Source organism: Streptomyces sp. NPDC048111, assembly GCF_043202815.1.
Classification (GTDB): domain Bacteria; phylum Actinomycetota; class Actinomycetes; order Streptomycetales; family Streptomycetaceae; genus Streptomyces.
In genome coordinates this window covers 1-57,098 of the sequence record NZ_JBIDBD010000006.1, presented here as the reverse complement: position 1 = coordinate 57,098, position 57,098 = coordinate 1, and the positions used below count along the sequence as shown (strand labels likewise).

Annotated in this window: 48 protein-coding genes and 2 pseudogenes (1 of these 50 running past the window's edge); 15 read left to right on the top strand and 35 right to left on the bottom strand. The window is 72.4% G+C overall.

Annotated features, from left to right (window positions below):
- Together ACGF3I_RS13460 and ACGF3I_RS13455 are read right to left on the bottom strand one after the other, a co-directional pair.
- Window positions 1-961 carry the 5' portion of a helix-turn-helix transcriptional regulator gene (locus tag ACGF3I_RS13460; RefSeq protein WP_393131351.1) on the bottom strand. Its footprint begins 170 nt before the window's first position, so 961 of the gene's 1,131 nt are visible here — the first part of the coding sequence; its start codon is at window positions 959-961; its stop codon lies beyond the left edge, outside the window.
- Window position 962: 1 nt separating this feature from the next.
- Window positions 963-2,057, bottom strand: a complete 1,095-nt coding sequence (locus tag ACGF3I_RS13455; RefSeq protein ID WP_393131349.1) for a DUF4097 domain-containing protein — start codon at window positions 2,055-2,057, stop codon at window positions 963-965.
- A gap of 185 nt (window positions 2,058-2,242) precedes the next feature.
- Between ACGF3I_RS13455 and ACGF3I_RS13450 the strand changes: the two genes are divergently transcribed.
- Window positions 2,243-3,064, top strand: a complete 822-nt coding sequence (locus tag ACGF3I_RS13450; RefSeq protein WP_393131347.1) for a hypothetical protein — start codon at window positions 2,243-2,245, stop codon at window positions 3,062-3,064.
- A 60-nt stretch (window positions 3,065-3,124) separates the two neighbouring features.
- On the opposite strand, the gene ACGF3I_RS13445 is transcribed toward ACGF3I_RS13450, so the two are convergent.
- Window positions 3,125-3,310, bottom strand: coding sequence for a DUF6104 family protein (locus ACGF3I_RS13445; RefSeq protein ID WP_010061466.1), 186 nt, complete (start codon window positions 3,308-3,310; stop codon window positions 3,125-3,127).
- A gap of 236 nt (window positions 3,311-3,546) precedes the next feature.
- On the opposite strand from ACGF3I_RS13445, the gene ACGF3I_RS13440 reads away from it, so the two are divergent.
- From ACGF3I_RS13440 to ACGF3I_RS13430, 3 genes are all read left to right on the top strand, one after another.
- The gene (locus ACGF3I_RS13440; protein ID WP_393131345.1) at window positions 3,547-4,056 is read left to right on the top strand and encodes a hypothetical protein; all 510 of its coding nucleotides are present in this window, start codon (window positions 3,547-3,549) and stop codon (window positions 4,054-4,056) included.
- Between the two features lie 233 nt (window positions 4,057-4,289).
- Window positions 4,290-4,751, top strand: coding sequence for a hypothetical protein (locus ACGF3I_RS13435; RefSeq protein ID WP_393131343.1), 462 nt, complete (start codon window positions 4,290-4,292; stop codon window positions 4,749-4,751).
- A 132-nt stretch (window positions 4,752-4,883) separates the two neighbouring features.
- Complete coding sequence (locus ACGF3I_RS13430) at window positions 4,884-5,228, top strand: DUF6191 domain-containing protein (protein WP_393131341.1); 345 nt, start codon at window positions 4,884-4,886, stop codon at window positions 5,226-5,228.
- Between the two features lie 121 nt (window positions 5,229-5,349).
- Here ACGF3I_RS13430 and ACGF3I_RS13425 read toward each other — a convergent pair whose 3' ends face one another.
- From ACGF3I_RS13425 to ACGF3I_RS13410, 4 genes and pseudogenes are all read right to left on the bottom strand, one after another.
- Complete coding sequence (locus tag ACGF3I_RS13425) at window positions 5,350-9,174, bottom strand: multifunctional oxoglutarate decarboxylase/oxoglutarate dehydrogenase thiamine pyrophosphate-binding subunit/dihydrolipoyllysine-residue succinyltransferase subunit (RefSeq protein ID WP_393131339.1); 3,825 nt, start codon at window positions 9,172-9,174, stop codon at window positions 5,350-5,352.
- Window positions 9,175-9,455: 281 nt separating this feature from the next.
- Complete coding sequence (locus ACGF3I_RS13420) at window positions 9,456-10,646, bottom strand: ATP-binding protein (protein WP_393131337.1); 1,191 nt, start codon at window positions 10,644-10,646, stop codon at window positions 9,456-9,458.
- Window positions 10,643-11,380 carry a response regulator transcription factor gene (locus tag ACGF3I_RS13415; RefSeq protein ID WP_120721417.1) on the bottom strand — a complete coding sequence of 246 codons (738 nt, stop codon included), beginning with the start codon at window positions 11,378-11,380 and terminating at the stop codon, window positions 10,643-10,645. The genes ACGF3I_RS13420 and ACGF3I_RS13415 overlap by 4 nt, the downstream gene beginning before the upstream one ends.
- Before the next feature lie 141 nt (window positions 11,381-11,521).
- A pseudogene (locus ACGF3I_RS13410) lies at window positions 11,522-11,939 on the bottom strand (spermidine synthase); the annotation flags it as partial.
- A gap of 233 nt (window positions 11,940-12,172) precedes the next feature.
- Between ACGF3I_RS13410 and ACGF3I_RS13405 the strand changes: the two are divergent.
- The gene (locus ACGF3I_RS13405) at window positions 12,173-13,072 is read left to right on the top strand and encodes a rhomboid-like protein (protein ID WP_393131335.1); all 900 of its coding nucleotides are present in this window, start codon (window positions 12,173-12,175) and stop codon (window positions 13,070-13,072) included.
- A gap of 18 nt (window positions 13,073-13,090) precedes the next feature.
- On the opposite strand, the gene ACGF3I_RS13400 is transcribed toward ACGF3I_RS13405, so the two are convergent.
- Complete coding sequence (locus tag ACGF3I_RS13400) at window positions 13,091-13,786, bottom strand: GNAT family N-acetyltransferase (protein ID WP_393131333.1); 696 nt, start codon at window positions 13,784-13,786, stop codon at window positions 13,091-13,093.
- Window positions 13,787-13,987: 201 nt separating this feature from the next.
- Here ACGF3I_RS13400 and lon point away from each other — a divergent pair, with 201 nt between their 5' ends.
- Entirely contained in the window at window positions 13,988-16,402 is a 2,415-nt protein-coding gene (gene lon, locus ACGF3I_RS13395) for an endopeptidase La (RefSeq protein WP_393131331.1), read from the top strand.
- 91 nt (window positions 16,403-16,493) lie between these two features.
- On the opposite strand, the gene ACGF3I_RS13390 is transcribed toward lon, so the two are convergent.
- The gene (locus ACGF3I_RS13390) at window positions 16,494-17,294 is read right to left on the bottom strand and encodes a trypsin-like serine peptidase (protein ID WP_393131329.1); all 801 of its coding nucleotides are present in this window, start codon (window positions 17,292-17,294) and stop codon (window positions 16,494-16,496) included.
- Window positions 17,295-17,447: 153 nt separating this feature from the next.
- Window positions 17,448-18,272 carry a lysozyme gene (locus ACGF3I_RS13385; RefSeq protein WP_393131327.1) on the bottom strand — a complete coding sequence of 275 codons (825 nt, stop codon included), beginning with the start codon at window positions 18,270-18,272 and terminating at the stop codon, window positions 17,448-17,450.
- 293 nt (window positions 18,273-18,565) lie between these two features.
- Here ACGF3I_RS13385 and ACGF3I_RS13380 point away from each other — a divergent pair, with 293 nt between their 5' ends.
- Complete coding sequence (locus ACGF3I_RS13380; protein ID WP_393131325.1) at window positions 18,566-19,018, top strand: MarR family winged helix-turn-helix transcriptional regulator; 453 nt, start codon at window positions 18,566-18,568, stop codon at window positions 19,016-19,018.
- A gap of 36 nt (window positions 19,019-19,054) precedes the next feature.
- Here the strand turns inward: ACGF3I_RS13380 and ACGF3I_RS13375 are convergent, their stop codons facing one another.
- Window positions 19,055-19,828: a hypothetical protein gene (locus ACGF3I_RS13375; protein WP_393131323.1), complete on the bottom strand. Its 774-nt coding sequence runs from the start codon at window positions 19,826-19,828 to the stop codon at window positions 19,055-19,057.
- Window positions 19,829-20,165: 337 nt separating this feature from the next.
- On the opposite strand from ACGF3I_RS13375, the gene ACGF3I_RS13370 reads away from it, so the two are divergent.
- From ACGF3I_RS13370 to ACGF3I_RS13350, 5 genes are read left to right on the top strand one after another with little or no spacing between them, the layout of a single operon-like run.
- The gene (locus tag ACGF3I_RS13370; protein ID WP_393131321.1) at window positions 20,166-22,928 is read left to right on the top strand and encodes a nitrate- and nitrite sensing domain-containing protein; all 2,763 of its coding nucleotides are present in this window, start codon (window positions 20,166-20,168) and stop codon (window positions 22,926-22,928) included.
- Window positions 22,925-23,446, top strand: coding sequence for a roadblock/LC7 domain-containing protein (locus tag ACGF3I_RS13365; protein ID WP_393131319.1), 522 nt, complete (start codon window positions 22,925-22,927; stop codon window positions 23,444-23,446). Before ACGF3I_RS13370 ends, ACGF3I_RS13365 begins: the two co-directional genes overlap by 4 nt.
- Window positions 23,443-23,850 carry a DUF742 domain-containing protein gene (locus ACGF3I_RS13360; RefSeq protein ID WP_393131317.1) on the top strand — a complete coding sequence of 136 codons (408 nt, stop codon included), beginning with the start codon at window positions 23,443-23,445 and terminating at the stop codon, window positions 23,848-23,850. The genes ACGF3I_RS13365 and ACGF3I_RS13360 overlap by 4 nt, the downstream gene beginning before the upstream one ends.
- Window positions 23,831-24,448 carry an ATP/GTP-binding protein gene (locus tag ACGF3I_RS13355; protein WP_393131315.1) on the top strand — a complete coding sequence of 206 codons (618 nt, stop codon included), beginning with the start codon at window positions 23,831-23,833 and terminating at the stop codon, window positions 24,446-24,448. The genes ACGF3I_RS13360 and ACGF3I_RS13355 overlap by 20 nt, the downstream gene beginning before the upstream one ends.
- 48 nt (window positions 24,449-24,496) lie before the next feature.
- On the top strand, window positions 24,497-25,738 hold the full coding sequence (locus tag ACGF3I_RS13350; protein WP_393131313.1) for a styrene monooxygenase/indole monooxygenase family protein: 1,242 nt from the start codon (window positions 24,497-24,499) through the stop codon (window positions 25,736-25,738).
- Here the strand turns inward: ACGF3I_RS13350 and ACGF3I_RS13345 are convergent.
- The 4 genes from ACGF3I_RS13345 to ACGF3I_RS13330 form a co-directional block, all read right to left on the bottom strand.
- The gene (locus ACGF3I_RS13345; RefSeq protein WP_393131311.1) at window positions 25,735-26,913 is read right to left on the bottom strand and encodes an NlpC/P60 family protein; all 1,179 of its coding nucleotides are present in this window, start codon (window positions 26,911-26,913) and stop codon (window positions 25,735-25,737) included. The two genes, ACGF3I_RS13350 and ACGF3I_RS13345, sit on opposite strands and share 4 nt — an antisense overlap.
- 100 nt (window positions 26,914-27,013) lie before the next feature.
- Entirely contained in the window at window positions 27,014-27,313 is a 300-nt protein-coding gene (locus tag ACGF3I_RS13340) for a hypothetical protein (protein WP_393131309.1), read from the bottom strand.
- 10 nt (window positions 27,314-27,323) lie between these two features.
- Window positions 27,324-28,049 carry a TetR/AcrR family transcriptional regulator gene (locus ACGF3I_RS13335; protein WP_393131307.1) on the bottom strand — a complete coding sequence of 242 codons (726 nt, stop codon included), beginning with the start codon at window positions 28,047-28,049 and terminating at the stop codon, window positions 27,324-27,326.
- Between the two features lie 47 nt (window positions 28,050-28,096).
- Window positions 28,097-29,026 (bottom strand): diiron oxygenase, encoded by a 930-nt coding sequence (locus ACGF3I_RS13330; protein ID WP_393131305.1) that lies wholly within the window; start codon window positions 29,024-29,026, stop codon window positions 28,097-28,099.
- 189 nt (window positions 29,027-29,215) lie between these two features.
- Between ACGF3I_RS13330 and ACGF3I_RS13325 the strand changes: the two genes are divergently transcribed.
- Complete coding sequence (locus ACGF3I_RS13325; protein WP_393131303.1) at window positions 29,216-30,322, top strand: ferritin-like domain-containing protein; 1,107 nt, start codon at window positions 29,216-29,218, stop codon at window positions 30,320-30,322.
- A gap of 88 nt (window positions 30,323-30,410) precedes the next feature.
- On the opposite strand, the gene ACGF3I_RS13320 is transcribed toward ACGF3I_RS13325, so the two are convergent.
- The 9 genes and pseudogenes from ACGF3I_RS13320 to ligD all read right to left on the bottom strand — a co-directional run bounded on the left by ACGF3I_RS13320 (window position 30,411) and on the right by ligD (window position 39,195).
- On the bottom strand, window positions 30,411-31,874 hold the full coding sequence (locus ACGF3I_RS13320) for a penicillin-binding transpeptidase domain-containing protein (RefSeq protein ID WP_393131301.1): 1,464 nt from the start codon (window positions 31,872-31,874) through the stop codon (window positions 30,411-30,413).
- On the bottom strand, window positions 31,871-33,262 hold the full coding sequence (locus ACGF3I_RS13315; RefSeq protein ID WP_393131299.1) for an FtsW/RodA/SpoVE family cell cycle protein: 1,392 nt from the start codon (window positions 33,260-33,262) through the stop codon (window positions 31,871-31,873). The genes ACGF3I_RS13320 and ACGF3I_RS13315 overlap by 4 nt, the downstream gene beginning before the upstream one ends.
- A gap of 170 nt (window positions 33,263-33,432) precedes the next feature.
- Window positions 33,433-33,669 (bottom strand): annotated as a pseudogene (locus ACGF3I_RS13310) (SH3 domain-containing protein); the annotation flags it as partial.
- A 252-nt stretch (window positions 33,670-33,921) separates the two neighbouring features.
- Window positions 33,922-35,253 (bottom strand): ATP-binding protein, encoded by a 1,332-nt coding sequence (locus ACGF3I_RS13305; RefSeq protein WP_393131297.1) that lies wholly within the window; start codon window positions 35,251-35,253, stop codon window positions 33,922-33,924.
- Window positions 35,250-36,026 (bottom strand): hypothetical protein, encoded by a 777-nt coding sequence (locus ACGF3I_RS13300; RefSeq protein ID WP_393131295.1) that lies wholly within the window; start codon window positions 36,024-36,026, stop codon window positions 35,250-35,252. The genes ACGF3I_RS13305 and ACGF3I_RS13300 overlap by 4 nt, the downstream gene beginning before the upstream one ends.
- Before the next feature lie 81 nt (window positions 36,027-36,107).
- On the bottom strand, window positions 36,108-36,734 hold the full coding sequence (locus ACGF3I_RS13295; RefSeq protein WP_393131293.1) for a class F sortase: 627 nt from the start codon (window positions 36,732-36,734) through the stop codon (window positions 36,108-36,110).
- 97 nt (window positions 36,735-36,831) lie between these two features.
- Window positions 36,832-37,137, bottom strand: coding sequence for a zinc-ribbon domain-containing protein (locus ACGF3I_RS13290; protein ID WP_393131291.1), 306 nt, complete (start codon window positions 37,135-37,137; stop codon window positions 36,832-36,834).
- Window positions 37,138-37,402: 265 nt separating this feature from the next.
- Window positions 37,403-38,314 carry an ATP-dependent DNA ligase gene (locus tag ACGF3I_RS13285; protein WP_393131289.1) on the bottom strand — a complete coding sequence of 304 codons (912 nt, stop codon included), beginning with the start codon at window positions 38,312-38,314 and terminating at the stop codon, window positions 37,403-37,405.
- Window positions 38,311-39,195 carry a non-homologous end-joining DNA ligase gene (ligD, locus tag ACGF3I_RS13280; RefSeq protein ID WP_393131287.1) on the bottom strand — a complete coding sequence of 295 codons (885 nt, stop codon included), beginning with the start codon at window positions 39,193-39,195 and terminating at the stop codon, window positions 38,311-38,313. The genes ACGF3I_RS13285 and ligD overlap by 4 nt, the downstream gene beginning before the upstream one ends.
- Before the next feature lie 99 nt (window positions 39,196-39,294).
- Between ligD and ACGF3I_RS13275 the strand changes: the two genes are divergently transcribed.
- The gene (locus ACGF3I_RS13275) at window positions 39,295-40,527 is read left to right on the top strand and encodes a Ku protein (protein WP_393131285.1); all 1,233 of its coding nucleotides are present in this window, start codon (window positions 39,295-39,297) and stop codon (window positions 40,525-40,527) included.
- A gap of 99 nt (window positions 40,528-40,626) precedes the next feature.
- A complete protein-coding gene (locus tag ACGF3I_RS13270) occupies window positions 40,627-41,715 on the top strand; it encodes a PP2C family protein-serine/threonine phosphatase (RefSeq protein ID WP_393131283.1) in 1,089 nt (362 codons plus the stop codon).
- 47 nt (window positions 41,716-41,762) lie between these two features.
- Here the strand turns inward: ACGF3I_RS13270 and ACGF3I_RS13265 are convergent, their stop codons facing one another.
- The 11 genes from ACGF3I_RS13265 to ACGF3I_RS13215 form a co-directional block, all read right to left on the bottom strand.
- The gene (locus tag ACGF3I_RS13265; protein ID WP_393131281.1) at window positions 41,763-43,244 is read right to left on the bottom strand and encodes a DUF6177 family protein; all 1,482 of its coding nucleotides are present in this window, start codon (window positions 43,242-43,244) and stop codon (window positions 41,763-41,765) included.
- Window positions 43,241-47,248: a type VII secretion protein EccCa gene (gene eccCa / locus ACGF3I_RS13260; protein ID WP_393131279.1), complete on the bottom strand. Its 4,008-nt coding sequence runs from the start codon at window positions 47,246-47,248 to the stop codon at window positions 43,241-43,243. The genes ACGF3I_RS13265 and eccCa overlap by 4 nt, the downstream gene beginning before the upstream one ends.
- Entirely contained in the window at window positions 47,245-48,717 is a 1,473-nt protein-coding gene (locus tag ACGF3I_RS13255; RefSeq protein WP_393131277.1) for a hypothetical protein, read from the bottom strand. Before ACGF3I_RS13255 ends, eccCa begins: the two co-directional genes overlap by 4 nt.
- A 2-nt stretch (window positions 48,718-48,719) precedes the next feature.
- Window positions 48,720-50,084, bottom strand: a complete 1,365-nt coding sequence (gene eccD, locus ACGF3I_RS13250; protein ID WP_393131275.1) for a type VII secretion integral membrane protein EccD — start codon at window positions 50,082-50,084, stop codon at window positions 48,720-48,722.
- 13 nt (window positions 50,085-50,097) lie between these two features.
- Window positions 50,098-50,394: a hypothetical protein gene (locus tag ACGF3I_RS13245; protein ID WP_393131273.1), complete on the bottom strand. Its 297-nt coding sequence runs from the start codon at window positions 50,392-50,394 to the stop codon at window positions 50,098-50,100.
- Between the two features lie 58 nt (window positions 50,395-50,452).
- Window positions 50,453-51,346: a pentapeptide repeat-containing protein gene (locus ACGF3I_RS13240; RefSeq protein WP_393131271.1), complete on the bottom strand. Its 894-nt coding sequence runs from the start codon at window positions 51,344-51,346 to the stop codon at window positions 50,453-50,455.
- On the bottom strand, window positions 51,330-54,218 hold the full coding sequence (locus ACGF3I_RS13235) for a hypothetical protein (RefSeq protein WP_393131269.1): 2,889 nt from the start codon (window positions 54,216-54,218) through the stop codon (window positions 51,330-51,332). The genes ACGF3I_RS13240 and ACGF3I_RS13235 overlap by 17 nt, the downstream gene beginning before the upstream one ends.
- The gene (locus ACGF3I_RS13230) at window positions 54,215-54,631 is read right to left on the bottom strand and encodes a DUF6507 family protein (protein WP_393131267.1); all 417 of its coding nucleotides are present in this window, start codon (window positions 54,629-54,631) and stop codon (window positions 54,215-54,217) included. Before ACGF3I_RS13230 ends, ACGF3I_RS13235 begins: the two co-directional genes overlap by 4 nt.
- A gap of 52 nt (window positions 54,632-54,683) precedes the next feature.
- A complete protein-coding gene (locus ACGF3I_RS13225; protein WP_393131265.1) occupies window positions 54,684-54,995 on the bottom strand; it encodes a pore-forming ESAT-6 family protein in 312 nt (103 codons plus the stop codon).
- A gap of 18 nt (window positions 54,996-55,013) precedes the next feature.
- The gene (locus tag ACGF3I_RS13220; RefSeq protein WP_393131263.1) at window positions 55,014-55,349 is read right to left on the bottom strand and encodes a hypothetical protein; all 336 of its coding nucleotides are present in this window, start codon (window positions 55,347-55,349) and stop codon (window positions 55,014-55,016) included.
- Window positions 55,350-55,753: 404 nt separating this feature from the next.
- Entirely contained in the window at window positions 55,754-56,518 is a 765-nt protein-coding gene (locus tag ACGF3I_RS13215; protein WP_393131261.1) for a MerR family transcriptional regulator, read from the bottom strand.
- Between the last annotated feature and the right edge of the window lie 580 nt (window positions 56,519-57,098).

Below are 57,098 nucleotides of genomic sequence, written 5' to 3'. Positions count from 1 at the left end.
ACGACTTCTCCCGCGCCCACTCCGGCTCGACCCCGAGGTCGCCCCCGCGCTCGCCCCAAGAGGCAGCCCCGCGCTCACCCCCCGGGCCAGCCGCGCCCTCACCCCGCGAGGTGTCCCCGCCCTCACCCCGCGAGGTGTCCCCGCCCTCACCCCGCGAGGTGTCCCCGCGCTCACCCCGCGAGGTGCCCCCGGGGGAGCCCGGTGCCTGGCCGAACCCGAACCGTCCCAGCTCCTTGGTGATTTCCGCGAGCCCCTCGCGCACCCCCGTGGGCCAGTCGCCCCGCGCGAAGTGCTCCTGCACATGGCGCTGCACGTCCCGGGCGACCCGCTGCATCTCCTCGCGCGCCTTCTCCTGCGCCTCCTTCGCCTGGCGCCGCGCCTGCTGAGCCTCGTCGCGGGCCCGCCGGGACTCGTCCTTCGCCCGGCGCGCCTGCTCCTTCCACTCCTGCTTCGCGCGCTTGAACTCCTCCTTCGCCTGCTGCCAGCCCTCCGCGTCACCCCACGTGCTGTCGAAGAACTCGGAGGCCTCCGGGAATCCCTTGCGGGTGCCCCGGCTCGCGGACGTCTGACCCGTACGGGCTTCACGCGCCGCGCGGCGCATGTCGTCGCGCAGGCTGCCCGCCGCACCGCGTACGTCGTCCCGGATCTCGGCGGCGAGTTCGGAGACGGACTCGCGGATCTCCAGCTCCAGATCGGCGAGTTCACCGCCCCGGCCCGCCAACTCGGCCCGTCCGGCGTCGGTGATCGAGTAGACCTTGCGGCCACCCTCCGTGGTGTGGGTGACGAGTCCCTCGGCCTCCAGTTTGGCCAGCCGGGGATAGACGGTGCCGGCGCTCGGTGCGTACAGGCCCTGGAAGCGCTCCTCAAGCAGACGGATCACCTCGTACCCGTGGCGGGGCGCCTCGTCGAGCAGCTTGAGGAGGTAGAGACGCAGACGGCCGTGAGCGAAGACGGGGGGCATGTCAGAGCACCTTCTTGGTCGGGCCGGTCGAGCCGGTGGTGTCGGTGGGGGTGTTGTCGGCGGTGTCGGCCGGGCCGGTCGTAGGGTCCGCACCAGACGCCTGGGCCGCACCGGATGCCCCCGCCGCACCAGACGCCTGGGCCGCACCAGATGCTCCCGCCGCCCCATACGCCTGGGCCGCACCAGATGCGCCCGCCGCACCGGTCGCCTCGCCCGCACCAGATGTACCGGCCGCACCAGTCCTCTCGCCCGCCTCCGTCCGCGCGGGCTCCTCGTTCGACGGCCTGCGCAGCAGCGCGATCGAGCCGGAGACCGTCGTCGCCCTGAGCTTGCCGTTGCCCGCCCCCAGCGTGCCGGTGATCTTCTTCGTGCCCCACTGCCCGCTGACCCGCAGGTCCTCGAACGCGCTGGAGACGGCTCCGCTCGCGGTGTTGGCCTCGACGTGCGCGTCCGCCGGGTGCGGCAACCGGATGGCGACCTCGCCCGAGACGGTGGTCAGGCGGATGTCGGTGCGCCGCGCGCCCGGGTCCAGGTCGAGCACCATGTCGCCGCTCACCGACTCCGCCTCGACGCGCCCCCCGGCCCCGTCGACGACCGTCAGGTCACCGGAGACCGACTTGAAGCTGAGGTCGCCCGTGACGGCCTGCACTTCCATGTTGCCGGTGACGCTCTCGGCCCTGACCGGGCCCGCGAGCTTGACCAGGGTCGCGTCGCCGCTGACCCCGCGCACCTCCGTACGCCCCCGGATCCCGGACACCACGGCCCCGGCGCCGACCGTACCGAGTTCGACGTCCGCACCCGCCGGGACCGCGACCGAGACCACCGCGCTGCGGTTCCAGCCCTTGCGGTCGAGCCATTTGAGGAAGCCGCGCCAGGGGAGGTCCTCGTAGGCGACGGTGAGCGTCGACCCGCTGCGCGTCACGATCAGCGGGGGCCCCTCCACCGAGGAGATCTCGATCCGGGCGGAACTTTCCTCGGTGCCCACGACGTTCACGGTTCCGTTGACGATGCGCACCTGGAGCTTCGTCACCGGACCCTCGGACGCGTCGAGAACGAGCTTCCGCGGTTCCTGGACGGCCCACGTGGACTTGGACATGTGCTGACCTCCTGGCCATGGTGACCGGACACTCGGACGCAACATATCGCGTCTCTTGCTAGACACGATATATCGCGGATTGGGGAAGTCAAGGCCGGCGGATGCCCAGGTGTACAGGTCGATCAGTGCCCCATATGCCCAGTAATGGAGGGATGTTCGGCACTTCATGACCTAGCGTATGGATCATGCCCGTCGCCGATGCCGCCGCCCCCGGAGCCCTGCTCCTCTGTCGCGCCGAACCCCCGGGGGTTCGCCCGGCCGCCCATCTGCTGCGCGAGCGCATGCTGCTGGCCCCGGCCGGGGACGGCTGGAGCGTGCTCGTCCCCGAGGCCAAGCCCTGGCTCAGCGGCGCCGGTCCCGTGGACGAGGTCCTCGCGGGCTGGGCCAACGCGCTCACCGTGGGGGCCGGCCACCCCGTGATCGCGCTGTGGTGGGACGCCGCCCAGGCCGGTTACACCCTGGCCTCGGGCTTCCGCCGTACGGTCGGCTACGTCTGGCTGGCCGACGGCACCCCCGTCGGCGAGGGCGAGGCGATGCGTACGTTCGCCGCCCGGCTCGGCCTCGACCCCGTCATCGACGCGGAGGCGCTCGACGGTCTCACCCGTCCCGACTCGTCCGCCGACGCCCGGGCGCGGCTGCTCGGCCTGATCGCCGTCCTCGGCCGGGCCGGTGTGGCCCTGCCCGCCGGACTCACGCCCGGCGAACCCGCCGACCGGCTGCGCTCGGTGGCCGAGGCCCAGGGTGGCGAGGTGATCGAATGGAACGGCTGGCGCGATGCCGTACGCGCCGAACTCGCCGCGGTGGAGGGCGGTCCGCTCGGCCCGTGGGTGCGCGGGCCCAAGGCCCGTCTGCTCGGCGCCGCCCAGCTCGCGGCGGGCCTGCCGCTCACGGCCTGGGGCCTCGGCCGCCGCAGCGGAGGCTGGACGACGGCCGGGGCGATCCTGGTCGCCCACGGCGTGCTCGGCCTCGCCTACGACCGGATGCGCGCCCGGCCGGACCGCGCCTGACCGACGCGTATTACGCGTTGCGCCCGACGCGGCCGATCCGCGTCCCGATCCGCGTCCGGGTCACTCGTCCTCGTCGTCCTCGTCGTCGAGCCGGGCCAGCCACGTGGCGAGCCGCTCGACCGGGACCTCGAAGTCCGGGTTCAGATCGACGAAGGTCCGCAGCTGCTCGGCGAGCCACTCGAAGGTGACCTCCTCCTCGCCGCGCCGCTTCTCCAGCTCCTCGATGCCGCGGTCGGTGAAGTACACAACTTGCTCCTGGGAGGACGTGCCGGATGTTCGCCCTTCAGCGTATCCGGCGGACGCGGGCACCCCTCAGGCGGCGGGCCTCGTCCGGCCGGTGTTCCGACGACTCGGCACGCGGGCGCCTTTACGGCTGCTTTATGTCGCCATGGGGCTCCAATGGGAAGCCTGCTGATAGCTTGCGAACGTTTTGTGGTTCGGGTGGGGGTTCGGTGAAGATTCAGCTGTTCAAAATGCGGCAGATGGTGCTGATAAGTGCCGTTGCCGTTGCCGTCCTCGTCCTGCTCGGCGCCTACGGGGCGAGCAAGGCCGATGACGCCGGAAGCGCCGGCTCTTTCGCGACGTACGCGATGTACGCGATCTACGGCTTCGCCGCGCTCTTCGTGGTGCAGCGCTGTCTGCTGTTGCCCTCGAAGGCCTGGGTTCGTTTCGACGACGGCTCGCTGACCTGGCGCACCCACAAGTCGCTGGTCGCGCAGGAGGTTTCGCCGTCCGGGACGGTGCTGCTCCGCGACATCATGGCCGCGTCCGTGATCGTGCAGCACCCCACGTCGCGGGTGCTGTGGAACAAGCGGCAGGTCGAAATGCGGTCCGTGCGGCTCGAGTTGGCGAGTGGCGAGCGCGTCGTGCTGCCGGTCCGGGGTCTGGCCGCGCATCTCGTCGCGGGGTCGCCCTTCTCGCAACTGGTCGATGAACTGCGCCGACGCAGGCCCGAGTTCGCCCAGGGGCTGAGCGTCGCCGTCGCGCCGTAGGCGCCCTGTGCAGAGGGCCGGTCCCGGCGGCCGGCCCGGTCCGGCCTGCCCGACCCGGTCGGCGGCCTCGGGGCTCCGGGCCCCATGTGCCCGGTCGGTCTCCGTGCCCGGTCGGTCTCTTCGGCCCGCCGTCATGTCGTTCTGCCGCCGCTCTTTCGTGAGGCGGCTCTCTTCTCGTGTTTCGGGGTTTCCTCTTGAAGGTCCAGGTATTCACGATGCGCCAAGCGGTCAGCGTGTCGGTTTTCGTGGGTGGCATCCTTTTTGCGATCGCCATCAACCTTTCGTCCCTCGTCCTCCAGTCGGTGATCGGGGTGGCCGCGCTGGTGCTGGTCGTCCGGTTCCTCCTGCTGCCCTCCCAGATCTGGGTGCGCATCGACGCCACGACCATCGCGTGGCGGACGCCGCGGGGCGCCGTGCGGAACAACGGGCTCCCGCCGTCCGGCTCGGTGGCCGTGGCGGATGTGGCCTCGGCGGCCGTGGTCAGGGAGCGTACGGCCGTCCGTTCCTTCGGGGTGCGCAAGGAGCTCGAACTGCGCGGGGTGCGGCTGACCCTGCGGACGGGCGGCACCGTCCTGCTGCCGCTGCGGGCCACCGTCGCCAATGTGAGCGCCGACTCCCCGCTGCGCCGCCTCGTCGCCGAACTGCGGCGCCAGCACCCGGAGTTGGCGGACCCGCTCGTCGTACCGACCATGTGACGCACCCGGCGCGGAAGGACGGGGCCGCGCCCCCGGGGTGTCGGCGTCCGCCGCACCGTGCTTCGCTGGAGGCGTGCGGGGTACCGCATCGCTGGACGGGTGCGGCGCGGGTGTCGACGGAGGTGGCTTCGGATGTTCGGTGGCTTCGACGAGATCTTCGCGCCCGCGCGGCGGCACACCGAGGAGGAGCGTCGGCGCCAGGAGATCACCCTCGACGAGGTCGGCGACTCCGACCCCGGCCGCGGCCCGATAGATCTGGCCGGCGGCAGCGTCGTCATACGGGTGCCACGGGGCGGCGACCACACGCCCTCACCCGAGGAACACCATTCCGACGACGCGGACCCGGCCTCCGCCACAGCCCTCCCGGACTCCGCCGGCGCGGACCACGCCGCCGTACCGGACCCCGCCCAGGCACCCCTCGCGCCCGCAGAACCCGGCACCCCCGACCCCTCCTCCCCGCAGCACCGCGACGCCTGACGTCGCCCCCGCGCGCAGCACGCCGAAAGGGCCCGGCACCCCCGTTGACCAGGGGTGCCGGGCCCTTCCGGCGTGCTGAGCCGGTGCCGGCCGGGTCCGTCGCGGACCCGGCCGGGGCGGACTAGGCCTCGAAGACCTCGTTCACCAGCTGCTCCTGCTCCTGCTCGTGGCGCTTCTTCGAACCCACCGCCGGGGACGAGCCGTGCGGGCGCGAGATGCGGCGCAGGCGCTCGCCGTGCGGCACGTCCGCGCCGACGGCCAGGTCCAGGTGGTCGATCAGGTTGAGCGCGATGAACGGCCAGGCACCCTGATTCGCCGGCTCCTCCTGGGCCCACAGGTACTTCTCGGCGTTCGGGAACTTGGCGATCTCGGCCTGGAGCTCGGCACCCGGCAGCGGGTACAGGCGCTCGATGCGGATGATCGCCGTGTCCGTCGCGCCGCGCTTCTCGCGCTCGGCGGCGAGGTCGTAGTAGACCTTGCCCGCGCAGAAGACGACCTTGCGGACCGCGCCCGCGTCCACGTGCTCGTCGCCGATCACCGGGCGGAAGCCGCCGTTGGTGAACTCCTCGGCCTTCGACGCCGCCGCCTTCAGACGCAGCATCGACTTCGGGGTGAAGACGATGAGCGGCTTGTGGTGCGGGTTGTGGACCTGCCAGCGCAGCAGGTGGAAGTAGTTCGACGGCAGCGTCGGCATCGCGACCGTCATGTTGTTCTGCGCGCACATCTGGAGGAAGCGCTCCGGGCGGGCGGACGAGTGGTCCGGACCCTGGCCCTCGTAGCCGTGCGGCAGCAGCAGCGTGACGCCGGAGGTCTGGCCCCACTTCTGCTCGGCCGAGGAGATGAACTCGTCGACGACGGTCTGGGCGCCGTTGACGAAGTCGCCGAACTGCGCCTCCCACATCACCAGGGACTCGGGACGGGCCAGCGAGTAGCCGTACTCGAAGCCCATCGCCGCGTACTCGGAGAGCAGCGAGTCGTAGACGTTGTAGCGGGCCTGCTCGTCGGACAGGTACATCAGCGGGGTGTAGTCCTCGCCGGTGACCTGGTCGACCAGGACCGCGTGGCGCTGGCCGAAGGTGCCGCGGCGGGTGTCCTGGCCGGACAGCCGGACCGGGACGCCCTCCATGAGCAGCGAGCCGATGGCCAGGGTCTCGCCCATGCCCCAGTCGATCGTGCCGTCCTCGACGGAAGCCGCGCGGCGCTGCATCTGCGGCATCAGACGCGGGTGCACGGTGATCCGCTCGGGGATGTTCACCTGCGACTCGGCGATGCGCTTGACGATCTCCTGCGAGACCGCCGTGGAGACCGCGACCGGGAACTCGGCCTGGGTGTCCGAGGAGTGGATCTCGCCCGGCGCCGAGGTGGCCTCGCGGACCTCCGCGAACACCTTCTCCAGCTGGCCCTGGAAGTCCTGCAGCGCCTGCTCGGCCTCTTCCAGGGTGATGTCGCCGCGACCGATGAGCGACTCGGTGTAGAGCTTGCGCACCGAGCGCTTCTTGTCGATCAGGTTGTACATCTGCGGGTTGGTGAACTGCGGGTTGTCGCCCTCGTTGTGACCGCGGCGGCGGTAGCAGATGAGGTCGATCACGACGTCCTTGTTGAACGTCTGGCGGAACTCGAAGGCGAGCCGCGCGACGCGGACCACGGCCTCCGGGTCGTCGCCGTTCACGTGGATGATCGGCGCCTCGATCATGCGGGCCACGTCGGTGGCGTACATGGACGAGCGCGACGACTCCGGGGCGGCGGTGAAGCCGACCTGGTTGTTGATGACGATGTGGACCGTGCCGCCGGTGCGGTAGCCGCGCAGCTGCGACATGTTCAGGGTCTCGGCGACGACACCCTGGCCGGCGAAGGCCGCGTCACCGTGCAGGGCGACGGGCAGGACCGTGAAGTCCGTGCCGCCCTTGTTGATGACGTCCTGCTTGGCGCGGGCGACACCCTCCAGGACCGGGTCGACCGCCTCCAGGTGCGAGGGGTTCGCGACGAGCGAGACCTTGATCTGCTCGCCGTCCAGACCGGTGAAGGTGCCGGAGGCGCCCAGGTGGTACTTCACGTCGCCGGAGCCGTGCATGGACTTCGGGTCGAGGTTGCCCTCGAACTCGCGGAAGATCTGCGCGTACGACTTGCCGACGATGTTGGCGAGCACGTTGAGGCGGCCGCGGTGGGCCATGCCGATGACGACCTCGTCCAAGCGCGACTCGGCGGCGCTGTCGATGACGGCGTCGAGCAGCGGGATGACCGACTCGCCGCCTTCGAGCGAGAACCGCTTCTGGCCGACGTACTTGGTCTGCAGGAACGTCTCGAACGCCTCGGCGGCGTTCAGGCGGCGCAGGATCCGCAGCTGCTCCTCGCGCTCCGGCTTGGAGTGCGAGCGCTCGACGCGGTCCTGGATCCACTTGCGCTGCTTGGGGTCCTGGATGTGCATGAACTCGATGCCGGTGGTGCGGCAGTACGAGTCGCGCAGGACGCCGAGGACGTCACGCAGCTTCATCAGGGTCTTGCCGGCGAAGCCGCCGACCGCGAACTCCCGCTCCAGGTCCCACAGGGTGAGGCCGTGCTCGGTGATGTCCAGGTCGGGGTGCTTGCGCTGGCGGTACTCCAGCGGGTCGGTGTCGGCCATGACGTGGCCGCGGACCCGGTAGGAGTGGATCAGCTCGAAGACGCGGGCGGCCTTGGTGACGTCGTCGTCGTGCGAGGCGTCGATGTCCTTGAGCCAGCGGACCGGCTCGTAGGGGATGCGCAGCGCCTCGAAGATGTCGTCGTAGAAGCCGCTGTCGCCGAGCAGCAGGTTGGCGACGATGCGCAGGAACTCGCCGGACGCGGCGCCCTGGATGACCCGGTGGTCGTACGTCGAGGTGAGGGTCATCACCTTCGAGATGCCCAGCTTGTTCAGGGTGTCCTGCGAGGTGCCCTGGAACTCGGCCGGGTAGTCCATCGAGCCGACGCCCATGATGACCGACTGTCCGGGCATCAGACGCGGCACCGAGTGCACGGTGCCGAGGCCGCCCGGGTTGGTCAGCGAGACGGTGACGCCGGTGAAGTCGTCCATCGTCAGCTTGTTGTTCCGGGCGCGGCGCACGATGTCCTCGTAGGCCTGCCAGAACTCGAAGAAGTTGAGCGTCTCGGCCTTCTTGATGCCGGCGACGACGAGCTGGCGGTCGCCGTTGGGCTTCACCAGGTCGATGGCGAGACCGAAGTTGACGTGCTCCGGCTTGACCAGGGTCGGCTTGCCGTCCTTCTCGACGAACGCGTAGTTCATCGACGGCATGGCCTTGATCGCCTGCACCATCGCGTACCCGATGAGGTGGGTGAAGGAGACCTTCCCGCCCCGGGCGCGCTTGAGGTGGTTGTTGATGACGATGCGGTTGTCGAACAGCAGCTTCACCGGGACGGCGCGCACGGACGTGGCCGTGGGCATCTCCAGCGAGGCGTTCATGTTCTTGGCGACCGCGGCGGCGGGGCCGCGCAGCGTCACGTATTCGGGACCGGCCGGGGCCTCGGTGGCCTCGGCCGCCTTGGCCGCGGGCTTGGCGGGCGCGGCGGTGGCCGCGGGCTTCGCCGGAGCCGGAGCCGCGGGCCGTGCCGGGGCGGCGGCCGGAGCGGCTGCCTTGGCCGGAGCCGGAGCGGCGGCCGGGGCCGCGGGGGCCGGAGCGGCCGGGGCCGGGCTCGCGGCGGCCGGAGCAGCGGCGGCGGGCGCGGCAGCCGCGGCCCCCGCGGCCGCGGTGGGAGCACCCTGAACAGGGTTGTCCGCCGTGCCGGTGGCACCCGGCTTGTAGTCGGCGAAGAAGTCCCACCAGGCACGGTCGACCGAATTGGGGTCCTGGAGGTACTGCTGATAGATCTCGTCGACAAGCCACTCATTGGCACCAAAGCCGGCCGCAGGGTTCTTGCCCTGCCCGTCTTGGTCGGTCGAGACGCTCGAATTACTGGGGGACTGAGACGACACGGCGGTAACCGCCCTCTTCCGCTTCACAAGGTGATGGACAGCGGAAATAAAGGCTACGCCTCCCCGGCGTGGACGTGCAGGCCGGGCATGCCACAGTCGCGTAAGTCACACCGGAACCCTGGTTTCAGGGCGCGAAATGGCGGGAAACAAGCCTGGTTCCGCTGCTCCGCGAGCCGCTTCGGGTACGCGACAGTGCGGCTACGGCCCCTCGGCCCGCACCCTGAAACGAACGCTTCCGCTGAACACCACGCAGAACGACCGCTTCCGGTTCGAACTTTACGTCAACTTTGCTGGCGGGGAGTCCCCGGGAGGGTGACCTGGATCCGGCAGCCACGTGCGGATTCGGCCACGCCGATCCGGCCACCGTGAAGATCCACCGCCCAGCGCGCGATCGCCAGCCCGAGCCCCGTGCCGCCGTCGCTCCCGGGACCGTGCGGCGAGGGCGCGGTGCCCCGGTTGAACCGCTCGAAGACCCGGTGCCACTCCGACTGCGGGATGCCGGGGCCCTCGTCCAGGACCTCCAGATCGAGCGACTCGGGCTGCGGGCCGCGCCGGGCCCGCACCGTCACGCGGCCGTGCGGCGGCGAGTGCTTGACGGCGTTGTCGATGAGATTCGCCACGACCTGGTGCAGCCGCTCCGCGTCCGCGTGCGCGGTCAGCTCCGGCGGTGAGACGTCCAGATGGAGGTGGACGTCGGTGCGCTGGTGGTTGCCCGAGCCGGACGAGAGCTTGCGCTGGGCCGCCGCCAGATTGGCCTCCTTGAGGACGCCCGACAGATACGGCCACACCTCGAAGCGCTGCGCGCGCAGCGTCACCACCCCGTTGTCCAGGCGGGACAGGTCGAGGAGCGTCTCGACCAGGCGGCCGAGCCGCTCGGTCTGCTTCAGGGCCGTGCGCATCGTCTCGGGGTCGGCCGCCGAGACGCCGTCCACCACGTTCTCCAGGACCGCCCGCAGCGCCGCGATGGGCGTGCGCAGCTCGTGCGAGACATTCGCCACGAGTTCCTTGCGGTGCCGGTCGACGGCCTCCAGGTCGTCGGCCATGCGGTTGATGGTGCCCGCGAGGTCGCCCAGCTCGTCGCGCCGGTCGGCGCCGCGCACCCGGCGCGTGTAGTCGCCGTGCGAGATGGCGCGGGCGACCGTGTTCATCTCGTCCAGCGGCGCGGTGAGCCCGTGCGCCACGAACTGCGTGATCAGCAGCGTCGCTATCACCGAGAAGACGGTGATGAAGCGGAGCTCGGTACGGGTCTGCAGGGCCACCATGAGCAGCCCCGTGGTGATGAACACGGAGACCACGACCAGCGTGCCGAGCTTGGTCTTGATCGATATCGAGACCGACCGGAGCCCGGCCGCGATCCGGCTCCGCAGCTCCCGCCGCGCCCTGGCCCACCGGCCGCGTCTGGCCGGCTCGTCCCAACTGGGCCGCTCGCCGCTGCCGCGCAGCTGCCGGGCCCGGTCCGCGGCCCGGCTCATGGCGCCGGGGTCTCCAGCGCGTACCCCACGCCGTGGACCGTGCGGATGCGCTCGGCGCCGATCTTCCGGCGCAGCGCCTTGATGTGGCTGTCCACGGTGCGGGTGCCGGACGCGTCGGCCCAGTCCCACACCTCGGCGAGCAGCTGCTCGCGGGAGAGCACGGCGCGCGGCGTGTTCGCCAGGCAGCTCAGCAGGTCGAACTCGGTCGGCGTCAGGTGGACGTCCTCGCCGCGCACCCGGACCCGGCGCTGTGCGTGGTCGATCTCCAGCTCGCCGAGCCGGAGTATGCCGGTGCGCGGGGTGGTGGCGGCCAGCGCCGCCCGCTCGACCCGGCGCAGCAGTACGTGCACCCGGGCCGCCAGCTCGCGCATCGAGAACGGCTTGGTCATGTAGTCGTCCGCGCCGACGCCGAGCCCGACCAGCATGTCGGTCTCGTCGTCGCGGGCCGTCAGCATGAGGACCGGCACGGGCCGGCGGGCCTGGACCCGGCGGCACACCTCCAGGCCGTCGAACCCCGGCAGCATGATGTCGAGGACCATCAGGTCCGGCTGCCAGGCCTCGGCTGTGTCGACGGCGGCGGGGCCGTCGAGGGCCGTCTGCACCTGGAAGCCCTCGGCCCGCAGACGGGCCGCGATGGCATCGACGATCGTCGTGTCGTCCTCGACGACCAGCACCCTGCGCTGGGCGCCGGGGGTCGCCGCGACGCCGTTGTGGCCGGTGTGTGTCTGCTCCATCGGTTGCCCCGCCCTGACTGTGCTCGCCCGGGGATCCGTGGGGTGATCCCCTGTGTCGCTCAGAGACTAGAGGCACTTTCCGTATCTCGGCTACGCAGGGCGAACGCCGAGATGGACCACGTCAGGGACGCCCCGGGCAACTCACACCTCTTCGGTATGTACCCCGGTGAATCCGGCATTCCGGAGCGCCTGCTCGAAGGCCGCGGACGGCTGCGCCCACCACACCGCGAGCACCCCGCCCGGCCTCAACCGCCGTGCGCAGTCGGCGAGTCCGGCCGGAGAGCGGAGCCCGCCGTCGCCCTCGGTGACGGTCCGGTCGGGGCCGTTGTCGATGTCGAGGCGGAGCGCGTCGTAGGTCGCTCGCGCGGTACGTACGTAATCGACCGGATCGGCCCGGATGATCCCGGTACGCGATTCGGACACGGCCGGGCCGGAAATGGCGCAGAGCGGGCCCCGCCCGGTGCCGGTCGACGATGGCCTGTTCCCGCTCCACCACGGCGATTTGGCCCCAGCGGGGGCCCCGGGCCGCCTGTGCGAGCAGAGAACCCGACGCGCGTCCGGCCGCGCGGCGCACACCGGTTACGAGCGGCGGGGGTGGCGCCGGGCGCCCCGGACGCTCAGGATGTGCGCAAGGTTGCCCTGTGTGGCGCACGCCATAGACGCGTTCGGAGTCGTTCGCGGAAGGTGGGCCGTTGTAGGGCAGGTAAGCGAGAACGGATTCACGGCCGAACAACGCGGGCGTGGCTTGATTCGGGGCGCGCACGCGACGTCCCGGGGAAGGGGCCTCTCCCGGTGCACCCGCTCGAAACCCATCCGTCCGCGGGCCCGGCCCCCGCGCCGCCGCTCGACGCGATCCCGCCTCAGCGCCCCGGGGCGGCCCCGATGGACGGCCCCGCTCCCGAGGAGGCGGTGCCGCCCGGGCCGGGCGCGACGGCCCCGCCCGGCCCCGCCCGGCCGGCGGGCCCTGCTGCCGACCCGGTCGCCGCGGCACCTCCCGTGCCGGCGGGCGTCCCCGGCCCGGCGGCCGCGCCGAGCCCGGTGCCGGTGGGCGTCCCCGCGCTGCGGGCGGCGCTGCTGCGGGCCGGACGGCTGCTGCCCTCGCCGCGCCTCACCCCGTTCGCCTTCGGTTACGCCGTACTGCTTCTGGCCACCTCGCTCTACAGCGACTACGGCGACCCGGAGACCGTGAGCGCCCTGCTGCGCGGGTCGAGCACCGATGTGGCCCATCTGTCGACGACGCCGGTCCTGACGCTCCTCGCGAGCGCGCTGTGGATAGCCGGGGGGATGGCCTCCCCGTACGCGCTGGTGTTCCTCTTCGTCCTGGCCGCCCTCGAACGCCGCATCGGCGGCTGGCGCACGGCCGGGGTCTTCCTGCTCGGGCACGTGGTGGCGACCGTGGCGACCGAGGGGCCGGTGGCCCTGTCGGTGCTGGCCGGGCACCTGCCCGAGAGCTCCCTGCACCGCCTGGACTACGGCATCAGCTTCGGCCTGATGGCCACGGTCGGCGCGCTCGCCGGGCTGCTCACCCCGTTCCCGCGCTGGGCGGCCCTGGCCGTGGTGGGCGTCCTGCTGGTCCAGGACCTCCTCGACATGAGGGAACCCCTGGCGGCCTGGGGTCACCCCGTCGCCCTCCTGGTGGGCGTGGCCTGCTGGCCCGCGCTCCGGCGGGTGCGCGGCACGCCGTACGCGTGATCCCCGGGGCCCGCGCCCTCAGTCCCGGGACGGCTTGAAGTACAGGCTCGCCATGGGGGAGCGGGTCACCCAGCCGAGGGCCGTGTACAGGGCCTGGCCGTCGGGGGTGCCGACCAGGACGCCGGTGGTGGCGCCCGCCTCGTACGCGGTGTTCTGGAGCGTGCGCATGACCAGGCTGCCCAGGCCCCGGCGCCGGTGGTCGGGGGAGGTCTCGATCTGGTCGGCGACCGCGGTGGGGCCGGTCGGCGCGATCTGGCCGCGGGCGGCGAAGTGGCCCTCCTCGGTGCGGACCAGGACCCGGGTGGTCCCGCCCCGCGTCCACGAGGTGAGGGTGTAGCCGGCGGGGACCTCGGGCCGCTCGGCGGCGAGCGGGACCGTCATCAGGAAGCCCGGCTGGTCGAACTGCCAGCCCGCGCCGATCCACGGCCGTACGGCCTCGTCCTCGGCGAACAGTTTCAGCCAGGTCCCGGGCGCGCTCGTGGCGGCCACCAGCGCGCGGACATCGTCCTCGGCGGGCTCGGGCAGGACGTGGCGCGAGACGTGCTGGGCGGTGCCGGCGTCGATGGTCCAGCCCCACGGGCGGTCCATCGGATCGGACGTTCCGCGCGACACGATCCAGCCCTCGATCCAGGCCCGCACGAGCGCACGGGTCGAGGCGCCGGCCGCCGGGCCCTGTGCCGTGTTGGTTGTCCCCGCCGTCGTCGTAGCCGTCATGGCCGCCCCCGTTGGTAATAGATGAACTGGCTGAGAGAACCTTACAAGCTTCTGCCGTCCCTGTCTCGCCTCCGGGTCCGCGATCGCTGGTCACCGGAGGTGTGGCGAGTGATCGCTCAGAGCGAACAGCACCAGGGGAACAATCCTCGACTCAGCTGCATTGAGTCGGCATAGCTCAACTTGACTGCCGAAGGGGAGATCATGGCTACCGAGTCCACGGCGAACACACCGACCGCCCTGCCCGTGCTGCCGCTCGACGACGAGGTCGTGCTGCCCGGCATGGTGGTCCCGCTGGACCTGTCCGACGCCGAGGTGCGGGCCGCCGTCGAGGCCGCCCAGTCCGCCGCCCGGCCCGATGCCGGGAAGCCGCAGGTCCTGCTGGTGCCGCGGATCGACGGGACGTACGCCGCGACCGGCGTGCTCGGCACGGTCGAGCAGGTCGGCCGCCTTTCCGACGGCGACCCCGGCGCCCTGATCCGCGGCCGTCACCGCGTGCGCATCGGCGCCGGCACCACCGGCCCCGGCGCCGCCCTGTGGGTGGAGGGCACCCGGGTCGAGGAGACCCTGCCCGAACCCCTGCCCGGCCAGGTCACCGAGCTGGTCAAGGAGTACAAGGCGCTGGCCACCGACTGGCTGAAGAAGCGCGGTGCCTGGCAGGTGGTGGACCGCGTCCAGCAGATCGAGGGCGTCTCCGCGCTCGCCGACAACTCCGGCTACTCGCCGTTCCTCACCACCGCCCAGAAGGTCGAGCTCCTGGAGGTGACCGACCCGGTCGCCCGGCTGAAGCTCGCCACCGAACAGCTCCGCGAACACCTCGCCGAGCAGGACGTGGCGGAGTCCATCGCCAAGGACGTCCAGGAGGGCGTGGACAAGCAGCAGCGCGAGTTCCTGCTGCGCCGCCAGCTCGACGCCGTGCGCAAGGAACTGCGCGAGCTCAACGGGGACGGCGGCCAGGAGGACGAGGGCGACGACTACCGCGCCCGCGTCGAGGCCGCCGACCTGCCCGAGAAGGTCCGCGAGGCCGCCCTCAAGGAGGTCGACAAGCTGGAGCGCTCCAGCGACCAGTCCCCCGAGGGCTCCTGGATCCGCACCTGGCTCGACACCGTCCTCGAACTGCCCTGGAACGAGACCACGCAGGACGTGTACGACATCCGGGGCGCCCGCGCGATCCTGGACGCCGAACACGCGGGGCTCGGCGACGTGAAGGACCGCATCACCGAATACCTGGCGGTGCGCAAGCGCCGTGCCGACCGCGGGCTCGGGGTCGTCGGCGGCCGGCGCGGCGGCGCGGTGCTCGCGCTCGTCGGCCCGCCCGGAGTCGGCAAGACCTCGCTCGGCGAGTCGGTGGCGCACGCCATGGGCCGCAAGTTCGTGCGCGTGGCGCTCGGCGGCGTACGCGACGAGGCCGAGATCCGGGGACACCGGCGCACCTACGTCGGCGCCCTGCCCGGCCGGATCGTGCGGGCCGTCAAGGAGGCCGGTTCGATGAACCCGGTCGTGCTGCTCGACGAGATCGACAAGGTGGGCTCCGACTTCCGGGGAGACCCGGCGGCCGCCCTGCTCGAAGTCCTCGACCCGGCCCAGAACCACACCTTCCGCGACCACTACCTGGAGGTCGAACTCGACCTGAGCGACGTGGTGTTCCTCGCCACCGCCAACGTCCTCGAAGCCATCCCCGAGGCCCTGCTCGACCGCATGGAGCTGGTCAGGCTCGACGGCTACACCGAGGACGAGAAGGTCGTCATTGCCCGTGACCACCTGCTGCCGCGCCAGCTGGAGCGGGCCGGTCTCGAAGCCGGCGAGGTGGTCCTGGAGGAGGCCGCGCTGCGCAGGCTCGCCGGGGAGTACACCCGTGAGGCCGGCGTGCGGAACCTGGAGCGCTCGGTCGCCCGGCTGCTGCGCAAGGTGGCCGCCGAGCACGAACTGGGGCAGCGCGAGCTGCCGTTCACCATCGCCCCCGACGACCTGCGGGCTCTGATCGGCCGTCCGCACCACGTGCCCGAGTCCGCTCAGGACCCGGCCGAGCGGCGCACCGCGGTGCCGGGCGTGGCCACCGGCCTCGCCGTGACCGGGGCCGGCGGCGACGTCCTGTTCGTCGAGGCGTCCCTGGCCGACCCGGAGACGGGCGCCGCGGGCCTGGTCCTCACCGGCCAGCTCGGCGACGTGATGAAGGAGTCCGCGCAGATCGCGCTGAGCTTCCTGCGCTCGCACGGGGCCGAACTGGAGCTCCCCGTAGGGGACTTGAAGGACCGCGGGGTGCATGTGCACTTCCCGGCGGGCGCCGTGCCCAAGGACGGTCCGAGCGCCGGCATCACACTGGTCACCGCGCTGTCCTCGCTGCTCTCGGGACGCCTGGTGCGCACCGACGTGGCGATGACCGGCGAGGTCTCCCTGACCGGACGGGTGCTGCCGATCGGCGGCCTCAAGCAGAAGCTGCTCGCCGCGCACCGCGCCGGAATCACCACCGTGGTGATCCCCAAGCGGAACGAGGCCGATCTGGACGACGTCCCGGCGGAGGTCCTGGCCAAGCTGGAGGTCCACCCCGTCACGGACGTCCGGCAGGTCCTGGAGATCGCGCTGGCTCCGGCCGAGGTCGCGGTGGCCGCGGCGGCGTGAACCGGAGGCCGGGCACCGCGGCGGCGTGAGCCGAGGGCCGGGCGCCGGGGCGGCCTCCCCGGCGACCAAGGCAAGATCCGAAAGACGCGCCCTAGGCCTGCGTGGCCCGCTCGTACGCCGAGCGGGCCTTCGCGTCGAAGAGGGCGGCCGTCGACTCGGCGTCCGTGTCGCCGCCGCTCAGGACGCCGATGATCCGGCCGAGCCGGCCGGGCCCCCGGTAGTCGACGAGCCAGGGGCTGCCGCTGGTGCCGACCCAGAACCCGCCGCACTCCATGCGCATCATCGCGGGCTCGTCGGCGTCCTGATGGACGTCGGTGGTGCACATGACCGGCCGGTTGCCGGGGTTGTGCTCCGGATCCGGGTAGCCGACGACGGTGACCCGTTCGTCGGGGCCCGCGCCCCACTCCGGCACCGAGGCGCCCACCACGCTCTGCACGCTGCGGCCCCGGGCGTCCGGCTCGACCGTGAGGAAGGCGAAGTCCGCGGCGTCCTCGTGGTCCGCCGTCCACCGTTCGTCGACCTGGACCGCGCGCACCTTCCACCTCCCGTACGGGAACGTCCCCTTGTCGGACCCGGAGAAGCCGGGGGCGAACTCCAGGGAATCCAGCGAGAGCCCGGTCGCGCAGTGCGCGGCGGTGGCGACGACATTGCCGTGCGGGCTGGCCACCACGCTCGCCGTGCAGGCGTGCTCGTCGCCGGCGACCAGGACGCCGACCGACGGCACCTGGCCGGCCGGGACCGCGTCGCGCTGCACCCCCGGCGGGGGCGCGGCCTCGCCGGGCGTGCGCTCCGCCTGCGGCGAGGACGCCGCGGACCAGCCGCAGCCCGCGCCCGTGGCCGTGACGACCGCGATCAGGGCCACTGCCCGGCTCACCGCTCCCAACCTGCGCATGGCCCCATCCTCGCGCATGCCGTGCGCCAAGGGGGCTCAGGTGTGCGAGCAGTGCTCCGTACGGGGAGCGGCTGCTCCGTTCGCGGGGCAGGGGACGCGCAGGGGCCCCCGGCCACGCAGTGCCGGGGGCCCCGTGCGGACGGGCGGGCGCGGTCAGCCGTTGGCGAGCGCCTGGAGCCGGTCGTACGCGCCGTTGAAGCGGGAGTGGTCGCCGACCGTCGGGCCTGACGAGGTGTACTGCCACATCGTCTGGTAGTCCCAGCCGGCCGGGAGCGTGCCTGGGTCGGTGTTGTAGCGGGCGATCCACAGCGGGCTGGTGTCGCCGAAGGCGGCCGAGTTGCCGGTGCACTGCGTCCACCAGCTGGTCGCGGTGTAGATGACCGCGTCGCGGCCGGTGCGGGCCCGGTACTGGTTGAGGAAGTCCCGGATCCAGCTCACCATCCCCGACGCCGACTTGCCGTAGCAGGCCGCGCCGTACGGGTTCCACTCGATGTCGAGCGCGCCCGGCAGGGTCCGCCCGTCGCGCGACCAGCCGCCGCCGTGGTCCACGAAGTAGTTGGCCTGGGCGGCGCCGCTCGCCGTGTCCGGGGTCGCGAAGTGGTACGAGCCGCGGATCATGCCGACGTTGTACGAGCCGTTGTACTGCTGGGCGAAGTAGGGGTTGGTGTAGTACGTGCCCTCGGTGGCCTTGACGTAGGCCCACTTGACGCCGCTGTTCCACAGCGTGGACCAGGCGACGTTGCCGTTGTGGCTGCTGGTGTCGACGCCCTCGGTCTGCACCGCGCGGGTGCCGCGGGGCGGACCGCCCACCCCGTCGTGCGCGGCGACGCCCATGCCGAGGGACGCGGAGCCGCGCGGGGGAGTGTCGGCGGCACCCGACGTTCCGGTGAACCCGAGGACGAGGGCGAGGGAGGAGAGGAGGATCCCGGCCGCGGCGATGGGTCCGCGGCGGGCCGTTCCGGATCTGTGCACGGGCATTGCGTGCCTCCGAAAGGCTCGGTGGGGGTGGGGATGTGACGGCCCGGATCGACCCTGCCGACGTATCGCTGTGGACATGTCAGCGAGGTCAGGGACGACGCTACGCACGTAGACGGCTGGCGGGAAAGAGGCTTCAGGTTATGCCGTTGGTTCAGACCTATGGTGGTGGCGACACGCTGCGGGAACGGCAAGCTCTGGCAGAAACTTTCAGCCGCGGGCGGTTCCGGCGCCATCCTCGGTGCCCTCGCGCACAGGCTGCTGGGAAATACTGTGCCGTCACGACACACCTAGGCATGGGAGCCGATGTGCACGGTGCGGACCAGGAGTTCCTGGCGCTCGAACGGGAACTGGCCGTCTTCCTGCGGCGGGCCAGGGCCTCGTCCGGCGAGATGGCCCGCGAGGTCCACCCCGATCTCGAACCGGCGGCGTACGGCCTGCTCGTCCGCCTCGACGAGGCCGGACCGCAGCGTGCCACCGAGCTCGCCGGCTACTTCGGCGTGGGCAAGGCGACGATGAGCCGCCAGCTGCACGCCCTCGCGGACCTGGGCCTGGTCGCCCGCGAGCCCGACCCGGCGGACGGCCGCGCCTCCCTGGTCCGCATCACGGCGGAGGGCACCGCGCGGTTCGGCCGCGTGCGCGACGCCCGCCGCGACCGCTACGTCCGCAAGCTGGCGAACTGGGACCGGTCGGAGATCTCCGAACTGGCGCGCCTGCTGCACCAGCTGAACGCCGCCGCGGAGTCCTGACCCGTACGGCGGCCGGGGGAGGGCCCCGCCACGGGGCTACACCTCCACCAGCACCGCCGTCGCGTCGTCGTGGCGCTTGCCGCGGCCCGCCGCCCGCGCCCGCTCCAACTCCCGCACCCGCTCGACCAGTCCCTCCACCCCGGTCTTGCGCACCAGCGCCACGCACTCGGTCCACGAGCCCTCGCCGAACACCTCCACCCAGCGCGCCGCGCCGTCCGTGAGGGCGAGCAGTGAGCGCACCGGGCCGAGCGGCTCGCGGCCGGTCACCGCGAGCGCGGCCACCGAGGGATCCGCCGCCGCCGTGAAGAAGCCGCCCTCCTTGTTGCGGACGAGCGCGTCCGCGACCGCGTCGCTGACCAGGGACGCGCGCGGCACCCGGTCGAGCCGGTCGTCCACGACCGCCCGCACCGTCCCGTCCGCCGCCTCGACGAGCAGCACCGAGTCCGACAGGACGAGGTACTCCAGCTCCGCCGCCCCCCACCGCGCGAGCACCACGGTTGCCTGAGGCGTGCGCGGGTGAGAAAGGTCACACGTGTCCCGGTGGGCGTCCGCGGTGCGCCGGATGGCTTCCGCCAGCACCTGGGCCAGCGTCATATCCCGCCGTGAAGCCGACAGTTCGGTCAGCGCGCCGCCGAGCCGCGCCGTGAACCAGGGGACGTCGTGGACGCAGTCGCCGTTGCCCGGCAGCGGCGTCACGCCGTCGAGGACGACGAGCACACCGCCCAGTCCCGAAGCGGGCAGCGCGGTGGCCGCCCAGTCCTCGTTGGGGCGGTCCGGACGGCCGGGCACGGAGGTCAGCTGGATGCGCATGCCGGCCAGTCTGCACGAGGTCTCCACGGCGCCTTCATGCCGGGCGCGCGGGCGCCGGACGCTCCGTCAAGTGCCCCGCTCGGGGGCCCGAACGGCCCGATGTCGGGAGGAATCAGCCACTCCGCCGAGCTGTGGGCGCGCATCCTGCCAAAGCCCGCGCGGAAGTTCCAACCGGCACCCCGGCGGAGCGGGGCCCGGGGTTCCGCGGGAGTTGATGGTCAACTCCGAAGTGATGTTCACTCGTTCAGGTGGCCGAGCAGTGACTACTCGTCATGACCAGTCGTCACCTTGGCTTCCTTGGTGGACTGGCAAACACGAGTGAAGATTGAGAGCACCGGTGCAGAACAAGCGGCCTCGGAGCGACGACGACACACGCGCACGACGCACCGTGAGGGTGCGCAGCCGCCTGGTCGTCTCCGTCGCCGTCGTCTCCCTCACCGTCCTCGGAGCCGGCGCGCCCACCCTGTTCGCGGCCTCCGCGGACCTCAAGGACTCCCAGCACCTGGTCACCCTCGCCGAGCTCGACCAGCAGGCGATCAGCCTCGCCCACGCGCTGGGTGACGAGCGCGACGGGGTGACGCAGTACGTCGCGGCCGGCCGGCCCGAGGGCAAGGACGCGGCACTCAAGGAACCCGCCGGACGCGTCGACCGCCAGATCGACGAGCTGCGCGCCATCGCCCCCGCCGGCCTCGCCCGCGACCTCGCCACCGTGCCGGCCGTGCGCCGCACCGCGCTCACCGGCAAGGGCACCGCCCTGGAGGCGCAGAAGGCGTACTCCGACGTGATCGCCACCCTGCTCGCGGTCGCCGACGAGCTCGCCGACCGCACGCCCCCGCGCGCCGCCGAAGCTGCCCGGGCGCCGGGTGCGCTCGGCCGCGCCGTCGAGCAGGCCTCGGCCACCCGGGGGCTGCTGCTCGGCGCGCTCTCGGTGCCGCCGGGCCAGAGCTCCCGGGTGTTCGACCCGGTGCTCGGCAAGTACGTGCAGAAGGAGAAGGACGACGGTGACGCGGGCCGGACGCGGGACGCGCTGAGCGCCGCCGCCCAGCAGGCGCACGTGCGCGAGCAGTCCGCGCTCGCCGACTTCGACCAGGCCGCGCAGGCCGACGCGCGCGACCGGTTCGCGAGCACCGTCACCGGGCCCGAGGTCGAGGCCGCCGACGGCTTCCTCACCCGCCTCACCGACCAGCCCCAGCTCACCGCCGCCGAGCGCAAGTCCGACCCGAACGCGGTGGGCGCGGCCCTGTCCGCGCGGATCGACCGCATGCGCGGCGCCGAGGCCGCTCTCGCCACCGCGCAGGTCAAGAAGTTCGAGCGGCTGCGCGACGACGACGTGACCGCCCTGGAGATCCGGATCGGGCTCGTCGGCGCGCTGCTGCTGCTCGCCATCGGCGTCTCGGCGGCCACCGCCCGCAGTCTGACCCGCCCGCTCGCGGTGCTGCGGCGCGGCTCGGCCCGGCTGGCCGAGGCGCCGGGCGGCGAGGAGCCGGTGCGCTTCACCGGCCGCAACGACGAGTTCGCCGAGGTCGTACGGTCCCTCAACGAGCTGCACGGCAGGTTCGCCGAGCAGCACGCCCGGGCCGATGAGCTCGACCAGGACCTCGCCAAGCACCGCGGCCGGCTCGCCCGCCTCGCGGCCGAGAAGGACGAACTGCGCGCTCAGGTACGGGAGTTGACCGCCGAGCTTGAGCGCGCCCGCGGCACCGTCAAGCACGCCTTCGTCAATCTGGGGCTGCGCAGCCTCGCCCTCATCGAGCGCCAGCTCACCGTCATCGAGGGCCTGGAGGAGCGCGAGCAGGACCCGGACCAGCTCGGCGTGCTCTTCAAGCTCGACCATCTGGCCACCGTCGTCCGGCGCCACGGCGAGAACCTCCTGGTCCTGGCCGGCACCGAGCACCACCACAACCACCCGGGCCCGGTCCCGCTGGTGGACGTCATGCGCGCCGCGGTCAGCGAGATCGAGCGGTACGAGCGGGTCGCCATCCAGGCGCTGCCGCCGCACGCCCAGGTGGCCGGCTTCGCCGCCGACGACCTGAGCCACCTCGTCGCCGAACTCCTGGAGAACGCCACCGCCTTCTCGCCGCCCGAGGCCCAAGTGCAGCTGTCCGGCTGGCAGTTGGAGAGCGGCGAGATCATGCTCTCGGTCCAGGACGAGGGCATCGGAGTGCCCGACGAGCGGCGTGCCGAGCTGAACCGCCGCCTCGCCGACCCCTCCTCGTACGAGCCGGGCGAGCCCGGTGGCGAGTCCGGCGGTCTCGGTCTGCACGTCTCGGCGCTGCTCGCGCAGCGGCACGGCGTCCGCATCGAACTGCGCGAGCAGAAGCAGGGCGGTGTCGCGGCGGTCGTGGTGCTGCCCGTCGCGATCCTGCCGAGCGACCCGGCGCCGGACGCGCCGCACCTGGCCCCGATGGTGGGCGACGCCCCGCGCTTCACCCTGCCGGGCGCGCTCGCCGAGGCCAACTCCAATATCCTGCCGGAGCGTACGGAGCGCTCGGGCGAGGTGGCCCGCCCCGACGCGCCCGAGGCCACTGCGCCCGCCGAGCCTGCCGAGCCCATTGAGGCCGCTGAGCCCGCTGAGCCCGCTGAGCCCGCCGAGCCCATTGAGGCCGCTGAGCCCGCTGAGCCCGCCGAGCCCATCGAGGCCGCTGAGCCCGCCGGGGACGACGGCCCCGGTGAGCCCGAGCCGTCGGCACTCCCGCTCGACGAGCCGACCTTCGAGATGCGCCTCCCCGACCCCCGGCCCGCACCGGAGCCCGCCGCCGAGCCCGCCCGCGCGGCCGAGCCGGACCCGGCGCCCGCACCAGAACCCGAGCCCGCACCAGAACCCGCACCAGAACCCGCACCCGAGCCCGACCCCGAGTCCGCCCCGCGGCTGACCGACAAGGGCCTGCCCAAGCGGACGCCCAAGATCGTGCAGGCCGGGCCCGGCGGGGTACAGGAGCGCAAGGGGGGCACCGACGCCGCCGAGGCCCTGCGCCGCAGGCTCGGCGGATTCCACAAGGGAGCGACCGAGGGCCGGCGCGATGTGGCGGCGGAGCTCGAAGAGGTACCACAGCAGGCAGACACGGACACGGGGGAGACAGTCGAGGAGGTACGCAGATGAGTGCGACCGGCACCACCACTGGTATCGGCAGGCCCGGCGGCGCGGCGTCCGGCTCCGGCACGATCGGGGCGGGCAGCGAGGCCCGCAATCTTCAGTGGCTGCTCGAGAACCTGGTCGAGGAGGTGCCGGGCATCCACTCCGTCGCCGTCGTCTCGTCGGACGGACTGCTGCTGCTCTCGTCCGACCCCGAGCAGCGCCAGGTCACCGTCGCCCGGCAGGGCCCGCGCGGCTCCAGCGCCGACCTCGCCACCATCGTCTCCGGCATCGGCAGCCTCACCGTCGGGGCGGCCCGGCTGATGGAGGGCGGCGGCGTCAAGCAGACGATGGTCGCGATGGAGGAGGGCAGCGTCTTCGTCATGTCCATCAGCGACGGCTCGCTGCTCGGCGTGCACGCGACCCCGGACTGCGACATGAGCGTCGTCGCGTACCACATGGCGCTCTTCGTGGGCCGCGCCGGACACGTCCTGACCCCCGAAGTCCGCAGCGCGCTGCGCCAGTCGATGGAGGCCGCCCAGTGACCCCGCCCGCCGAGAAATCCGCGCGGCTCCCGATACGCGGCGCCGACAGGAGGCCCGCCCGCGTCCGCCCGTACTCGCTGACCGGCGGTCGCACCCGGTTCGGCCATGTGCTGTTCGTCGAGACGTTCGTCGCGGCCATCGAGGCCCCGCCCGAGCGCAGGGAGATCGGCGGCCGCACCCAGCGGGTCATGCCGGAGATGCTGGCCATCGTGGAGGTCTGCCGCGCGATGCGGACCGTCGCCGAGATCTCCGCGCTGCTCAAGATGCCGCTCGGCGTGGTGCGCGTACTGCTCAGCGACCTGGCGGACCAGGGAAGAATTCGCGTGTACGGCACCGGGCACGGCCAGGGCCAGCCGGACCGCGCACTGCTCGAAAGGGTGCTGAGTGGACTCCGCCGTCTCTGAACTCCTCGTCCCCGAAGAGGAGTTGCTGCCCTGGCAGCAGGACCGCAGCCGGGCTCCCATCGCGACGAAGGTCGTGGTCGCGGGCGGCTTCGGCGTGGGCAAGACCACCTTCGTCTCCGCTGTCTCCGAGATCACCCCGCTGCAGACCGAGGCGGTGATGACGCAGGCCGGCGAGGCCACCGACGACCTGTCGGCCACCCCGGACAAGGTGACCACCACCGTCGCCATGGACTTCGGCCGCATCACCCTGGACGACGACCTCGTCCTGTACGTGTTCGGCACCCCGGGCCAGCAGCGGTTCTGGTTCATGTGGGACGACATCGTGCGCGGTGCGATCGGCGCGATCGTGCTCGCCGACACCCGGCGCCTGTCGGACTGCTTCCCCGCGCTCGACTACTTCGAGAGCTGCGGGCTCCCCTACATCGTGGCGGTCAACCACTTCGAGGGCACCGAGGCCTTCGAGGCCGAGGACGTGCGCGAGGCGCTCACCGTGCCGCCGCACGTCCCCGTGGTGATCATGGACGCGCGCGACCGGGCCTCGGTGATCGAGTCCCTGCTCGGCCTGGTGGCCCACGCCCTGGAAGCCTGCCCCGAATAGACCCCGCCCCCCACGGCACGCAACGCACATAACGGAGAACGGTCCCGCATGCGGAGAATACTCATAGTCGGAGCCGGCCAGTCCGGTCTTCAGCTGGCCCTCGGACTGCAGGCGCAGGGGTACGAGGTCACCCTGATGTCGAACCGCACGGCGGACGAGATCCGGTCCGGCCGCGTCATGTCGACGCAGTGCATGTTCCACACCGCGCTCCAGCACGAGCGCGACCTCGGGGTGAACTTCTGGGAGTCCCAGGCCCCGCGCATCGAAGGTGTGGGCGTCTCGGTGGCGGCCCCGGACTCCAGCCGCGCCATCGACTGGGTGGGCCGGCTCGACGGGTACGCGCAGTCCGTGGACCAGCGGGTCAAGATGGCCGGCTGGATGGAGACCTTCGCGCAGCGCGGCGGCCAGCTGGTCATCCACGGCGCGGCCGTCTCCGACCTCGACTTCTTCGCGCGCACCTACGACCTGGTCCTGGTGTCGGCGGGCAAGGGCGAGCTGGTCTCGATGTTCGGCCGCGACGCCGCGCGCTCCCCCTACGCCGAGCCGCAGCGCGCCCTCGCGGTGTCGTACGTGCACGGACTCGGCCCGCGCCCCGAGCACCCCGAGTTCGACGCGGTGCGCTGCAACCTGGTGCCCGGCGTGGGCGAGCTGTTCGTCATGCCCACCCTCACCACCTCGGGCCGCGCCGACATCCTGTTCTGGGAGGGCGTGCCCGGCGGCCCGCTCGACGTCTTCACGGGCGTGAAGGATCCCGGCGAGCACCTCGCGCTCACCCTGGAGCTGATGGAGAAGTTCCTGCCCTGGGAGTACGCGCGGGCCACCAACGTCGAACTGACCGACGCGGGCGGCACACTGGCCGGCCGTTACGCGCCCACCGTCCGCAACCCCGTGGGCCGGCTGCCCGGCGGCGGCCTGGTGCTCGGTGTCGCGGACGTCGTCGTGGCGAACGACCCGATCACCGGCCAGGGCTCCAACTCGGCGTCCAAGTGCGCGGCCTCGTACCTCTCCTCGATCGTCGAGCACGGCGAGAAGGAGTTCGACGAGGCGTGGATGCGGTCCGCCTTCGACCGCTACTGGGACACCGCCCAGCACGTGACGAAGTGGACCAACGCGATGCTCGGCGTGCCGCCGGAGCACGTCCTGAACCTGATCGGCGCGGCCGGTCAGCTCCAGCCGGCCGCCGACCGCTTCGCCAACGGCTTCAACGACCCTGCCGACTTCGAGAACTTCTTCTACGAGCCGGACAGGACCGCCGCCTACCTCGCCGAGGTGGCCGCCTCCCAGGGCTAGCCCGACTCCTGCCCCGGCCCCGCCTCGGACGAGTACCCCGTGTCCACGCCCTCCGCCGCTCCCTCGGGCAGCCGCGGCGGGCGGTAGGCGGACAGCGGGTCGGCCGCCGGGTCGGGGCGGACCGCGCCCAGCAGCGGGTTGGCGGCGATGGGAGAGACCTTGACGCGGCTGCCCGGACGCGGCGCCTGCACCACCAGGCCGTCGCCCAGGTACATCGCCACATGGGTGGCCTTGGGGAAGTAGACCACCAGGTCGCCCGGGCGCAGCGAGGTGAGCGGCACCCGCGGCAGCTCGGCCCACTGCTCCTGGCTGGTGCGCGGGATCGAGCGGCCCGCGTGCGCCCAGGCCTGCGACGTGAGCCCCGAGCAGTCGTAGGACTCCGGGCCCTCGGCGCCCCATACGTACGGCTTGCCGATCTGCTCCACGGCGTACGTCAGGGCCCGGTCGCCCTCCGGCGAGGGCGCCCGGGTGCCGCTCAGGGCACCCGAGGCGAGCAGGCTCTGCTGCGCCTTCTCGGTGCCCCGGGCCTCCAGGCGGGTGAGCTCGGCGAGCTGCTCGGCGGAGAGCCCGGAGAGCAGCTTCTCGACCTCCTTCAGCCGCAGCTCGACGTCGTCCTTGGCCTGTTGCTGCTGCCGGGCCAGGGCCCGCTGCTCCTCCAGGGCCCGGCGCGAGGCGCTCGCCAGGCCCGCGGCCTGCCGCTCGCCGCGGGCGAGCCGGTCCATGGCGGCCTGGCGCTCCCCGGCCGCGCGGTCCAGGACGTGCCGCTGGTCGAGGGCGCTCTGCGGGTCCTGGGCCAGCAACAGGCGCAGATACGTGGAGAGTTCGCTGCGGCCCTGGTACTGCTCGCGGGCGAGCCGGCCGGCGTCGCCGCGGCTGCGGGCGAGCGCGGTGCGGGCCCTGGCCAGCGACTCGGACAGCTTCCTGTCCTCGCTCTCGCGGCGCTTGAGCTCGACGTCGGCGCTCTTGTACGCCTCGGTCGCCTCCTCGGTCTGCCGGTACAGGGTCTGGAGCCGGGTCAGCAGGGCCGTGGCCGAGGTCTCGGGGGGCTGTTGCGGCAGCGCGGCCGACGATTCGCCCGGCGGCTGGGGCGCGGCCACCGCGAGCGGGCCCACCGCCGCCGTCGCCAGGGCCGCGGCGACGGCCACCGCGCACACCGAGCGCACGCGAGCTGACATGTGCTCACCTCCGGTACGGAACCGGTCCTTCCGGCCCCACCGGATCGTGGCACGCGCCGGCGCGACAGTCCTGGCCGGAGAAGTGAACGGGGTATTCGGCTCACTCGTGCGGCGGCAGCCCGGTGCGGGGGCTTGCGCCGCCGCCCTTCCTGGTCCACGGCCAGCGGCGCGGCTCGCGGCCCTCGGGCACGTACAAGTATTTCCAGCCGCGCGGCAGGCCGAGCCGCTTCGTGTGGGTGGCCGGCTCCAGGCGGTAGGCGTGCACCGTCGCCGGGCCGCCCTCCGCGTCGGGCACGGGCACCTCGTACCACTGCGGCGGCTTGCCGGTGGGGCCGGTCAGGACCGGCAGGACGCGCCCGTCGAGGGGGCCGCCCACAAAGAGGGTGTTCTCGCTTCGCACCCCCCAAGTCTCACAGCAGGTGGGCCGCCTCGCTCACGACGGGTATCACCCGGCGGGCCAGCACCCCGACCGGGCCGTCGGCACACTCGTGCGCGAGCGCGGCGCGTACGGCCGACGCGGTCTGCTCGTCGGTGGCGGCCGTCGCGGTGAGGAGCGCCACCAGATGGTCCACCAGCCAGTCGCGCAGCTCCGGCAGCGGGGGCCGCTTGTCCTCGTCGAGCCAGATGAGCGAGGCCGCCTCGACGGCCGCGATCCAGGTGCGCACCATCAGGCGCAGCCGGGGGCCCGGCTCGGCCACCTCCAGGTGGACCAGGATCTGCTCGGCCGCGGCCCGGCGCACCTCGTCGACGATCGCCGTCGTGCGGGAGGTCTCGGCCATGCTGCCGCCCTGGAGCAGCGCGGCGAAGCCGGTGTCGTGCTCGTCGACGAACGCGAGGTAGTGGTCGAGGACGCGGGTCAGGCGCTGGGTGAGCGGGCCGCTCTGCGGGACGGCGAAGCACCGTTCGAGCTCGTCGGCGGACGAGCGCAGCGCCGCCTCGTACAACTGCTGCTTGCCGCCCGGGAAGTAGCGGTACACCAGGGGCCGCGACACCCCGGCGGCCTCGGCCACGTCGTCGAGCGAGACGTCCTCCGGTGCCCGGTGCGCGAAGAGCGACAGGGCCGCGCCGAGCAGCTGGCTGCGGCGCTCCGCCACGCTGAGCCTGCGGTACGCGGGGGTGGCGGCGGGAGAGCTCATGCAAGCAGCGTAATCCCCGCCGCCGGCCTCCACGCCGGCCGCGCGGATCAGGCGAGCAGGCCCGAGCTCTTCCACAGGCGCCTGCTCACCCCGTTCATGACGCCGATGTCGTCGAGGAATTCGGTGAGGCGGGCCGCGCCGCTCTGCATCACCTCGCGGCGGTGGCCGCTCGCCCTGACCTGGGCCACGGCCTCGCGCCGGTCGAGGCCGACGTTCTCGTACACCTGGGGGTTGACGAAGCAGGTGGCGAAGACGCGGGCCGCCTCGCCGCAGCTGAGCCGGGTCAACTCCCGCTCCCAGCGCGGCGCCGAGACCATCTGCCGCCTCAACTCCTCACGTGCGTACCGGACATGACGGGCCTCTTCGACCACGTGGATGCGGGTCACCCCGCGCACGATGGTCTGGATCCGCTCGTCCGGGAACGTCAGGCGCTGCATCCAGTCCAGGATCTCCTCGCCGAGCAGCGTCGCCGCGAAGGAACCCGGGGTGGTGGAGACGGTCTTCAGGACGCGGGCGAGGTTGTGGTAGATCCGCGGCACCCGATAGGCCGGCGCCCCGCCCTTCTTGATCATGCGGGCGAACATCATCGAGTGCCGGCACTCGTCGGCGATCTCGGTGAGCGCGTAGCGGACGTGGCTGCTGGTGAGCGACTTGTCGTAGATGTGCCGCACCAGCAGCTGCATCAGGATGATCTCGAACCAGATGCCCAACGAGGCCAGGGACGCGGCCTCGTGGCGGGCCAGGTCCATGCGCTGCTCCTCGGACATCCGGCGCCACAGCGGGGTGTCGTACAGGGACAGCAGCTCCGGCGGCCAGAACCACTTGCCGTCCTCGACCGGGGCGTGCCAGTCCAAGTCCTTGTCGGGGTCGAAGGAGTGCTTGGCGGACGATTCGAGCAGCCGCTCGGCGACCTGCTCGCGGTCCCTGAGCAGGCCGAGTGCGTCGCGGAGCGCTTCGGCTTCGGTCACGGTCGTCATGGCGGAGGGCACCTCGTGGCTGGGTTACCTGCGGTCTCCTCTTATGAGACTGCTTGTCAGCAAGGTCGTCAATCCCCTGTGCGCGACTTGTTGACCCCGCGTCTATCAGCGTGTGAACCTGCCAACTGCACAGCAGTGTGCAGAAGTTGAGCTGCAGGGCGACGACGTCCGCGAGCGAAGGAGCCGCACGTGTCGACACACGACCTCTATGTGCAGGGCCCGCAGGAACCTCTCTGGCAGGTGCCGGCCTCCGGCGCCGCCCGCTTCAACTGGGACTACGACGACGGGCGGGACCGGCTGCTCGCGCTGTACCAGAAGGGCAAGGACAAGCAGTGGGACGGCGCCAAGCGCATCGACTGGGACCTGGAGGTCGACCCGTACGACCCGCTGGGCACCCCGGACGAGGCCGTGACGCTGTACGGCACGCCGTACTGGGCCAAGATGACCGACCGGGACAAGGGCGAGCTGCGCCTGCACTACACCTCCTGGCAGTTCAGCCAGTTCCTGCACGGTGAGCAGGGCGCGATGGTGTGCGCGGCGCGCATCGTGGAGTCCGTGCCCGACCTGGACGCGAAGTTCTACTCGGCCACCCAGACCATGGACGAGGCCCGGCACGCCGAGATCTACGGCCGCTTCCTGCACGAGAAGATCGGCATGCTCTACCCGATCAACGACAACCTCCAGGCGCTGCTCGGCGACACCCTGCGCGACTCCCGCTGGGACATGCCCTACCTCGGCATGCAGGTGCTCATCGAGGGCCTGGCGCTCGCCGCGTTCGGCATGATCCGCGACACCACGGACAAGCCGCTGCCCAAGCAGATCCTGGCCTACGTCATGCAGGACGAGGCCCGGCACGTGGCCTTCGGCCGCATGGCGCTGCGCGACTACTACCAGCAGCTCACCGACGCGGAACTGAGGGAGCGCGAGGAGTTCGTGATCGAGGGCTGCTACCTCATGCGCGACCGGCTGCGCGGGGTGGAGGTCCTGGAGAACTTCGGCATCCCGAAGAAGGAGGCCGAGCGGCTGAGTGAGGAGAGCGAGTTCCTGCACCTGTTCAGGAAGCTCCTGTTCAGCCGCATCGTGCCGTGCGTCAAGGACATCGGCCTGTGGGGCGAACGCCTCCAGAAGGCCTATCTGGACATGGGCGTCTTCGACCTCGGCGACTCCAACCTGGACCTCCTGATGGCCCAGGACGAGGAGATCGCCGAACACCTCGACGCGGAGCGCTTCGCCCAGGAGGAGGCGGCCCGGGTGGCCGAGGTCGAGGGCGCCATCGCCCAGGGGTCGGCCTCCTGAGACGCCGGGTACCGGTCGCGCCCGTCCGGGGCGCGGCCGTGGCCAACTCCCGCCTCGGGCAGGTCATTCGCCCGGCGAGCCATCAGGGTCAGGGCGCGGGCGCGAGCGCCGCCTGCATCACCGCCCTGGCGATTGGCGCCGCGTCACCGCCGCCGCTGATGTCGCCGCGGTTGGCCGACGCGTCCTCGACGACCACCGCCACCGCCACGGCCGGGCGCACCGCCCCGTCCGCCTGCGCCCAGGAGATGAACCAGGCGTACGGGCTCCCGATGTTGCCGATGCCGTTCTGCGCGGTGCCGGTCTTGCCGCCGACCGTCGCACCCGGGATCGCGGCGCCCGTGCCGGTGCCGGTGCGCACCACGTCCACCATCATCTGCCGCAGCCGCATCGCGGTCGCCGGGTTCATCGCGCGCTGGTAGGTGCGGGGCGTACGGGTGGAGACGGTCCGGCCGTGCGCCGTCGTCGTACGGTCCACCAGATACGGGTACTTGAGGTCCCCGCCGTTGGCGACCGCGGCCGAGACCATCGCCATCTGGAGCGGGGTGGCCGTGGTGTCGAACTGGCCGATGGACGACAGGGCCAGCTGGTCCGGGCTCATCCGCCGGTCGAAGTTGGACTTGGCGACCCCGGAGGGGATCCGCAGCCCCGTGTCGTTGAAGCCGAACCTGCCCACCGCCTCCAGCATCCCGGGCAGCCCCACCTTCACCCCGAGCGCCGCCATCACCGTGTTGCACGAGACGGTGACCGCGTACGCGAGCGAGGCGTTCTGGCAGCCGCTCGCCTCGTTGGGCAGCGTGGTGCTCGTGTTCGGCAGCACATAGGGATCGGGGGTGTCGGTCGCCGCGTCCACGTCCGTGACCACCCCGGCGTCGAGCGCCGCGGCCGCCGTCACGACCTTGAAGACGGAACCGGGCGGATAGGTCTGCCGGATCGCCCGGTTGAGCATCGGCTGGTCGGGGTCCTTCGTCAACCGCGACCAGGCGTCCCGCACCGCCCGTCCCGTGCCCGACAGCGCTCCCGGCTCGTACGACGGGCTGCTGACCAGCGCCAGGATCCGGCCCGTCGCGGGTTCGATCGCCGCGACCGCGCCCTTTTTGCCGGCCAGGCCCTGGTACGCGGCGCGCTGCATGGAGGCCCTGATGGTGGTGACGGCCCGCCCTCCGCTGTGCCGGCCCCGCGTGACGTCGTTCCAGAGCGGGAAGACCGACAGGAGCGAGGAGGTGCCGGACAGGACGGGGTCCTCGGCGTTCTCCAGGAGCGTGGTCCCGTAGGTCTGCGAGGCGTACCCGGTCACCGGCGCGTACAGCGGCCCGTTCGCGTACGTCCGCTCGTACCGCAGCTGCTGGCCGCTGTCCCGCGAGCCGGTGACGCTCTCCTTGCCGACCACGATGGCCCCGCGCGGCTGGTGGTAACGGGCGATGGCGGGGCGGCGGTTGGCGGGGTTGGCGTCCAGGGCGTCGGCCTGGATGACCTGGACCCGGGCCGCGTTGGCAAGCAGCGCCACGAGCAGCACCAGACAGCAGGCGGCGGCCCGCCGGATGTGGCGGATCACGGGGTGCTCCTTTCCACCGACGGCTCGGGGCGTGCGATGACGCCCGGTTCGACCACGGGCAGCGGACGGCGCGCGGAATCGCTGACGCGGACGAGCAGCGCCACGATGATCCAGTTGGTGACCACGGACGAACCGCCCTGCGCGAGGAACGGCATGGCCATGCCGGTGAGCGGGATGAGACCCATCACCCCGCCCGCGATCACGAACACCTGGAGCGCCAGGATCGAGGCGAGCCCGATGGCCAGGAGCCGCCCGAACGGGCTGTTCAGGCTGAGCCCGGCGCGGTAGCCGCGGGCCACGAGCAGGGCGTACAGGAGGAAGATCGCGGACAGCCCCGACAGGCCGAGCTCCTCGCCCGCCGTGGCCAGGATGAAGTCGGACTTCGCGGCGAAGCCGATCAGGACGGAGTGGCCGAGGCCGAGACCGGTGCCGAGCGTGCCGCCTGCCGCGAACGCGAACAGCGACTGGGCGAGCTGACTGGGGCCGAGGCCCGCCTCGATGGTCGCGTACGGATCGAGCCAGTCGGTGACCCGGGCGTGCACATGGGGTTCGAACAGGGCGACCGCCGCCGCCCCGGCCGAGGCGAGCAGCAGGCCCACCGCGATCCAGCCGGTGCGCCCGGTCGCCACGTACAGCATGATCACGAAGAGGCCGAAGAACAGCAGCGAGGTGCCGAGGTCGCGTTCGAGGATCAGGACGCCCACGCTCAGCAGCCACACCGCGACGATCGGGCCGAGCACCCGGCCGGTGGGGAGCTGGAGGCGCCAGACGCGGCGGCCGGTGTAGGCGAGCGCGTTGCGGTTGGCGGCGAGGTAGGCGGCGAAGAACAGGGCGAGCAGGATCTTCGCCAGCTCCGCCGGCTGGAAGGAGAGCCCGGCCGCCCTGATCCAGATCTTGGCGCCGTTGACCGCGGGGAACAGGATCGGCACGAGCATCAGGACCAGCGCGGCGGCCATGGACAGATAGGCGTACCGCTGCAGGACGCGGTGGTCGCGCAGCACCAGCACCACCAGCAGGAAGAGGCCCACTCCGAGCGTCGACCAGACCAGCTGGGCGGGGGCCGCCCTGCTGCCCGGGGTCGCGAGGTCGAGGCGGTGGATGAGCACCAGGCCGAGCCCGTTGAGCAGGACCGCGATCGGCAGCAGCAGGGGATCGGCGTAGGGGGCGCGGAAGCGGACCACGAGGTGGGCGACGAGCGCGAGCAGACCGAGCCCGGCGCCGTGACGCGCGGCGTCCGGCGGCACGGTGCCGGTGTCGGCGAGCCCCACGTCGACATAGCCGAGGACCACGACCAGGACGGCGGCGACGAGCAGGAAGAGCTCCACCCCCCGCCGTTTGGCAAGGCGCGGCTCGGGCGGGGCGTCGTCCGCCGCCGACGGTGCGGTCATGGCACGCAACGTAGCAAGCCGCGGGCTTATGTCCGTGTATGTCATGAGGCGTCGAGCGGAATGAATGACGGCCCGTCAAACCTTCCGGCGCGAAGGGGTGGTCGGATGTGCGCCGGCGCCGTCCGCGATCGGGTCGCGGACGGCGCCGGGGCGGCGGCGGACGGCGGGGCTCAGCACCAGCGCGGCACGGGCCCGATGTTGTCGATGTAGTACGCCGAACCCCACGCCCAGGTGCCGTCGGTGAGCAGGTACCAGCGGTCGTTCCCGTTGACCCGGTCGCCACCGGTCTTGCAGAAGATGTGCACGATCGAGCCGTACGGGGCCTTGCCGACGATCCGGCTGCCGCGGGTGGGCCGGTCGCGCAGGAGCAGACCGGACTTGGCGGTGACGCGGCCCTTGTAGTCGTTGTGCACGGCTTCCTCGGCGGCGGCCGGCGAGGTGGTGGCGAGGACGGCCGCGGCGGCGGTGGCCACGCAGAGACCGAGTGCGGCAAGGGGTGAACGCAGGGACATGCTGCCTCCTGGAACAGGGCGGGGCCGCGGGTGGGCGGCCCTCGGTGCGCGTGCCTCACACTAAATTCGCTCGTTCAGGACCGCAAAGCGTGACGAGCCGTCACGGGGCGTGCGGAACCCGGCGGTCGGTCCGCGCCGGACGGGGCGTCACTGCGGGAGCGGGCCTTCTTCTGCCCCGGGCGCATCGAGGGCGACGTACTCCGGCAGGGCCAGCCGGGCCACCGCGCCGCCGTCCGGGGCGTTGCGAAAGCTCAGTTCCGCGCCGATGGCGGCCGCCTGGCCCACGGCGATCGTCAGGCCGAGGCCGTGGCCCTTGCTCCCGGCGTCGGTGCGGAAGCGCTGCGGGCCGTGGTCGAGGAGGTAGTCGGGATAGCCGGTGCCGTGGTCGCGCACGGTGACGACCGGGCCGTGCACCGTCAGCTCGACGGGGGCCTTGCCGTGCCGGTGGGCATTGGCGAGGAGGTTGCCGAGCACCCGCTCCAGGCGCCGCTTGTCGGTCTCCACGCAGGCGTCCCGCACCACGGTCAGGGTGGTGTCCGCCTCCGCGGTGCCGGACGCGACCGAGGCCCGTACCACCCGCTCCACCACCGGGGCGAGCTGCTGGAGGTCGAGGTCGACGGTCTCGCTGCCCGCGTCGAGCCGGGATATCTCCAGGAGGTCCTCGGTCAGCGAGCGCATCGCCTGCACCCGGTCGCGCACCAGCTCGGCCGGGCGGCCCGCGGGCAGCAGCTCGGCGGCCGCGTGCAGACCGGTGAGCGGGGTGCGCAGCTCGTGCGCCACGTCCGCGGTGAAGCGCTGTTCGCTGAGGAGCTTGCCCTGGAGCGTGGAGGCCATCGTGTCCAGGGCGCCGGCCACCGTGGCCACCTCGTCCTGGGGGCGCGAGGGGTCGCGGGTGCGGGGGTCGTTGACGCGGGCGTCGAGGTCGCCCGCGCCGATCCGGCGGGCCACCGTCGCCGTCTGGTGCAGGCGCCGGGTGATCCGGGTGACCGCGAAGACGCCGACGAGCAGGGTCGCCCCGATGGCGAGGATGGAGGAGCCGAGGATGGCCTTGTCCAGGCCGTTGATGGTGCGGGCGCTCTGGGTGTAGTCGATCTCCGCGGCCAGCGCGCGGCCGTCGGCGGGGCCGGCCGCCCACATCGTGGGGCGCCCGTGGTCGTCGTCGACCACGGTGCCCCGCTTGCCGGAGACGGCGAGCGCGCGCAGCGAGGGGGGCAGCTCCGGCGGGTCGATCCCCGCGCCGGGCGGCAGTTGTTCGCCGGCCTCGTACATCCGGGTGACGTCGGTCAGCCGGCCGAGCGCCTTGTTGCGGGCCTCGCCGACGGTCTGCCGGGTCACCGACACGTGCACCAGGACGCCGAGCAGGGACGCGAGCGCGCAGCACATCACGGTGATGAACACCGCGGCCTTCCACGTCAGGGTCGCGGTCCACGCGGGCCGGCGGGTCATCCGGGCCACGCGGGCCGTCCGGGGCAGTCTCATGGTGCGTCCGCCGTGGGGGTGGCCGACGGGCTCGCCGTCGGCGTCTTCTTCTTCGGCGACGGAACCAGCGGCGCGGAGCCGCTCGGCGCGGCGTGCTTGCCGCCCTGTTTGTTGCGCACGATCTCGTCGCGGGTGGGCAGCATCGCCTGCTGGTGGTCGTCCCAGGACCAGGCGGTGCGGTACTCGTAGCCCGGCATCCCCGCCGAGACCGACCGCAGGATCACGTCGCGGCCCGCGAGGTCCACGCTGATGATCTGGTCGACGGTCGACATGATGCGGATCAGGCCGCCGTCCTTGGCCGGCATGTAGCAGCGCACCGCGAGGTTCTGGTCCGGCATCCGGATGCCCAGGATCAGCTCGTCCCTGCCGTCGCCCGTCAGATCCCGGTAGTACGGCTTGAGCACCGGGCAGCCGGCCGGCTTCTGCTTGCAGGCGTTCAGCTGGCGGACCGTTTCGTCATAGAGCCCGTCCGCGCCGCTGTAGGTGTTCGGGTGCGCCTTCACCTCGGCCTGCACCACGGCGACCGGGTTCAGGCGGTGCACGTCGCCGTTCGGCACCTTGATGCCGGGCACCTGCTCGGTGTCGGTCTCGCCGTAGTCGTTGGGGGTCGCGGTGGCGGGGGGCATGTCGGGCCACAGGTGGATCGGTCCGACGGCCGTCGGCGTCGCACCCGAACCCTCCAGGTGGCCCGCACCGCCGCAGCCGGACAGCAGCAGGCCGCCCACTGCGGTCAGCAGGGGGACCAGGAGGGCTGTGCGGCGGTGGCGGATCAAGGTGCTCCTGTCGTGCGGGAACCCCAGGCTATTTCACCCTCCGCCGCTCCCTGTGGGGAGCCCCGGCGGGCCCGGGGGTGGTCAGCGGGCCCGGACCAGGTCGGCGTAGAAGATGATGTTGGCCGAGCGGTGACCGTCCTCGATGGGGCCGCCGCAGGTGATCAGGCGGAGCTCCGGACGGTCGGTCGTGCCATACACCTTATGCGTCGGGAAGTCCTTCTTCTCGACCTGCTCGGTCTCCCTGATGCGGAACACCGCGGTCGAGCCGTCCGCCCGGCCGACCTCGATCATGTCCCCGACCCGGATGTTCCGCACGTTGCGCAGCAGCGCCGGACCCCTGGCGGTGTCGTAGTGCGCCACGAGCACCGAGGCGCCCTTCTCGCCGGGCGTCACGCTGCCGGTGTACCAGCCCGGCTGCTCGGCCCGGTCCACCGGCGGCACCTCCAGCTCCCGCGCCGCGTCCACCCCGAGCCGCAGCACCGGCCCGGCGTCCACCCCCGCGGCGGGGATCACCAGCCGGGCCGGTGCGGAGGCCTTCAGTGGAGCGGGGGCCTCCGTCGCCCTGGGGGCGGCGGCGTTCCGCACCCGCACGTCGGGCGCCTTGGCCTCCGGGCCGGAGGAGCAGGCCGCGAGACCGCCGCCGAGGGTGAGCGCGAGCACGGAGGCGGCCGCGATCCGGGCGGTGCGCGGCACGGTGGGCGTCGTCATGCCTTTGACGCTAAATGTCCGCTGTTGCGGCTTTGCCGCACTCAGGTAACAGCCCGCCGTACATCGGCGGGCGAACCTGTTGCCGGACGGCCGCGGCCTACTGCTGGTAGGGGTTCTGGCCCTGCATCTGGCCCGGCTGCGGCTGCTGGCCGTACGCCTGCTGCGGCGCCACCGGCTGCGCCAGGAGCCCCTCGGCCTGCTCCTTGCTGATCTGCTGCTCAAGGCCGCAGAACGTGCACTGCGTGCGGAACTTCGTCGAGAACGGGAACAGCGGCACGAAGAACAGCGTGAACTTCGTGACGTACTTGCGCACCGCGTGCGCCGACGGGTTCCCGCAGTTGCCGCACACCAGCGTGAGCATCGCGAGCTGGTAGAGATAGCCGCGGCTGCCGAAAATGATCATTGAGTGGTTCCCCTCCCGGAATTCTGGCTCTGTGTCGCGCGTAAGTGTCCAGGCCGATCCCGCCCCGCGTCCATCACGTTGTGACGACGCCCACACGACGGGCCGCCCTCGCGGACGCCGGACTGTTCCCGGGGGTCGTGGCGGGGTGACGGGGCGGACGGGACGGCGGGTGACACCGGTACGCCGGCACGGACAGCCGCGACTGTACGTCAGCCGTCCCGACGGACGCTCCCCGCCGCCTGGTTCGACCGCGGCACCGGACGGCTCACGGCCCCGGGTCCGCCTCCCGCAGCCGCAGGACCACCGCTCCCGCATGCCGCGTGGTCGCCCACTCCACCTCGGCGAGCAGCCCCGCAGCGACCTCCCGGTACGCCACCTCGCCGAGCCCCGCCGCGACCGCCGTGCCGCTGCCGGGGGCCGCGAGCGGAGCGAGGGCGCGCCCCGCCTCGGCGCGCAGGGCGGCCGGCAGCGGACGCGACACCACCGGCACGTCGTCACCCGGCAGCACCAGGACCAGCGCCGCCGGGCGGGACGGGCTCCCGGTGTGGCCGACCACCACCGCCTCACGCGTATCGGTGTGCCGCAGCTTGCGCCAGGCGCGGTGCCCGGACCGGTAGGGAGCGTTCAGGCGTTTGGCGACCAGCCCCTCGATCCCGCTCGCGGGCAGCGTCTCGTACCAGGTCAGGGCGGTCTGTGCCGAGGTGGTCATCGGCACCGCCTGGAGCGGCGGCCCCAGCGGCGCGAGGATCTCGACCAGGCGGGCCCGGCGCAGCTCGTACGGCTCGGCCCGCAGGTCGCGGCCCGCGTCCGCGAGCACGTCGAAGGCGGCGTACGAGGCGGGCAGGCGGCGGGCGAGCAGGGGAGCGCGGGCCGGGGTCGCGGCGGCCCGGCGCTGGACCGCCGCGAAGTCCGTACGCCCCGCTGCCCACACCACGACCTCGCCGTCCAGCACCGTGCCGGGCGCCAACTCCCGTGCCGCGTCGGCCAGATCGGGAAAGGCGCCGGTGATGATCCGCCCCGAACGGGCCTGGAGCACGACCCGGTCCTCGGTGCGGAACACCACCATCCGGTGGCCGTCGAACTTCGGCTCGTACGCCCAGCCGGCCCCGCGCGGCAGCCGGTCCACCGCCTCCGCGAGGGCGACGGAGAGCGGCGGGCGCAGGGCCGCGGCGCTCACGGCAGCCGACCCGCCGCGCCGGGCTCGGACAGGGGGGCGAGGAGATCGCCGTCCCGTTCGAGACGGGGCACGATGTCACCGATCAGGAACGTCAGGGCGGCCGGGTCCGTACACGATTCGACCTCCGCCCAGGACACCGGCGCGGACACCGTCGGACGCTCCTTGGCGCGGGCCGTGTAGGGCGTCGCGGTGGTCTTGGCCGCGGAGTTCTGGCTGAAGTCGACGAAGACCTTGCCCGGCCGCAGCACCTTGGCCATCTTGTGCGTCACCAGACCCGGCAGCGCCGCCTCCGCCTCCCTGGCCAGCGTCTTCGCATACGCCGACACCTGCTCGGACGGGGTCGGCTCCAGCGGCGACAGCAGATGGAGCCCCTTGGAGCCCGAGGTCTTGGCGTAGGCGTGCAGCCCGTCGGCCGCGAGCCGGTCGCGCAGCCACCGCGCCACCGCACAGCACTCGACGACGCCCGCGGGCGCGCCCGGGTCGAGGTCGAGCACGAGCCGGTCGGCCCGCGCGGGCGCCTCGGCCCGCCACTGCGGGGTGTGGAACTCCACCACCAGGTTGGCCGCCCACATCAGGGTGGCGAGGTCGGCCACCACCACCTGGCGCGCCCCCTTGTCCTCCGTGCGCGGCACCTCGGCGGTCTTCACCCAGGCGGGGGTGCCGGGCGGCGGATTCTTGGTGAAGAAGCGCTGGCCGTCCGGACCGTCCGGATAGCGCAGGAACGACACCGGGCGGTGGACCAGATGCGCCAGGAGCGGGCCCGCGACGGAGGCGTAGTAGTGCAGCAGCTCGCCCTTGGTGGTGCCGGTGGCCGGATAGAGCACCTTGTCCAGGTTCGAGAGAGGGATCCGCCGCCCCTCCACCTCCGTGATCGGCGTCATACGATGAGAGTCCCACGAACCACATCAAACACACTCATTCGGGATGAAAACGGATCAAGCGGGGCAGCGAGCGACTTCACGGGACACAGAGGAGCAACAGTGCGGTCCATCTGGAACGGCGCCATCTCGTTCGGCCTGGTCAGCATCCCGATCAAGCTGGTGAACGCGACCGAGAGCCACTCGATCTCGTTCCGCCAGATCCACACCGCGGACGGCGGCCGGGTCCGCTACCGCAAGGTGTGCGAGCTGGACGGCGAGGAGCTGAGCACCGACGAGATCGGCAAGGCGTACGAGGACGCCGACGGCTCGATGATCCCGATCACCGACGCCGACCTCGCCTCGCTGCCGCTGCCCACCGCCAAGACGATCGAGATCGTCGCGTTCGTGCCGGCCGACTCGATCGACCCGCTCCAGATGGACGCCGCGTACTACCTCTCCGCCAACGGCGTGCCCGCCGCGAAGCCGTACACCCTGCTGCGCGAGGCCCTCAAGCGCAGCCGCAAGGTGGCCATCGCCAAGTTCGCGCTGCGCGGCCGTGAACGGCTCGGCATGCTCCGGGTGGTCGACGACGTGATCGCGATGCACGGGCTGCTCTGGCCGGACGAGATCCGCGCGTCCGACGAGGCCGCCCCCGAGGAGGACGTGAGCGTGCGCGACGCCGAACTCGACCTGGCGGACGCCCTGATGGACACGCTCGGCGAGGTCGACATGGCGACCCTGCACGACGACTACCGGACCGCGGTGGAGGAGCTGATCGCCGCGAAGGCGGACGGCGCCGTCACGCCGTCCGAGCCGGCCCGCGCGGCCGGGGGCGGCAAGGTCATCGACCTGATGGCGGCCCTGGAGAACAGCGTGAAGGCCGCGAAGGCGGCGCGCGGCGAGGACGGGGACGCCGGGGCGGAGACGGCCCGGGTGGCCGAGGTGACGGACCTCGGCTCCCGCACGTCCGCCGCCCGGGGCGCGGCACCCGCGAAGAAGGCGACCAGGACGACGGCGGCGCAGAAGACGACGGCCGCGCAGAAGGGGAAGGCGTCGGCGTCGAAGAGCACCGGCGGAACGTCGAAGGGAGCGGCTGCGGGCAAGCAGACCCCGGCCAAGCCGTCCGCGGCGAGGTCGAGCGCGGCCAAGTCCAGCGCGGCCAGGTCTGGCGCCGCCGGGTCGGGCGCCGCCGGGTCGGGCGCGGCGAAATCGGGCGCCGCGGCATCGACCGGCTCGGCCAGGAAGACGACGGCGGCCAGCCCCAAGTCCACCGGCGCGAAGAAGTCCACGGCCACGACCGCGAAGAAGGCGGCGGCGAAGAAGGCGACCCCCAAGAAGCGTGCCAGTGCCTGATGTTCACGCCCGGCGCGCGGCCTCGATTCGGTAACGGAAGGGTTGCGCCGCGCCCACGATGGCGAAATGGATGCCCAGGGGTGTGAAAGGGGCGCGGCCATGGTGCGAAGAACCGGCGATGGCCTCACCCGTACCGAGGAGCGCGCGGGCACCGACCCCGAAGTGCTCTCGGTGCTGCCGTACGCGGTGATGGCCCTGGTGGTCCTGGCCAACCTGATCGCGGGCCCCACCGTGGGGCTGCTGCCGCTGGTCTCGCTGGGGCCGGCCTTCGCGGGTCTGGTCGGCGGCTGGCGGCGTACGGTCGTCGCCGGGCTGACGGCCCTGGCCGCAGGGGTCGGGCTCGGCATCTACAGCGGCCTCTTCGAGGAACGCAGGGGCTTCGCGTCGCTGGCCGCCGTCGCGGGGGTGACCGCGGTGGGCGTGGCCGGCAGTGTGATGCGCGGGCGCCGCGAGGCCGAACTCGCCGGGATGCGCTCCATCGCCGAGGTCGCCCAGCGGGTGCTGCTGCGCCCGGTGCCGCGCAGCGCCGGACATCTGCGCGCGGCGGTCTCGTACACCTCGGCGGTGGCGGAGGCGCGGATCGGCGGGGACCTGTACGAGGTGGTGTCGTCGCCCGAAGGGGTACGGGTGATCATCGGGGACGTCCAGGGCAAGGGCCTGGAGTCCGTCGAGACGGCGGCCGTGGTGCTCGGCGCGTTCCGCGAGGCGGCCCATGACGAGCCGGACCTGCGCGGCGTGGGGGCGCGCATCGAGCGGGCGGCCGGGCGGGCGCTGCAGGGCGAGAGGTTCGTCACCGCGATCATCGCCGAACTCGACCCCGCGAACGGCGCCGTGTTCCTCAACTACGGCCATCCGCCACCCCTGTTGGTACGCGCCGACGGCTCGGTGTCCTTTCCCGAACCGGCGCGGTACGCCCTGCCCCTCGGGCTCGGCCTCGGCCCCGACGAGGCCCCCGAGCCCTTCCGGGTCGCCTTCGCCCCCGGCGACCAGCTCCTCCTGTACACCGACGGCGTCACGGAGGCCCGCGACCGCACGGGCGCCTTCTACCCCCTGGGCACTCGCACCCTCCTCCTCAAGGACCCGGACCCGGAAGCGGCCCTGGAGTCCCTGAGGAAAGACCTGATCCTCCACACGGAGGGGCCGCTGCACGACGACGCGGCGATGCTGCTGCTCCGCCACCGCGAGTAGCTCCGCGCGGGGTGCGGGGGACGTGCATGCTGGCCGGCGCCGCGGGGTCAGGGGCGCGGCGACACCTCCAGATGAGCCGTCAGCCGCTCCAGACGCGCCCACGCCCCCGCGTCCTCCCCGTCACCCAGCACGTAGTGCACGGACGGTGCCGCAGCCGGACCGAGTCGCGCGGGCCGCAACGACAGCGGCGGCCGGAGCGCATGCGTGAGCCCCGCCGTGCGCACCCCCTCTGCCCCCAGCGTGTACGACACCGGCACCGGCGGCGCCTCGAACGACGGCGGTACGGCGAGGTCGCGGCGCCCGCGGCGCAGCGAGACGAGCATGTTGGCCAGTCCGTGCGACTCGGCCAGCGTCGTGGCCAGCGCCTGCGCCGCATCGAGCGGCACCTGCTCGTCCGCCCCGTACCCGAGCGTGAGCGTGGCGTCCGCGGACACGCCCCCCTCGACCCGGGTCACCCGGAGCCCCGCGAGCGCCGGCCGCGCCGGGTCGCCGACGGCGAGGAGCTGCGTCGGCTCGGGCGCCCTGTCGCGGGCCAGATCCGTCAACTGCCTGGTGGACCAAGGGAGGTTGATGGGCTCCGCGGTGCCCCAGCCGGCCGGGGCCGCGCCGGTCAGTGCGAACCAGGCCGTTTCGAGGGCGCGGCCGAGGACGAGGTTCTCGTCCGCGTCGTGGAGCGTACGGAACGCCACGATCAGCTGCCGTTCGGCGCCGCCCGGGGCCGAGCCGCCCGGCCCCGGCCCGTCCGCCCCCGACCCCTCCGCCCCTGACCCCTCCGCTCCCGCGCTGAACGCCTCCGCCACCACCGCCCGCCCGGCCGCATCCCGCGCCGGCGCGAACGTGCCGTCCTGCCAGCGCAGTACCGCGCCGGACAGCCCGTCGTAGTACCCGCAGTCGGGATCCTTCACCACCCACCGGTTGGGCGCCCCGGTCAGCGCCGTTCGCAGCGGAAGGCTGAGCCGCACCTCGGGCGGCGTCACGATCTGCAGGGCGCGGCGGCTCTCCACCGCCGCGCGCAGGACGTGCGAGAGCCACGCGGTCAGCGCGACGAGCGGTCGGTCGCACATGACGACCGCCGTCGATTCGGTGAGGACGTCGACGGTGGGGTGCGCGCCGCCGCTCACGGACCGCGCGCCCACCTCGCCCTCCGCCGCCACCGGCACGACGTCCGTGATCGCCGCTCCGGGCGGCCACGCGGCGCCGCCGAGCAGCGTGGTGAGCCGCCCCGCGACCGACCCGGCGAGCCGCTCCGCCTCGGGCGCCGCCGTCGAGGCCCGCGCCTCCGTCCACCAGAACGGCAGCTCGGGCGAGCGGACTTGACCCGCGAGGAGACGCTCCACCTCCCCGGGTACCCGCATGAGCAGCGGCGCCTCCAGGGAGACGAGGGGCCGCCCGTCCGCGGCACAGAGCTGCACCACCGCCCCGTCGCCACCGGTGTCGACGGTGAGCCCGGGCCCGCCCGCGTAGAGGCCGGCGAGCAACGCCCAGGTGTCGGGCATCCCGGGGGTGAGGGCGATGACGTCCTTGGTCACGAGTGCTCTGCTTCTTCCGGCTGGTGCGCGAGGGCGGTCTGGACGAGCTGGTGGCGCCGCCCGCGGCGTACCAGGAAGCCGCGGCCCGGTGGTTGCGCGGCCGCGTACAGGCCGGGGAAGAGCTGCCCCTCCGTGCGGTCGCCCGCCATCACGAGCGCGGTGGTGCCCGTCTCGCGCAGAGTGGTCAGGAACGGTTCGTACAGCGCCCGCGAGGACCCGGCGACGCGGCGGGCCACCACGAAGTGCAGCCCGATGTCCTGCGCGCAGGAGATGAACGGCAGGAACGGCGCGAGCGGTTGCTGCCCCGCGGTGGTCAGGATGTCGTAGTCGTCGACGAGGACCACGATCCGCGGGCCGCTGAAGGAGGGACCCTCCGGCAGCGCGTCGTGGTCCACGCTCTCGTCCGGCAGCCGCTTCTCCAGCTCGGTGGCGATGCCCGCCGCCAGCCCCGCGCTGATCTTCGCGTTGTGCGCGTAGCCCCCGCGGTACGGCTCCGGCACCACGCCGCGCAGCCCGCGCCGCGGGTCGAACACCGCGAAGACCAGCTCCTCGTCGCTGTAGCGCGCCGTGAACTGCTGCGCGATGAGCTTGAGCAGATTGGTCTTGCCGCACTCGTTGTCGCCGAGGACCAGCAGATGCTGGTCCTGCTCGAACAGGTCGAGCAGGACGGGGTCGAGCGCGTCCTGATCGACGGCGATCGGGATCCGCCTCGGTTCGGCCGCCGGGGAGGGCAGCCGCTGCGCGGGCAGCCGTGTCGGCAACACCCGTACGGGAGAAGCGAGTTCGCCGTGCCACATGGCCCGTACGGTCCGTGCCGCGTCCTCCAGGGCGGGGCCGAGGCCGGCCGCCGAGGACACCGCGTCGGTGCGCGGCAGCGCGGCCTGCGCGAACAGCTTGCCGTTGGTCAGGACCCGGCCCGGGGTGTCCGGGGCGAGCGTCTCGGACAGCTTGCGGTCGATCGCCGAGTCGGTGGGATCGTTGAGCCGCAGCTCCAGCTGCGTACCGAACATCGACTGGGTCGCGATGCGTACGTCGTTCCAGCGCAACATGCCCGCCACGATGTGGATGCCGTAGCCGCTGCCCCGCTTGAGCAGATCGGCCACCGCGTCGTCGAGATCGGCGAACTCGTCGCGCAGCGCCCCGTACCCGTCGATCAGCAGCACCACGTCGGTCGAGCCGAGCTCGGGCAGCCGGCCCTGCGCGCGCAGGGAGCGCAGCTGGTCCACCGAGTCAATGCCGTGCGCGCGGAAGAGCTCCTCACGGGCGGCGAGCATGGCCCGCACCTCGGCGACGGTCCGCGCGGCCCGCTCGTGGTCGGCGCGCCCGGCGATCCCGCCGACGTGCGCAAGCCCCGCGAGCGCGGCGAGACCCCCACCGACCAGGTCGAGCCCGTACAGGGCAACCTGCGCGGGTGTGTGGGTCAGGGCCAGGGAGAGGGCGAGGGTGCGCAGCAGCGTCGTCTTGCCGGACTGCGGGCCGCCGATGACGGCCACGTGGCCGCCCGCCACCGTCAGGTCGAGCGTCCAGGGCCCCTGCCACTGCCGGCCCGGGTCGTCGAGCAGGCCGAGCGGCACCCGCATCGGACCGGGCCGGTGGCTGAGCCGCAGCCCGTGCTCGGAGACCTTGAGGGGGCCCGCCGCGGCGTCGAGGCTGATCGCGCCGGGCAGTGGCGGCAGCCAGATCCGGCGCACCGGCGGGGCCGCCGTCCGCAGCTGGTCGACCATGGCCGACATGACCGTCGGCCCGGTCTCGCGCACGCGCATCTGCGGCTCCGCCACCGCCTGGGCCCCATCGCCGTGCGCCGGGGAGTTGAAGCTCGGGTAGGGCCGGGCGAGCGGGGTGTCGTCCTGCTGTTCCAGGACGGCCGGACCCCGGTGGGCCCCCGAGACGTACCCCGCCTTGAACCGTTCGTACGTGGACGTGTCCACCTTCAGATAGCCGAAGCCGGGCAGCGGTGGCAGCTGGAAGGCGTCCGTGGTGTCCAGGACGGTGCGGGACTCGTCGGCGGAGAACGTGCGCAGGCCGAGCCGGTAGGAGAGGTAGGTGTCCAGGCCCTTGAGCTTGCCGCCCTCGATGCGTTGGCTGGACAGCAGCAGATGGACGCCGATGGAGCGGCCGATCCGGCCGATCGACAGGAACAGGTCGATGAAGTCGGGCTTCGCGGTGAGGAGTTCACCGAACTCGTCGATCACCACGAACAGGTGCGGCAGCGGTTCGAGGTCGGGCCGCCCGGCGCGCAGCGCGGCGTAGTGCCCGATGTCGGCGACGTTGCCCGCGTCCTTGAGGACCTGCTGACGCCGCTTGACCTCGCCCGCGAGACTGGTGTGCACGCGCTCGACGAGACCCGCCCGGTTCTCCAGGTTGGTGATCACCCCGGCCACGTGCGGCAGTTCGGCGAACGGCGCGAAGGTGGCGCCGCCCTTGTAGTCGACCAGGACCAGCGCCAGGTCCTCCGGCGGATGCCCCGCGACCAGCGCAAGGACCAGCGTGCGCAGCAGCTCCGACTTGCCGGATCCGGTCGCCCCGACGCACAGCCCGTGCGGGCCCATGCCCAGCTCGGAGGATTCCTTCAGGTCGAGCAGGACCGGCTGGTGCCGGTCGTCTAGCCCGATCGGCACCCGCAGGAACGCCCGGTCGCCCCGCGGCGCCCACAGCCGGTCGATGTCCAGCCGCGCCGGGTCGTCGATGCCGAGCAGCGCGGGGAAGTCGACGGGACCCGTCACCGGGGTGCCGTCGGCGACCGACTCCGCGGACAGCCGCAGCGGCGCCAGCATCCGCGCGAGACCCTCCGCGCCCGCGGTGCTCATCGCGTCGCACACGCCATGGGCCACGACGGGCCGCGGCGCGGCGGGGTCGCGCAGGTCCTCCACCGTGATCCGCTCCCCGTCCACGGTGATCCGGACACTGACCCGGTCCGGCTCGTGCACCTGCTGTTCGAGGAGGTGCAGCACCGTCACCCCCATGTCGCCGAGCCCCACCGCCGCGTCCGGGCGCGGCAGTTCCGCGGCGGGCAGACCGTACTCGTCGCTCACCACGAGCAGCCGGTCGATCATCATCAGCGCGTCCCGGTCCGACAGGCCCCGGCGCACCTCCGCCGCGTACGAGGCACGGCGCCGCAGCTCCGTACGGATCAGCCGGGCCAGCTGCGGCATGCTCGGCGCGATGCGCCGTGCCGCGACCGGACCGTCGCTCTGCAGGGAATCCAGCACATGGGGCAGCCACTTGGCCCACTCCCACTCCTCGATCCGCTCGCCCGGCACGGCGAGCGCGATCGCGAGGTCGTCCGGCGCGTGCGTCACGGCCGACTGCGCGAGCAGCGCCCGCGCCACCCGCAGCACACCCTCGCGGTCACCGACCACACTCACATCGGCGGCCCGGTCGAGCGGCACCGTCAGCGGCGACTCGGTGGCCGTGGCGTACCGGGCCACCAGCGCCCGCGCCTCGTTCAGCATGAACGGATCCGGCGGGGTCAGCACGCCCTGCGTGCTGTTCTGCCCGATCGACAGGTCCTGCGCCGGTACGGTGCCGGTGCCCACCCGCACCCGCAGGAAGTCGTGGTCACCACGCCGCCGCTCCCACAGCCGCGCCGGATCGCGCACCAGGTCGTACAGCGCCTGCGGCGGCGGGTTGAGCAGCCGGGCGCGCAGCCTCGACTCCCGCTCCACCGCGCCCAGTTCCTCGCGCTGCTCCTCCAGATACTCCAGATAGCGCTCGCGCTGGGTGCGCCGGGTGCGCTGCGCCTTGCCCCGCTGGGACAGGAACAGGGCGACCGCGCCGAGCAGCGCCACCACCAGGACGATGGCGCCGAGCCCCGCGAACCGGCTGTTGCGGATCACCGTCATCATGATCACGGAGCTCATCACGCCGGCCATCGGCAGCAGCGCGGTCGCGGCGGTGCCGGTCTTGCCCTCGGGCAGGTTGGGCGGCGGCTCCACGGTGCGGGGCGCCGACGGGCCGCCCGGCCGGGTCGAGCGGGCCGGACGGTGGACCTGACGCAGCGTCATCGCGCCCTCGCCGCCCGCTCCATCGCCTCGGCGGCCAGCGCGACGGCGGCCCGGCGGGTGGCCTGGCCGAGCAGTGCGGTCTGGATGGGGCCTCCCTGGGCCAGATGCCGGTCGTAGGGGACCGGGAACACGGTGACGCCCGCCTCCCGCAGATGCGCGGTGGCGGCCTTCACGTCCAGTGTCATGTCGGGGGAGTTGGCGGTCAGTGCCACCACGGTGGTGGCGAGCGCCTGGTGCGGAAGGTGGGCGAGCCAGTCAAGGACGACCCGGGTGCCGCCGACGCCCTCCGCGGTCATCGGCGCCACCACGACCCGGGCGTGCGCGGTGTCCATTGCGGTACGGGCCACCTCACCGGGCAGCGTCTCGCAGTCGACCACCGTCACCGCGAAGTAGCGGCGCAGCGCGAGCGTCACGGTGCGGTACGTGCGCATGCTCAGCGGCGCACCGAGGCGGGCCTGGCCCGCCGGCAGCAACCAGCCGCCGTCGGTTATCGGCACCAGATAGCCGGTGACGTCGGTCAGCTGCATCGCGGGAGTCAGGATGGGGGCGAGGTCCGCACAGCACCAGCGCACCGACTCGGCGCCCAGTCGCACCGGCAGCGTGCCGAGCGCACCGTCCGCCTCCAGGGCGAGGACCGGATCGTGCCGGTAGTGGTTGAAGCTCCGGGCGAGCAGCGCCGCCACGGTGGTCTTGCCGACACCGCCCCTGATCGAGGTGACCGCGATGACCCGCCCCGTCGTCACGGGCTGCTGCAACTCCTGCCCGATCCGCGTCTCCTCGGCCACGTCCTGCGACGCGGACGAGCCGAGCCTGCGCACCGAACGCCCGGCCCGCCTGGTCACCGAGTCCCCGTGCACCGGCCTGCCGAGCGCCAGGGCGAGCCGGGGGTCGACGGTGGGTACGGACTCGGGCGTCGCCAGGGGCACGACGGCGTCGCGCCCGCCGGGGACGCGGAGTCCGGGGAGGGTGGCCGGGCGGGGGTTCCGCGCCGCAGTTCCCGGGTGCCGGGCCCCCGGCACCGGACGGGCGTCACCGGCCGCGGCGGCCCCGGTTCGCCCGGCGCCCGCGTACTGAGGGTCGGGCACGGCCTCGGCGGCAGCGGGCCCGGCATGCTGCGGGGCGCCAACGTCCGCATCCAGTACGGGTGTTGACGCACGGGGGTCAGCCACGGGCGTTGCAGCACGGAGGTCAGCGCCACCGGGCCGGGGCTCGTACCGGTGCATCCGGAACGTCCCCTCGGCCGGTCCGGCCGGCGCCCGCTCGCCCGTCGCCTCCGGCCCGGCCGCCGGCGCCGCGAAGGGGAAGCCGTCACCGTCCGCGCCCGCACGTGTGGGCGCGGCCGTCCCGGCGGGGCCCCGGGGCGCGGCCGGGTGCGGGGGCGCGGCCGGCGCCGGGCCGTCCCCGCTCAGCTCGCGCAGCACATCGCGCTGCCAGTCCTCGCCCACCACCACACCCCGACCTCTGCGCATCCCTACGCGAACGTACCGAGAAGACGCCCGTACACCCCGAACACCCCGAGCACCAGCGGGAACAGCGCGATCACGCCGATCGACTCCAGCGCGTCGCCGAACCGCCGCAGCCGGACCCGTACGTGGTCCGCGGGCTGGACGACGAGCACAGCGACCGGTGCCACCGCGAGCACCACGAGCAGGGCCAGCGGCCCGAACGCCGCGGTGCGGTCCCACCAGACCCAGGCGAGCCGGCCGGCCACCGCGGCGGCCGCGGCGAACAGGGCGACGACCTCGGCGACCAGCGGATAGGCCCGCGCGCGCAGGGCGAGCACCACGGCGAGGACCGAGGCGAGCGGCACCGTCCACACCGTCGGCGTGCGCAGCACCAGGACACCGGCGACCGCCGCGCAGCCGGCCACCACGATCGTCGCGAGGGCGAGCCCCCGGTGGGTGGCGGCCAGCGCCGTCGACACCTGGTAGCGGCTGACCGAAGTGCCGCTGGAACGCCGGTCGTCGAGGCCCGAGAGGCCGGACGCCATGAGGGCGAGGCGGGGCAGCACCCCGAGCGCCAGCACCGTCACGACGCCCACGACCGCTCCGGCCCGTGCCTGCCCGACGGCGGACCCCGCACCGGACTGGAACGCGATCACGGCTTCCCAGCAGCTGCCACCGCCGGCGACCGCACCAGCACCCACGAGCCCGCCCCGCCCGAGCGGAGAGAACAGCCCGAGCAACAGCAACGTCAGGGTGAGGGCGCCGGCGACCGCGCCGAACCGGACCCCGCCGGGCCAGCCGTCCGCGTCGGCAAGCGTCCACGCGCCGAGCACGGCGAGCGCGCCGCCCGTCACGACGAGGGTGGTCGCGGGGCCGCGCTGCCCGGCCCGGGCGAGGACCGCTCCGGCGAGCGCGCCGACACCGGCCACGGCGAGCAGTACCGCGCCGACCGCGGACAGGGCGAACTCCTCGCGCGCCAGGGCTCCGGCCGCCAGCGCCCAGCCGACCGTGGCGAGCCCCGCGACGGCCCGGCGCGCCGCGGGCGACCAGCGCCAGGCGCGTACGTCGAGATCGTCGGCGGCCTCGTCGGTGACGTCGTGCACGACGGGCGCCGACGGGGCGTCCTCGGCCCGCACGAGCCGCAGCACCGCGCCGTCGGGCACTCCGGACGAAGCGAGAGTCGAGTCCTGTGCCAGGACCGCTCCGTCGGACGTCGTCAGATGGCGCAGCATCGGCCGCGCGCCCGGGCCGTCGCCGAGCAGCCGCAGGACGTCCGGCAGCAGAAGCCCGATGGGCTCGTCGGACGGCAGTACGAGATCGACCCGGCGCTGTTCGCCAACCAGGGTGACCCGGCTCAATGCCGTCGGCTTCGCTGATCCCGTAATCACCACGCGTGCGAACCTATCATCGGACGGAAACCTTCCCGGAAGAGGGAGAAGGCGGCACCGGGGAATGCGCCGGAGACTGAACCGAAGTCCCGTACGGGGACTCGCCGATGAGCCTGTGCGAAATGAACGACCAGCCCACGCACCCCGCGCACAGAACCGCCGCAATCACCATTCCGGCAAAGAGCTTCCCGAGCCGTTCATCGACCGAACGACGCCCGCGCTGCCCCCCGAACAAAAGGGCATCGCGCAGGCGCCGACGCCGTACCGAAACCGATTCGAGCAATTGGCTGTCATAGTCCTGCGCGGCACTCATGCCTGGGCCATCCCCTTCCGGATCACCTGACAGAGCACATGACGGGTCACGTGCTGGATCACGGTCGTTCGCGGAGCTTGGCGGTCACCACCGCGACAAAGGCGTCCGCCTCGGCCTCGGTGATCTCCACATGACCGACCTCATTGTGGCCCAGTTCGTAGAGACGGAGATATTCGGTCGGCTCCCAGCGCAGATTGCGCGTGAAAGCCTCGTCGTACGCGACCCCGTCGAGGAAACGCCGCCGGACGATACCGCGCGGGCCGCTGCGCGGATAGCCGTCGCCGATCTTCGCGTAGTACGTGACGGGCGCCGCCGCGGGGTCGATCACCCGCACCTGGGCGCCCCGGTCGTTCAGCCACAACTCCAGCTCCCGGCCGCGCACTTCACTGCGCTGCCCGCCGCTCTCCACGGTCATCGGCCCGAACAGCGTGCCGGAGAGCCCCTCGACGACTGTGCTCTCGTCGACCACCACGCGGAACGAGGTCTCCCTGACGGCGGCCCCACCGAGGTCGGCGCCCTGAAGGAGCGTGCCGAGCAGCGCGGCGCCGTGGAGCCGCGCGCCGCGCAGCGAGGCACCTCGGGCGTCGGCGTCGGACAGATCGGCGCTGCCCAGGTCCGCGCCGTCGAGCTCGGCGCCCCGCAGGGACGCGTCGTCGAGGACGGCCTTGACGAGCCCGGCCCCCGTCAGATTCGCCCCGTCGAGCACCGCGCCTTCCAGGTGGCACCGGTAGAGGTCGGTGCCCACGAGCACGGCGTCCCTGAGCACCGTCCGGGTAAGCATTCCGTTGCCCAGATCGGCGCCGGACAGGTCGGCGCCCGTCAGATCGAGCCCGTCGACACCCAGCAGGGAGTCCGGCTGCCCGGCCCACTCGCGGAGCGCGGCCGCGGCCGCCGCGTCCTTCGGCAGCGCCCGGACGATCCGCTGCCCGCCTTCGTCACGGATACCAGACAACCCGATCACTCCACCCATGGTCCTCGACAATTGCCCTGACATCGTCAATGGCGGCCTGATCGGCATTGCGCATGTCCAGAATGACCACACGCTTCCTGTTCACGATCTGGTCCTCCAGTTTGCGCACCCAGCTCCCATTGTTCGCGGGATCGTACGCGCCCTTGAACGGCAGCGACTTGTCGCGAACGTTATTGAGGGGAGGCCAGTCGGAGTGTACGCCCTTGATGTCGTAGAACTCCCCGGTGCCGGGTGAATACAGGTCGCCCTGATTTGCCCCCGGCGGCCGCTGAATGTCCGACGGCACCTTCCCGCTCTCACGCATGTCGAGGGCGATCCGCGCCTCGTCCATCTCGGACGGCTTGACCTTCCCCTTGTGATCTGGGTCCTGCTTCAGAACGTCGAAATCGTGCGCGTACTTCTGCGCCAGGTCCTGGAGGTGCGTGTCGTGCGCCGTGCGCTCGGCCGGAGTGAGCTCAGGCGGCGGCCCATTTCCGTGTACGGAAGCGGGACCGTGCTGCCCGTGATCGACGTGCGGTGTCTCCGGCAATGCCGAACCGTGCGGTTCATGGCCGAGAACGATGTGGAGATCCCCGGCGCCGTGCGGCACCGGCACCTTCCCGAACAGTGCGCTCTGCTCGGCACGGATGGCCGCGAGCTCGTCGTGGGCAATGCCGGGCAGCCGCTCCTGCTCGTACAGGAGATGACCGTCCATCTTGGCCGTGAAGCTCTCCGGGGTGTGGAACTGCACCTCGAAGACCTGACCCGACACCGGGTCCCGCCAGGTCGAGTTGATGCCCTTGTAGCCCGCGCTGTCCCAGGTGTTCTTGAACGTGACGTTCTCGAACCCGCGGCTCCGGAAGTCGTCGACGGCCTGCTGCACGCCGTGTGCATAGTCCTTGGCCGGCAGCTCGACGGTGTAGCGCAGCGAGTCCTTGACGTCGGCGAGCGCGTCCTCGGGCCGCAGCATCGGGTCTTCGTGCAGCGCCGTCGCGATCTTGCGCTTGAGGGAATCCTCGCCCTTCATGCGGTATTCGAGGCCGTTGAGCTTGCCGTGGTCGACACGGTCGGCGGCGGACTTCACCGCGTCGGTGATGTCCGGCTCGGCCGTCTGGGCGCGGTGCAGGAAGTCGTCGGCGGCCGCGTTGGTGTGCGGATCGAGGTGCAGCCCCTGGGGGCCCTCCCACGAACCGTCGGGCAGATTGCCCGGGGGTTCGCCCGGCCCTTCCGGAAGGTGTGGGCCACCGCTGCCCGGAGGGCCTCCGGCGTCGCCTCCGGTCCCGGTGCCGGAGCCCGTCCCCGGCTCACCCGGGTGCGTACTGCCTCCGTGACCGCCGGCGCCGATGTCGTGGTGACCGCCGGTGCCGAGGTCGCCGTGCGGGTTCGGTACGGAGCCGGGTGAACCCGAGCTGTGCGGGACGGTCGGTGTCTCGTGGCTCGCGGCCGGCCCGGGATCATGGCCGGCACGGTCGCCCGCGCCGACGAGGACTGGTTCTTTGACCCCGCCCGGAACCGACGCGTCGACGTGCGGCAGGGAACTCTTCAGGTGGGCGATGTCGTCCGCGCTGAGTTCCACCTTCGCCGGCGCCGCTGTCCCGTCGGGCTTGTAGACCTGCCCATCATCGAGGTTGAGCCGGCTGCCGCCGGGCCACTCGATGTAGTTGCCCTTGACCACGGGCAGGTCCGCGTTCTTCGCGTACGGGCCGGCGAGGTCGAGCCTGCCGCCGTGGGCGAGGACGTCGGCGTAGTGACCGCTGGTGATGTTCCTGAGGTTGCCGAAGAGGTCGCCGACCTTGACGACGCCGAGCTTGCCCGCCTTCAGTACATAGGTCATGGGGTCGACGGCCTTGGCGACCTTGCCGGTGACGGAGAGGGTTTTGGCGACGGCTCCGCCCTTGGCCGCGCTGCCCGCGCCGCCGGTGAAGACGGTCGTCAGCACGTTGAAGGTGACCCCGCCCGCCGCCCGTGCGGGGTTCTTGCCCCATTCGTCCCAGCCGACCAGCGCCTTGCCGGTCTCCTTCATCGCCTTGCGCGAATCACGCAGCCAGCCGGGCAGCGCCTTGTCGGGGGCCGCCCAGAAAAGACCACTGAGGGGGGTGCCGGTGATGACGAGGCCGGTGGCGAGCTTGGCGAGGCCGGTCCAGGCCGCCCCGGCCTTGTCCCAGCCGTCGGTGCCGACGAGGGTGCCGAGGCCCTTGATGGTGCCCCATACGCCGTCGACGATGAACCCGTCCCACACGAACGACTTGGTCTGCTCCCACAGCCAGCGCAGCCCCGTGTACTCCCGTTCCGCATAGCCGCCCCACGGGGTTTCCTCGGCATGGGTGAGGGCGTCGGCGGAGAACCCGTACATACCGGGCTTGTGACTGCCGTCGTCAACAGTGAGCCTGCTGCCGCCGACCAGGGCCGTGATGGCGTCGTGGCAGGCCCGTTCGGCGTCGGTGAACGCCGCCACGGTGGCCCCGACGTCCTGCATCAGCCGCGTGTTGTGGTCGATCTTCGACTGGTCGCGCCGCCAGTCGTCGTCCCCGGCGATGCTGTCGGTGAACGCGAATGCCTCGATGCGCAGACTCTTCAACTTGGCCACCAGAGGCCGCACTTGGCCCTCGTAGGTGGCGAGCGCGGTGGCCGCCTTCTCCAACTCGTCGGCGAAATCGTCCGACTGCGTCTTGACGGGCAGCGTGGTGGCGAACAGCTGGTCCGCCTCAGGCGCGTGGTAGCAGGCGGACAGCCCCTGGAACTCCTTGTGGACGTCCGCCCCGGCGTCCCGGAACGCGCCGGCCTGATGCGTGAGCGCGGCGGCATCCTTGGTGAGCTGGTCCAGATCCCCGGTGAACTGGGGGATCTGGCCGGGCTCGATGACGTCCTTGCTCACTTGGACCCGTCCGGCCCGGGCTCGACCGGCTTGCCGTCCGAACCGATCTCCTGGCCCTGCTCGTTGACGACGGGCTCCTTCACGGCCTGGCTCTGCTTGTTCGCGGCCATCGCCAGGTCGCCCTTGACGTACTCGGTCGTCGCATCGAACGCACCCTGCAGCGAACGCTGGGTACGCACGGCGATGTAACCGAGCTGCTGCGCCTTGTGCTGCATGAATTCGCCCAGCGCGCCGCCGACCGGGCCCACGGGCACGTCACCGCAGTACGGCCCGGAGATCGTGCCCGCCGAGGAAGCCGCCGACTTCAGGCCCTCCTGCATCGCCGTCCCGGCCTTCGACATGTCCTCGGCCGCCAGACCCGTCTTCTTCAGCACGCCCGAAACCCCGGACGGCCCGATGTCCCAACCCGTCATCGCCCTGTACCCCCGTACTTCAACTCACCCGCACGACACGTCCGTTGCCGACTCACCCGATGGCGTCGACTGCCGCCCTGGCCTTGGAGAGCGTGGAGTGGGCGGTGTCGTCGTTGAGTTCGAGGGTGCCGCGGACGAGACGGATGATCTCGCGGACTTCGCCGGCCGCCTTGTTCCAGCGCAGTTCCTTGCCGTGGTACTCGTCCGAGACGCCGTCGGCCGTGAACTCGGCCATGGCCGCCTTCACCGCGCGGTCACGGTCGTTGAGGACACGCTCCAGGTGCCCGATGATCCCTGCGAGACCGCCCTGCACCTCGGTCGAAGCGCCGGTGTCATAGCTGCGCCGGTCCAGATTCTGACCCATGTTCCTGTCCCCCCGGTCCTAGTGGCGCGCGCCGAAGCGGGCCGCGTCGAAGTTCGCCGATGCCATGTTCTGGTGGGCGTTGGACTCCTGCTCGTGGTCACCCGTGCCGAACGCGCTGTCCATCCCGGACTGACCGCCCAGGATGTCCTGCAACGACCCGTTCAGATCGTTGGTGATCTCATCGGCGTGGTTCTTGAACGAGTCGAAGGCGACCTTCCCGGCCCCGTTGAATTTCCCCTCCAGGGGGTCCGCCGCCGCGATCAACTGCCGGATCAGCGCCCCGAGATCACCACTCGACCCCTCGGTGCTCTTCCCGAGATCGGACAGAGTCGTGGAACCCATGTCGAACTTCACGCACACACCCCCGTAAACGACGAAACACGCACCACGGCCACGCGGCGCGCGTCCATGTCTACCCACTGGCGATTGCACGCGCAACGCACATCCGTCCGCCCGGAACGTTCTTGGCCCCCGACAGCACCCGTCATCTGGCCGCCCTGGCGTGCTGGAACGCCGCTCTTGGCGGTTACGAACCCGAAACGGCGCATGGAGGGCGTCAAAAGGCCGCGAGCCCAGGCGCGCCGAAACCTGGCCGAAAGGTGCCGCGCCGGATCACCGCCGCACTCGATTGCCGCCGCAGCGGATGGCCCGGGGGTCTGCAGCCCCCCGGAGCGTAGGTCGCGCAAGGTCGCGCGCTCTGTGCAAGGACGTCCGGTGCACCGGACGAACCGGGCCCGTTCGCGTGCGGGCCGGCCCGGTCAGCTCAGCCGGGTGTCGGCGTAGACCAGCATCGCGTCCCGCTGGTACACGGCGAGGCCCTCGGCGATCTTGTCGTAGTTGGCGCGCATCTCCGGGGTGTCGACGTAGGTGTTGGCCAGTCCCTTGTACGCGACGGCGTTCGGCGTCCAGAACCGGCAGACACCCCGGTAGTGCTCGTGGATCTCGGCCTGGACGGCGGGGTCGTCGGCCGGCGTACCGGCCGCCATGAACTCAGCGATGCGAATCATCTGCGCCGTCACCTCGCGCTGCCACCGCTCGCTGTCCTCGTCGGTCATCGCGTCGACGGCCCGCCGGGACTGCTCCCACGCCTCGGGCCACCGCTCGCGCACCTTCGCGTCCTCCTCCGCGGAGGGCTCGAACCCCTCGAACAGGTTCTCCGGACGATTGATCTTCGTCATGCCGTTCCTCTCCTCTGATGTCTCCAGTTCGGCGATGGTGCGCCCGACCGTGCGGGCCAGCGTTCCGAGCCGGTCCTGCTCCGCGAGCAGCCGCTGATGGTGCTCGCGGAGTACGGCCACGCGGTCGACCTGGCTGTCGAGCACCGCCCGGATCTCGCGCAGCCCGAGTCCGAGCTCGCGCATCAGCAGGATCTGCTGCAACCGCAACAGATCGGCCTCCTCGTAGTGGCGGTGCCCATTGCTGCCCATCCAGGCGTGCGGCAGCAGACCGATCTCGTCGTAGTGCCGCAGCGTCCGGGACGTCACCCCTGACATGCGGGCCACATCCGCGATCGACCAAGCCATGGCCGTGCCTCCCATCGCCGGGCCGGGGAGCGTCCGCCGGCCACACCGAGGACGGTAGGAGTTGACGCAACGGAAACCGCAAGTACCGGGCCGCGGCGCTCTGCGGGAGATCCGGCTGAGGCGTCGGCGAAGGTGTCGGCTGAGGTGCTGGCTGAGGTGCCGGTGGCCAAGGAGTGACGTGGGTGTCGCAGGACAGGGCGGCGTCGCGAGAGAGGGGGAGTGGGCGGGGCACGAACGCCCCGGAACCTCGTGTAGTGTTCTCCGAGTTGTCGCGCAGCCGGGATGGTTCCGCGCCAACCATTCGCCGCAGATTCTGCGGCAACCCCAACTCAGCACGATCCCCGACCGGGGTGAATTCGGCATGCCGCATTCCCGTACGGCGGGCCCGATGACTCGATTACGAATCACCGGACGGATCAGCTAGAGTTCGGGACGTCGAAACGGCCCAACAGCCGGGAAGACAACCCGATTTCGACCGGAAATCAGGCCCGAAAGGATCTGATAGAGTCGGAACCGCCGGAAAGGGAAACCCGAGAGGGAGAACCTGAAAGGCACCGAGGAAATCGGACACGAAAGAGTC

Coding starts and splice junctions, on each gene's coding strand:
- ACGF3I_RS13335 (WP_393131307.1), bottom strand. CDS start 28,049: ATGAGCTCTCCCGCCGCCACCCCCGCGTACCGCAGGCTCAGCGTGGCG.
- ACGF3I_RS13345 (WP_393131311.1), bottom strand. CDS start 26,913: ATGTCAGCTCGCGTGCGCTCGGTGTGCGCGGTGGCCGTCGCCGCGGCC.
- ACGF3I_RS13415 (WP_120721417.1), bottom strand. CDS start 11,380: ATGGAGCAGACACACACCGGCCACAACGGCGTCGCGGCGACCCCCGGC.
- ACGF3I_RS13245 (WP_393131273.1), bottom strand. CDS start 50,394: ATGAGTGCCGCGCAGGACTATGACAGCCAATTGCTCGAATCGGTTTCG.
- ACGF3I_RS13215 (WP_393131261.1), bottom strand. CDS start 56,518: ATGGCTTGGTCGATCGCGGATGTGGCCCGCATGTCAGGGGTGACGTCC.
- ACGF3I_RS13225 (WP_393131265.1), bottom strand. CDS start 54,995: ATGGGTCAGAATCTGGACCGGCGCAGCTATGACACCGGCGCTTCGACC.
- lon (WP_393131331.1), top strand. CDS start 13,988: ATGGCTACCGAGTCCACGGCGAACACACCGACCGCCCTGCCCGTGCTG.
- ACGF3I_RS13290 (WP_393131291.1), bottom strand. CDS start 37,137: ATGATCATTTTCGGCAGCCGCGGCTATCTCTACCAGCTCGCGATGCTC.
- ACGF3I_RS13430 (WP_393131341.1), top strand. CDS start 4,884: ATGTTCGGTGGCTTCGACGAGATCTTCGCGCCCGCGCGGCGGCACACC.
- ACGF3I_RS13365 (WP_393131319.1), top strand. CDS start 22,925: ATGAGTGCGACCGGCACCACCACTGGTATCGGCAGGCCCGGCGGCGCG.
- ACGF3I_RS13450 (WP_393131347.1), top strand. CDS start 2,243: ATGCCCGTCGCCGATGCCGCCGCCCCCGGAGCCCTGCTCCTCTGTCGC.
- ACGF3I_RS13385 (WP_393131327.1), bottom strand. CDS start 18,272: ATGCCCGTGCACAGATCCGGAACGGCCCGCCGCGGACCCATCGCCGCG.
- ACGF3I_RS13420 (WP_393131337.1), bottom strand. CDS start 10,646: ATGAGCCGGGCCGCGGACCGGGCCCGGCAGCTGCGCGGCAGCGGCGAG.
- ACGF3I_RS13400 (WP_393131333.1), bottom strand. CDS start 13,786: ATGACGGCTACGACGACGGCGGGGACAACCAACACGGCACAGGGCCCG.
- ACGF3I_RS13315 (WP_393131299.1), bottom strand. CDS start 33,262: ATGACCGCACCGTCGGCGGCGGACGACGCCCCGCCCGAGCCGCGCCTT.
- ACGF3I_RS13255 (WP_393131277.1), bottom strand. CDS start 48,717: ATGCGCAGAGGTCGGGGTGTGGTGGTGGGCGAGGACTGGCAGCGCGAT.
- ACGF3I_RS13330 (WP_393131305.1), bottom strand. CDS start 29,026: ATGACGACCGTGACCGAAGCCGAAGCGCTCCGCGACGCACTCGGCCTG.
- ACGF3I_RS13390 (WP_393131329.1), bottom strand. CDS start 17,294: ATGCGCAGGTTGGGAGCGGTGAGCCGGGCAGTGGCCCTGATCGCGGTC.
- ACGF3I_RS13350 (WP_393131313.1), top strand. CDS start 24,497: ATGCGGAGAATACTCATAGTCGGAGCCGGCCAGTCCGGTCTTCAGCTG.
- ACGF3I_RS13375 (WP_393131323.1), bottom strand. CDS start 19,828: ATGCGCATCCAGCTGACCTCCGTGCCCGGCCGTCCGGACCGCCCCAAC.
- ligD (WP_393131287.1), bottom strand. CDS start 39,195: ATGACGCCGATCACGGAGGTGGAGGGGCGGCGGATCCCTCTCTCGAAC.
- ACGF3I_RS13380 (WP_393131325.1), top strand. CDS start 18,566: ATGGGAGCCGATGTGCACGGTGCGGACCAGGAGTTCCTGGCGCTCGAA.
- ACGF3I_RS13305 (WP_393131297.1), bottom strand. CDS start 35,253: ATGAGACTGCCCCGGACGGCCCGCGTGGCCCGGATGACCCGCCGGCCC.
- ACGF3I_RS13230 (WP_393131267.1), bottom strand. CDS start 54,631: ATGACGGGTTGGGACATCGGGCCGTCCGGGGTTTCGGGCGTGCTGAAG.
- ACGF3I_RS13455 (WP_393131349.1), bottom strand. CDS start 2,057: ATGTCCAAGTCCACGTGGGCCGTCCAGGAACCGCGGAAGCTCGTTCTC.
- ACGF3I_RS13270 (WP_393131283.1), top strand. CDS start 40,627: ATGGTGCGAAGAACCGGCGATGGCCTCACCCGTACCGAGGAGCGCGCG.
- ACGF3I_RS13295 (WP_393131293.1), bottom strand. CDS start 36,734: ATGACGACGCCCACCGTGCCGCGCACCGCCCGGATCGCGGCCGCCTCC.
- ACGF3I_RS13440 (WP_393131345.1), top strand. CDS start 3,547: ATGGTGCTGATAAGTGCCGTTGCCGTTGCCGTCCTCGTCCTGCTCGGC.
- eccCa (WP_393131279.1), bottom strand. CDS start 47,248: ATGACGCTGCGTCAGGTCCACCGTCCGGCCCGCTCGACCCGGCCGGGC.